Annotated in this window: 21 protein-coding genes and 2 pseudogenes; 21 read left to right on the top strand and 2 right to left on the bottom strand. The window is 72.6% G+C overall.

The genetic code is table 11. The features are described from left to right. From ACWDN5_RS25525 to ACWDN5_RS25460, 14 genes and pseudogenes are all read left to right on the top strand, one after another. Nucleotides 1-92: pseudogene (locus ACWDN5_RS25525) on the top strand (NADP-dependent oxidoreductase); the annotation flags it as partial. 136 nt (nt 93-228) lie between these two features. Beyond that, nucleotides 229-615 carry a 50S ribosomal protein L7/L12 gene (gene rplL / locus ACWDN5_RS25520; RefSeq protein WP_310967803.1) on the top strand — a complete coding sequence of 129 codons (387 nt, stop codon included), beginning with the start codon at nt 229-231 and terminating at the stop codon, nt 613-615. Between the two features lie 117 nt (nt 616-732). Continuing rightward, on the top strand, nt 733-867 hold the full coding sequence (locus ACWDN5_RS25515) for a hypothetical protein (protein ID WP_449678015.1): 135 nt from the start codon (nt 733-735) through the stop codon (nt 865-867). A gap of 287 nt (nt 868-1,154) precedes the next feature. Then, nucleotides 1,155-2,327 (top strand): ABC transporter ATP-binding protein, encoded by a 1,173-nt coding sequence (locus ACWDN5_RS25510; RefSeq protein ID WP_310967801.1) that lies wholly within the window; start codon nt 1,155-1,157, stop codon nt 2,325-2,327. A 38-nt stretch (nt 2,328-2,365) separates the two neighbouring features. Next, nucleotides 2,366-3,118, top strand: coding sequence for an MlaE family ABC transporter permease (locus tag ACWDN5_RS25505; RefSeq protein ID WP_003060268.1), 753 nt, complete (start codon nt 2,366-2,368; stop codon nt 3,116-3,118). A gap of 4 nt (nt 3,119-3,122) precedes the next feature. After that, nucleotides 3,123-3,959: an MlaE family ABC transporter permease gene (locus tag ACWDN5_RS25500; RefSeq protein ID WP_103351766.1), complete on the top strand. Its 837-nt coding sequence runs from the start codon at nt 3,123-3,125 to the stop codon at nt 3,957-3,959. Next, on the top strand, nt 3,956-5,281 hold the full coding sequence (locus ACWDN5_RS25495; RefSeq protein ID WP_310967800.1) for an MCE family protein: 1,326 nt from the start codon (nt 3,956-3,958) through the stop codon (nt 5,279-5,281). Before ACWDN5_RS25500 ends, ACWDN5_RS25495 begins: the two co-directional genes overlap by 4 nt. Beyond that, on the top strand, nt 5,278-6,306 hold the full coding sequence (locus ACWDN5_RS25490) for an MCE family protein (protein ID WP_310967799.1): 1,029 nt from the start codon (nt 5,278-5,280) through the stop codon (nt 6,304-6,306). Before ACWDN5_RS25495 ends, ACWDN5_RS25490 begins: the two co-directional genes overlap by 4 nt. Beyond that, nucleotides 6,303-7,289 (top strand): MCE family protein, encoded by a 987-nt coding sequence (locus ACWDN5_RS25485; RefSeq protein WP_310967798.1) that lies wholly within the window; start codon nt 6,303-6,305, stop codon nt 7,287-7,289. The genes ACWDN5_RS25490 and ACWDN5_RS25485 overlap by 4 nt, the downstream gene beginning before the upstream one ends. After that, complete coding sequence (locus ACWDN5_RS25480; protein ID WP_310967796.1) at nt 7,286-8,470, top strand: MCE family protein; 1,185 nt, start codon at nt 7,286-7,288, stop codon at nt 8,468-8,470. Before ACWDN5_RS25485 ends, ACWDN5_RS25480 begins: the two co-directional genes overlap by 4 nt. Next, nucleotides 8,467-9,642 (top strand): MCE family protein, encoded by a 1,176-nt coding sequence (locus tag ACWDN5_RS25475; RefSeq protein ID WP_449678014.1) that lies wholly within the window; start codon nt 8,467-8,469, stop codon nt 9,640-9,642. Before ACWDN5_RS25480 ends, ACWDN5_RS25475 begins: the two co-directional genes overlap by 4 nt. Next, on the top strand, nt 9,642-10,907 hold the full coding sequence (locus ACWDN5_RS25470; RefSeq protein WP_449678013.1) for an MCE family protein: 1,266 nt from the start codon (nt 9,642-9,644) through the stop codon (nt 10,905-10,907). Before ACWDN5_RS25475 ends, ACWDN5_RS25470 begins: the two co-directional genes overlap by 1 nt. Nucleotides 10,908-10,943: 36 nt before the next feature. Then, nucleotides 10,944-11,510 (top strand): hypothetical protein, encoded by a 567-nt coding sequence (locus tag ACWDN5_RS25465; protein ID WP_310967790.1) that lies wholly within the window; start codon nt 10,944-10,946, stop codon nt 11,508-11,510. A gap of 81 nt (nt 11,511-11,591) precedes the next feature. Then, a complete protein-coding gene (locus ACWDN5_RS25460; protein ID WP_449678016.1) occupies nt 11,592-12,566 on the top strand; it encodes a hypothetical protein in 975 nt (324 codons plus the stop codon). 51 nt (nt 12,567-12,617) lie between these two features. On the opposite strand, the gene ACWDN5_RS25455 is transcribed toward ACWDN5_RS25460, so the two are convergent. Both ACWDN5_RS25455 and ACWDN5_RS25450 read right to left on the bottom strand, forming a co-directional pair. After that, nucleotides 12,618-13,229 (bottom strand): hypothetical protein, encoded by a 612-nt coding sequence (locus tag ACWDN5_RS25455; RefSeq protein ID WP_449678012.1) that lies wholly within the window; start codon nt 13,227-13,229, stop codon nt 12,618-12,620. A gap of 135 nt (nt 13,230-13,364) precedes the next feature. Continuing rightward, nucleotides 13,365-13,679, bottom strand: a complete 315-nt coding sequence (locus tag ACWDN5_RS25450) for a hypothetical protein (protein ID WP_449678011.1) — start codon at nt 13,677-13,679, stop codon at nt 13,365-13,367. Nucleotides 13,680-13,765: 86 nt separating this feature from the next. Between ACWDN5_RS25450 and ACWDN5_RS25445 the strand changes: the two genes are divergently transcribed. The 7 genes and pseudogenes from ACWDN5_RS25445 to ACWDN5_RS25415 all read left to right on the top strand — a co-directional run. Continuing rightward, complete coding sequence (locus tag ACWDN5_RS25445; RefSeq protein WP_449678010.1) at nt 13,766-14,758, top strand: Gfo/Idh/MocA family protein; 993 nt, start codon at nt 13,766-13,768, stop codon at nt 14,756-14,758. Beyond that, complete coding sequence (locus ACWDN5_RS25440; protein ID WP_449678009.1) at nt 14,755-15,531, top strand: Gfo/Idh/MocA family protein; 777 nt, start codon at nt 14,755-14,757, stop codon at nt 15,529-15,531. Before ACWDN5_RS25445 ends, ACWDN5_RS25440 begins: the two co-directional genes overlap by 4 nt. 190 nt (nt 15,532-15,721) lie before the next feature. Further along, nucleotides 15,722-15,937, top strand: coding sequence for a DUF5988 family protein (locus tag ACWDN5_RS25435; RefSeq protein WP_449678008.1), 216 nt, complete (start codon nt 15,722-15,724; stop codon nt 15,935-15,937). Nucleotides 15,938-15,957: 20 nt separating this feature from the next. Further along, a complete protein-coding gene (locus ACWDN5_RS25430) occupies nt 15,958-17,148 on the top strand; it encodes a cytochrome P450 (RefSeq protein ID WP_449678007.1) in 1,191 nt (396 codons plus the stop codon). Nucleotides 17,149-17,188: 40 nt separating this feature from the next. Continuing rightward, complete coding sequence (locus ACWDN5_RS25425) at nt 17,189-31,369, top strand: type I polyketide synthase (RefSeq protein WP_449678006.1); 14,181 nt, start codon at nt 17,189-17,191, stop codon at nt 31,367-31,369. A 6-nt stretch (nt 31,370-31,375) separates the two neighbouring features. Next, entirely contained in the window at nt 31,376-46,465 is a 15,090-nt protein-coding gene (locus ACWDN5_RS25420; protein ID WP_449678005.1) for an SDR family NAD(P)-dependent oxidoreductase, read from the top strand. After that, nucleotides 46,425-47,567: pseudogene (locus ACWDN5_RS25415) on the top strand (beta-ketoacyl synthase N-terminal-like domain-containing protein); the annotation flags it as partial. The gene ACWDN5_RS25420 and the pseudogene ACWDN5_RS25415, both read left to right, overlap by 41 nt. Nucleotides 47,568-47,660 lie beyond the last annotated feature (93 nt).

The raw sequence follows: 47,660 nt of genomic DNA, 5'->3' as shown, positions 1-47,660 counted from the left end.
GCAAGCCGGCCGGGCTGTCGTTCGCCGAGGCCGCCGCCCTCCCGCTCGCCGGGCTGACCGCCTGGCAGGGCCTGGTCGACGTCGCCGGCGTCCCAGGTCGCCCGCCTGGCTGCCGCGCTGGAGGAGAAGCAGCGCAACGCCGCCGGTACCGAAGCAGCCGAAGCACCCGCCGAGAGCTGAACCACCCCCACCCCGAACGTCTAGTTCGTTTTCTGAGAGGAAGCCATCATGGCGAAGCTGAGCACCGCCGAGCTGATCGACGCCTTCAAGGAGCTCACCCTCCTCGAGCTGTCCGAGTTCGTGAAGGAGTTCGAAGAGGTCTTCGACGTGACCGCCGCCGCGCCGGTCGCCGTCGCCGCTGCCGCCCCGGGTGCCGCCGCTGCCCCGGCCGCCGAGGAGCAGGACGAGTTCGACGTCGTCCTCGAGGGCGCCGGCGACAAGAAGATCCAGGTCATCAAGGTCGTCCGCGAGGTCGTCTCGGGCCTGGGCCTGAAGGAGGCCAAGGAGCTGGTCGAGGCCGCTCCCAAGGCCCTCCTGGAGAAGGTCGACAAGGAGGCCGCCGAGGCCGCCAAGGAGAAGCTCGAGGCCGCGGGCGCCAAGATCTCCATCAAGTGATTCCCGGCGCGCAAGCGCCTCCGCGAACGGGCGGGCACCCACTCGGGTGCCCGCCCGTTCCGTTTTGCCGGTAAAGTCCGGATGTTGCGCCGGCCGCCCCGGCCGCGACTGATGACCATGACCGACCCCGAGCACCTCGAGCTCCTCGCCCAGCAGTTGACCGACCGCCAACTCTGCACGCTCTCCCTGCCGGCCGTGGTCGCGCCCGTGGTGTTCCTCCTGGTCGTCGCCGTCTTGACCGTCATCCCCTAGGACCTCTGTCCGATTGGCCCCGGGCCCCCGAATCGTGGGTTCAGGGGCCTGAAGAACTGCGTGGTTGGCCCGAATGGACTACCGTGCTGCCCATTGGCGATCACGGCGGGATGACGATGAACCCGGGTCTGGCCAGAAAAGAAAACTGGTGAGTAACCTAATCGCACTCAGCTCGTTGCACCTGGTTGACGCGGGTTCGTGGGCGCCACCGGCCCACATCCGCCGCCGGCGTGGGTGGCAGGGTGTGGCAGCGGGCGCAATGACGCGGAACAGCTCCTGGAGGTGCGATGGGTGCCGAGGTGGTCATCGAAGGTCTGACGAAGTCCTTCGGTAAGCAGACCATCTGGCGGGACGTCACGTTGACGCTCCCCCCGGGCGAAGTGTCGGCCATGCTCGGCCCGTCAGGGACCGGCAAGTCGGTTTTCCTCAAGTCGATGATCGGGCTGCTGAAGCCCGACCGCGGCCGCTGCGTGATCAACGGTGTCGACATCGTCACCTGCTCCGAGCACAAGCTCTACGAGATCCGGAAGCTCTTCGGCGTCCTCTTCCAGGACGGCGCGCTGTTCGGCTCGATGAACCTCTACGACAACGTCGCCTTTCCGCTGCGCGAGCACACGAAGAAGTCCGAGACGGAGATCCGCCGGATCGTCCTCGAGAAGCTCGACATGACCGGTCTGAACGGCGCCGACAAGAAGCTGCCGGGCGAGATCTCCGGCGGGATGCGCAAGCGCGCCGGCCTGGCCCGCGCCCTCGTGCTGGACCCCGAGATCATCCTGGTCGACGAGCCGGACTCGGGCCTCGACCCGGTCCGCACCACCTATATCTCGCAGCTGTTCCTCGACGTCAACGCGCAAATCGACGCCACCTTCCTGATCGTCACGCACAACATCAACCTGGCCCGCACGGTCCCGGACAACCTGGGCATGCTCTTCCGCAAGGAACTGGTCATGTTCGGCCCGCGCGAGGTGCTGCTGACCAGCGAAGAGCCGGTCGTCAAGCAGTTCCTCAACGGCAAGATGCAGGGCCCGATCGGCATGTCCGAGGAGAAGGACTCCGCCCAGATGGCCGCCGAGCAGGCGATGTTCGACGCCGGCCACCACGCGGGCGGGGTCGAGGACATCAGCGGGGTGCCGCCGCAGATGCAGACCACGCCGGGCGTGGCGACCCGGATGGGCGCGGTCCGCCGCAAGGACCGGGTCATGGAGATCATGCACCGGCTGCCGCCGGCCGCGCAGGAGAGCATCATCGAGTCGCTGAGCCCGGAGGAGCAGCGCCACTACGGCGTGCGCCCGCATCGCGGCCAGCCGCAGCAGGTCGGGGCGCGCCCGCAGGGTGACGGCGTCCCGAACCAGCACCACGGGCAGCTGCCCGCCGACCAGGTGGCCCGGATCCCCGGCGGCCAGCCGCCGAGAACCGGCACGCACCGGATGCCACCGAACAACGGGCCAGGTGGCCGGTGAGTTCTCCCGCAACACAGGCGAAGATCCCCGGGATCGGCATGCTCCGCGAGACCGGGAACCTGTTCGCCCTCGGCCTGGACATCGTCCGCGGCCTGTTCCAGAGGCCCTTCCAGCTGCGGGAGTTCATCCAGCAGTCCTGGTTCATCGCGAGCGTGACCATCCTGCCGACGGCCCTGGTGGCCATCCCGTTCGGCGCGGTCATCTCGCTGCAGTTCGGTTCGCTCGCCCGCCAGCTGGGCGCGCAGTCCTACACCGGCGCGGGCTCCGTGCTCGCCACCGTGCAGCAGGCCAGTCCGCTGGTCACCGCGCTGCTGGTGGCGGGCGCGGGCGGCTCGGCCGTCTGCGCCGACATCGGCGCGCGGACCATCCGCGAAGAGATCGCCGCGATGGAGGTGCTCGGCGTCTCCGCGGTCCAGCGGCTGATCGTCCCGCGCACCCTGGCGATGATGCTGGTCGCGCTCCTGCTCAACGGCATGGTCAGCGTGATCGGCGTGCTCGGCGGCTACTTCTTCAACGTCGTGCTGCAGGGCGGGACGCCGGGTGCGTACCTGGCCAGCTTCTCCGCCCTCGCGCAGCTGCCCGACCTCTGGGTCGGTGAGATCAAGGCGCTGATCTTCGGGTTCATCGCCGCCGTCGTCGCGTCCTACCGGGGCCTGAACCCCTCCGGCGGCCCGAAGGGCGTCGGGGACGCGGTGAACCAGTCGGTGGTCATCACGTTCCTGCTGCTGTTCGTCGTGAACTTCGTGATCACCCTGATCTACCTGCAGATCGTGCCCGGAAAGCTGGACTAGCGCCATGACGTTCCTCCAGGGCGCGAAACGCGTCGCCAACCGACCCCTCCAGACGCTGGACACCTTGGGTGACCAGATGTCGTTCTACGGGCGGGCGCTGCTGTGGACGCCGCGGACGCTGCGCCGCTACACGAAGGAAGTCCTGCGGCTGCTGGCCGAGGTGAGCTTCGGCTCTGGCTCCCTCGCCGTCATCGGCGGCACGGTCGGCGTGATGGTCGGCCTGACGCTGTTCACCGGTGTCCTCGTCGGCCTCCAGGGCTACTCGGCGCTGAACTCGATCGGCACGTCGGCCTTCACCGGCTTCCTGACCGCGTTCTTCAACACCCGCGAGATCGCGCCGCTGGTGGCCGGGCTCGCGCTGTCCGCCACGGTCGGCGCCGGGTTCACCGCCCAGCTGGGCGCGATGCGGATCTCCGAGGAGATCGACGCCCTCGAAGTCATGGGCGTGCCGAGCCTGCCGTACCTGGTGACGACGCGGATCATCGCCGGGTTCGTCGCGGTCATCCCGCTCTACATCATCGGCCTGCTGAGCTCGTACCTCGCGTCGAGACTGGTCGTCATCTACATCTACGGCCAATCCGCGGGTACGTACGACCACTACTTCGACCTCTTCCTGCCACCGCAGGACGTGCTCTATTCGTTCATCAAGGTGCTGCTGTTCAGCGTCCTGATCATCCTGTCGCACTGCTACTTCGGGTACCGGGCCACCGGTGGCCCGGCCGGCGTCGGCGTCGCGGTCGGCAAGGCCGTGCGGCTGTCCATCGTCACGGTGTCGATCATGAACTTCTTCATCGGGTTCGCCATCTGGGGAACCGACGTCACGGTAAGGATCGCGGGATGAGGACGCTTCGACGCAGGCTGCTCGGCCTGCTGCTCATCGCCGTGATGGTCGGCGGGGTGGCGCTGTCCATCGCGCTCTACGACAAGGCGTTCACGCCGGTCGTCACGGTCAAGCTGCAGGCCGACAAGATCGGCAACCAGCTGATCAAGCAGTCCGACGTCAAGGTGCGCGGACTGATCGTCGGGTCCGTCCAGGACATCGTCGCCACGGACAAGGGCGCCGAGCTCACGCTGGCGCTCAAGCCCGAGTCGGCGAAGCTGATCCCCGAGAACGTCTCGGCGCGGTTCCTGCCCAAGACGCTCTTCGGCGAGCGGTTCGTGTCGCTGGAGATCCCGAAGGACCCCTCGGCGAAGACCCTGGCCAACGGGGACGTCATCCCGCAGGACCGCACGTCGAACGCGGTCGAGCTGGAGCAGGCGTTCTCCCACCTGATGCCGGTGCTGCAGGCGGTCCAGCCGCAGAAGCTGTCCGCGACGCTCACCGCGATCTCGACCGCCCTGCAGGGCCGCGGCGACCAGCTCGGCGACACGCTGTCGCAGCTGGGCACCTACATCGGCGAGCTGAACCCGCACGAGCCCGAGCTGCAGCACAACCTCAAGGCGCTCGCGGAGTTCTCCGACCACCTGAAGGACGCGGCCCCGGACCTGGTGCAGAGCCTGGACAACCTGAGCACGACGACCCGGACCGTGGTCGACGAGCGGCAGAACCTGGCCAACCTCTACGGCAGCCTCACCCAGGCCTCGGTGGACCTGCAGACGTTCCTGCAGAACAACAAGGACAACATCATCTCCCTCGTCGACACCGCCCGGCCGACGGCCGAACTGCTGGCGAAGTACGCGCCGGAGTACCCCTGCGTGATCTCGCAGATGGCCAAGAACGTGCCGCTGATCGACCAGGCGCTGGGCGCCGGCACCGACAAGCCCGGCCTGCACGCGACCATCGAGATCATCGTGCCGCGCGCGCCCTACCAAGCGGGCAAGGAAGAGCCGCGGTTCGAGGACAAGCGCGGCCCGCGGTGCTACGACATCAAGGACATCCCCAAGCCGTTCCCGTCCGAGCCGCCGGACGGCGCGTTCAAGGACGGCACGCTGCACCAGGCCGCGCCGAAGAGCGTCGGCGAGGGCCTCAACCCGGCCAAGTTCAAGGCCGACGCGGCCGGCAATGGCGGGAGCGGCGGTGACCTGGCGTACTCGACGGCGGAGCAGGGCTTCCTGGCCGATCTGCTCGGCCCGCAGCTGGGCCTGAACGCGGCCGACGTCCCGGGCTGGAGCTCGCTGCTCGTCGGCCCGCTGTACCGGGGTGCGGAGGTGACGGTCAAGTGAGGGGCCTGCTCGCACCGCTGATCAAGCTCGGCATCTTCGTGGTCGTCACCGTGCTGTTCACGACGATCCTCGGGATCAGCATCGCCAACATCAACACCACCAGCACCAACGCCTACAAGGCGCGCTTCACCGACGCGACGCTGCTGCTGCCCAACGACGACGTCCGCATCGCCGGCGTCCGGGTCGGGCAGGTCAAGGACGTCAAGATCGTCGACAAGCGCCAGGCCGAGGTCGAGTTCGAAGTGGACGCCGGCCGCACGCTGCCGGCCGGGGTCACCGCGCAGATCAAGTTCCGCAACCTGGTCGGCCAGCGCTACGTCTCCCTCGGCGAGGGAGACGACAGCTCCGGCAAGACGCTGCAGCCCGGCGGCACCATCCCGCTGGACCGCACCACGCCGGCGCTGGACCTGACCGAGCTGTTCAACGGCTTCAAGCCGCTGTTCACCGCGCTCAACCCGGACGACGTCAACAAACTGTCCTACGAGGTCATCCAGGTCCTGCAGGGCGAGGGTGGCACCGTCGAAAGCCTGCTGTCGCACACGGCGTCGCTGGCCACCACGATCGCCGACAAGGACCAGGTGATCGGCGAGGTCATCGACAACCTCAACTCGGTGCTCGACACGGTCAACGCGCACACCCCGCAGCTCAACGACCTGATCGTCAAGCTGCAGCAGCTGGTGTCCGGCCTCGCCGCCGACCGCAAGCCCATCGGTGACGCGATCGAGAGCCTCGGCAACCTGGCCGAGACGACGTCCGGGCTGCTCGGCGAAGTCCGCGAGCCGCTGAAGAACGACATCAGCGCGCTGGGCACCCTGACCCAGCAGCTGAACAAGAACGAGCCGGAGCTGGAGCACTTCATCCAGTTCCTGCCGACCAAGGTGAGCACGCTGACCCGCACCGCGGACTACGGCTCCTGGTTCAACTTCTACGCCTGCGAGTTCTCCGGGACGGTCAGCTTGCCCCCATTGATTCCACCGGTCGAACTGCCGCTGATCCCGGCCAACCGGTCGAGGTGCCAGGGATGAAGTCCTTCCAGAAGCGCAACCCCGTGCCGATCGCGCTGGTCGGGATCGTCGTGCTGGCGCTCGGCTTCATCGCCGCGCTCAACTCCGACGACCTGCCGGTGATCGGCGGCGGCACCACGTACTCCGCCGAGTTCAGCGAGGCCTCCGGGCTGCAGAAGGACAACGACGTCCGGATCGCCGGCGTCAAGGTCGGCAAGGTCAGCGACATCGAGCTCGACGGCGCGTCGGTGAAGGTGTCGTTCAAGGTCAAGGACGCCTGGCTCGGCGACCGGACCAGCGCGGCGATCAAGATCAAGACGCTGCTCGGGCAGAAGTACCTGTCGCTGGACCCGCAGGGCGAGAACGCGCTGAACCCGGGCACCGGCATCCCGCGGGACCGCACGATGGCGCCCTACGACGTGCTCGACGCCTTCCGCGGGCTCTCCCAGACGGTCGACAACATCGACACCAAGCAGCTGGCGCAGAGCTTCGACACGATCTCGCAGACCTTCGCCAACACCCCGGAGGACGTCCGGGGCGCGTTGTCCGGGCTGTCGAAGCTGTCGGACACGATCGCCTCGCGCGACCAGCAGCTGTCGAACCTGCTGGCCAACACCCGCGAGGTGTCGCAGACGCTGGTCGACCGGGACGCCGAGGTGCAGAAGCTCCTCGACGACGGCAACGACCTGCTCGGCGAGCTGGCCAAACGCGAAGACGCGATCACCGCCCTGCTCAACGGCTCCCGCGAGCTGGCCACCCAGCTGCAGGGCCTGATCGACGACAACGACAAGCAGCTCGACCCGGTGCTGACCCAGCTCGATCAGCTGACCTCGATGCTGCAGCGCAACCAGGACTCCCTGGCCGAGGGGCTCAAGAAGTTCGCGCCTTTCATCCGCGTCTTCACCAACACCATCGGCAACGGCCGCTGGTTCGACAACTACATCTGCGGCCTGCTGCTGCCGTCGTTCGGCCCGATCAACGAAGAGGGGTGCTACACGAAATGAGTGACACCCGCTTCGGCCAGGCCCTGACCCGGGGCTTCACCATCGCGATCGTGCTCGCGCTCGTCGTCGCCGGCGGGATCTGGTGGACCCTCAAGGACGCCGGCCGCAACCACCTGACCGCGTACTTCGCCGGTGCTGTCGGCCTGTACGAGGGCAACAGCGTGCGGATGCTCGGCGTCGACATGGGCACGGTCACCAAGATCCAGCCCATGGGCGACCGGGTGAAGGTCGACTTCGAGTACGACCGCTCGGTCGCCGTCCCGGCCGACGCCAAGGCGCTCATCGTGGCGCCGTCGCTGGTGTCCGACCGGTACGTCCAGCTGGCCCCCGCCTATACCGGCGGCCCGCGGATCTCCGACGGCGCGGTCATCGGCCTCGACCGCACCGAGGTGCCCCTCGAGGTCGACCAGCTGGCCGCCAGCCTGGCCCGGGTCAGCGAGACCCTCGGCCCGAACGGCGCCAACAAGAACGGCTCGCTGTCGAACCTGCTGAACACCGCGGCGGCCAACGTCGACGGCAACGGCCAGGCCCTGCACGACACGATCACCAAGCTCGGCCAGGCGGCCGGCACGCTGTCGGGCAACAAGGACGACCTGTTCTCCACGGTGGAGAACCTCGGCAAGTTCTCGCAGACGCTGGCCGACTCCGACAAGCAGGTCCGCACCTTCGAGTCCCGGCTCGCCGACGTCAGCGGCTACCTGGCGTCCGAAAAGGACAACCTGGCCGCGACCGTGCAGCAGCTGGGCACGACGCTCACCGCGGTGCAGGCGTTCATCGACCAGAACCACGACCGGCTGAAGTCCAATGTGGACAAGCTGGCCGGCATCACGAAGGTGCTCGTCGACCAGCGCAGCTCGCTCGCCGAGATCCTCGACGTCGCCCCGGTCGGCCTGAGCAACCTGGTCAACACCTACAACGGCGCGTCCGGCACGCTCGACGCCCGGCCGAACCTCAACGAGCTGACTCAGCCGCCGCTGGTGATGATCTGCCGGCTGCTCAAGCAGGTCGGCACCAACGGCATCCCCGACGTGCTCGGCAACGCCTGCGAGAGCATCGCCGCCGTGGTCGACAAGGCGATCCCGCTGCCGTCCGTGGCGCAGACCGTGCAGGCCCTGCAGTCCGGCCAGCTGCCGCCGCTGCCGCTGCCCATCGCCGGGCAGCTCTACGGAGGTGGCCAGTGAAGAAGCTCCTGACCGTCGGAACCCTCGCCACGGCGTCGGCGCTCGTGCTGTCCGGCTGTGCCTTCAAGGGCATCTACGACCTGCCGCTGCCCGGGGGCGCCGACCTCGGCGACCACCCGTACACGGTGAACGTCGAGTTCCGGGACGTGCTCGACCTGACCCCGCAGGCCGGGGTGAAGGTCGACGAGGTGCCGGTCGGCCGGGTCGAGAACGTCGGGCTCACCAAGGACGGCTGGCACGCGCTGGTGACGCTGAAGGTCAACGGCGACATCAAGCTGCCGGCCAACGCCATCGCCAACGTCAAGCAGTCCAGCCTGCTCGGCGAGAAGTACGTCGAACTGGCCTCGCCGGGCGACGACCAGGCCCACGGGAAGCTCACCGACAACGCGACCATCCCGCTGGCCCGCACCAACCGCAGCGTCGAGGTCGAAGAACTGCTCGGCGCGCTGTCGCTGCTGCTCAACGGCGGTGGGGTCGACCAGCTCAACACCATCACCAAGGAGCTCAACAACGCCACGTCCGGCCGCGAGCCGGACATCAAGGCGTTGCTGGACAACGCGAACCAGCTGGTGACGAACCTCGACCGGCAGTCGCAGAACATCACCCGGGCCATCGACGGGCTGAACCGGCTCTCCTCGACCCTCAACGGCCAGAAGGACAAGCTGGTCGGCGCGGTCGACAACCTCGCGCCCGGGCTCGGCGTGCTGGAACAGCAGCGCGGCCAGCTGGTCACCATGCTGCAAGCCCTGGACAACCTCTCCGGCGTCGCCACCGACACGGTGAACAAGTCGCAGAAGGACCTCGTCGCCGACCTCAAGGCGCTGACGCCGACACTGCAGAAGCTCGGCGAGGCGGGCAACGACCTGCCGAAGGCCCTGGAGATCCTGCTGACGTTCCCGTTCAGCGACCAGGCCGTCAACGGCGTCAAAGGCGACTACTTCAACCTGTTCGCGAAGGTGGACCTGAACCTGAAGACCGTCGTCGAAAACCTGGGCAACAGCCGGCAGAACGCCCTCTCCGGGCAGCTGCCGCTGGCCGGCCTGACCGGCGGGGTCCAGGGCACGCAGGCCAACCAGCCGCCGCCGCTGCCCATCCCCGGGGCCGGCACCCAGTCCGCGCAGTCGAAGCCGGGCCTGGGCAACCTCTTCGGGCTGCTGGGAGGTGCGGGCTGATGCTGATCCGCCGGACGAAGATCCAGCTGGTGGCCTTCGCGGTCATCTCCGTCGTCGCGATCGTGTACGCGCTGATCCGGTTCGCCGGGCTCGGCAGCGTCTTCGGCAACGACGGCTACACGGTCAAGCTGCAGCTCGACGAATCGGGCGGCATCTTCACCAACGCCGAAGTCACCTACCGCGGCTACAACATCGGCCGGGTCGGCGAAATGCGGCTGACCCCGACCGGGCTCGAGGCCGACCTGAACATCGACCCGTCGGCCCCGAAGGTGCCCGCGGACCTCGACGCCGTCGTCGCCAACCGGTCGGCGGTCGGCGAGCAGTACGTCGACCTGCGGCCCAAAGCCGACCAGGGCCCGTACCTCGCCGGCGGCTCGGTGATCCCGGCGACCAAGACGACCACCCCGGTCAGCACCGACCGGCTGATCGGCGACCTCGACTCGCTCGCCGCGTCGGTCCCGGTCGACTCGCTGCGCACGGTCGTCGACGAGTCCTACGACGCCTTCCGCGGCACGGGCGGCGACCTGCAGAAGCTGCTGGACACCGCGCGCAGCTTCACCACGACGGCGCAGCAGTACCTGCCGCAGACGATCCAGCTCCTGGACGCCGGCGGCCAGGTGCTCGACACGCAGAACGACGAGGCGCAGAACTTCGCGTCGTTCAGCAAGAGCCTCAACGAGCTCACCGGCACGCTGAAGAACTCCGACGGCGATCTGCGCAAGCTGATCGGCATCACGCCGCAGGTGGCCGCGCAGGTCAGCCAGGTGCTGCAGGAGTCCGGCCCCGGGCTCGGCGCGCTGACGGCGAACCTGCTGACCACGGCCAACCTGACCGTCACCCGGCTCGACGGGATCGAGCAGGGGCTCGTGACGTACCCGGCGCTGGCCGGGGCGGCCAGCAGCGTGGCGCCCGGCGACGGCACCGCGCACCTCGGCCTGGTGCTCAACCTGTTCAACCCGCCGTCGTGCACCAAGGGCTACCTGCCGTACTCGCAGTACCGCACCGGGAACGACCTCTCGGCGAAGCCGGCGAAGGAAGACGCGTACTGTGCCGAACCGAAGGGCAGCCCGATCAACGTCCGCGGTTCGCAGAACGCGCCGTACGGCGGGGTGCCGGTCGCGCCGTCGGACAGCGACGTCGCGGCCAACAAGAACCGGCCGGCCGAAGAGCTGGCCGAGGAGCGGGACACCCGGGGCGTTCCGGGCATCGTCGGCAGCCCCGGCGTCAGCCTGAACAGCCTGGGCTCGCTGCTCGGCCTGTCCTGACGGGGATTTGATGACCGTTACCTACTCTGGAGTGTCATGAGCACGGACGAGCCGGCCCCCTCGGCGGAGGTCTCCGAGAAGCCGGCGAAGGACCCTTCGCGGACCCTGGTGCTCGGCGCCGGGGCGTTGGCGCTGGCCGCCCTGATCGCTGCGGCGTTCTTCGGCATCCAGTGGTGGGCGGCCGCGGCCGACGACAACGCCGGTCTGGCGGCCTCGCGCGAGGCCGTCGTCAAGGCGGGCACGAACGCGCTGAAGGCCTACACCGAGGTCGACTACACCGACCTCGACGGCTTCTTCGCCCGGCAGAAGGCGGTGTCGGACGACAAGATGGCGCAGCAGATCGACCAGTCCGCGCCGACGTTCCGCAAGGCGCTCTCCGACGCCAAGACGAAGGTCACCACCGACGTCCAGGACATCGCCGTCGAGGAGCTCGACGACCACGAAGGCAAGGCCAGCTTCCTCGCCGCCATCGCCACCACCGTCACCCAGGGGGACAAGAGCAGCGCGAAGCCGCTGCGCCTCGAGGTGTCGATGACCCGGGTGGGCGAGGAGTGGAAACTGTCCGGCATCGACAGCGTCCCGCTCGTTGCGGCCGGCCAGTAGCGTCATCTTAAGGAGCTTGTAGTGCCTCCCTCCCGCCGCCAGCCGCCGCGCAGCACCCCGACGCCGTCGCGGCGTCCCCGTGTGGCCGGGCTGCGCAAGCCCGCGACGGACGAGTCCGCCGCCGAGCGGACCGGCCAGCAGCCCGCCGTCCCGCCCGCCGAGACGCGCAAGCCGCGGCCGAGGCCGGCGCCGCGGCCGATGCCCCGGCCGGTCGCCAAGCCGGCCGAACCGGTGGAGCCGGCCGGCGGGCAGCTCGACACCGCGGCCGCCGAGGACACGCAGGTGTTCGCGGCCGTCGAGGCCGAACCCCAGGTCGACGCGCTCACGGGGGAGCCCGCGGCCGAGGAGGAGGTCGCGGAGCGGCCGGCGCCGCGGCGGAAGAAGCGGGACACCGGGATCGCGAAGCCGACCGAGGAAGCCGAGGTCGTCACTTCGGAAGACGAGCCGGCGAAGCCCGCGGGTTCGAAGGTGCCGAAGCCGTACCTGGTCGCGGGCGCGCTGGTGCTGGTCGCGCTGATCCTGGGCGGGCTGGCGTTCTGGTTCAAGTCCGAAGAGGTCAAGGTCTCCTCGGCGACGAGCAACACGGCGCTGCTGGACGTCGCGAAGACGGCCCAGGTCAAGGACGCGGTGTCGAAGGCGGCCGAGGCGCTGTTCTCCTACGACTTCAACAACATCAAGAAGACCGAGGACGCGGCGAACGACCTGCTCGCCAACGACGACGTCAAGAACAAGTACAACTCGCTGATGGGCGAGGTGAAGCGGCTGGCGCCGCAGCAGAAGATGATCGTGACGTGCAAGGTGACGCGCGCGGCGGTGATCATGCTGAACGGCGACCTGGCGAAGGTGATGGTCTTCGTGGACCAGACCTCCACCCGCACGGACACGAAGAAGACGACGGCGGGCACGGCCCAGCTCCACCTGAACGCCCAGCTCCAGGGCGACAAGTGGAAGATCACCGACATGGACACCTACAACGCCCCGAAGGTCCCGGCGGCATCGCCGGCCCCCTCGTCGGCCCCCTCGTCGGCCCCGGCTTCCCCGTCGCCGACGAAGTAGCCGGGAGCGGCACTTTCACTGAAAGTGCCGCCGTTCCACCGGCTTCGGGGCTCAGGTCTCGCGCAGCTTGAACCGGGCCGTGCGGGCGTGCTTGGCGAGCTTGGCGTCCGGGTGCTCCTGCGCGATCACGTCCAGCAGGTGGAGCCGTGCCGGATGGTCCGCCGCGGCGATCACCCCGACGACGGAGCCCGGGTCGCCCAGTTCGTCCAGGTCGTCGAGCAGGACCCCCAGCTCGTCCATCGCCGCGAAGTGATCGGTCATGCCGAGGCACATCTCGTCGGTGGTCAGGGTTTCGGCCGTCGTCTCGCCGCGTTCGACCGGCCATGCCGCCGTGACCGCACCCGGGATGCCACCTTTTTCGCTGACGGTTCGGCCGGCCGCGAGGCCGGCATCGCCGGTCTCGCCGAGCGCCGGCAACGCGAACAGCCGCTGCGCCGGGCTTTCCGCTTCCTGGAGGAAATCCGCGGCTTCCGCGGCGGCGTCGGCCGGGGACCGGTGAGCCACCCAGGCGGCCACTTCGGCTTCGGCGATCTCCGGCGACGCGTCCGCGACATGCGCACAGAGGACTTCGAGCGGGGCGGTGGCCAATTCGCCGAGGATCGGCGCGTCGGCACCCTCGTCGCGGAGCATCCGGTTCAGAGTCCACAGGGCGAGGGGAGTCAAGCTCACGAGGGTAGCGTCGGGTTCGGGACGGTCGGTGAGCTCGGAAATCTTGGCAAGGTCTTCCGCGTCGGCCTCGCTCCGCTCGATCGCCCCGAGGCGGTCCAGCACCTCCAGGGTCACCCGGAGGGCGTGGCGTCACCGTGAGTTCTCCCGGATTTCGAGCCCCACCGCCAAGGCCGGCATCTGGTCGGCCAGTCCGTACAGCAGGAGGCCGTAACCGGCTTCCCCCAGCGTTGCGAATGCGCGGGCCCACAGCTCCAGCGGTTGCTTGAGCAGCTTCGCGTTCTTCTTCACCGGCACGTGCGCGCCCTTCAGGATCCGCACGAGCCCGCACGCTTCGGCCCACCGTGGGATCAGCGTGAGCCTCGGTTCGGTGGTGCCGTCCAGGTCCGTGACGTAGCGCCGCAGGTCGGCCAGCGCTGCGCTGGAAGGTCGGCTTCGAGTTCGCATGCCTCGCACATGCCGGCCAGTGTGGCAGCGCGAACTACCCACGTTGGTAATGGCTGCCACCGGGCGGTGTGGGCGAGTCTCGGTGGGTGAAGACATCGCGGCCGCTCGAGGTGGCTCTGATCGGTGCGGGGCTGATCGCCCGCCTGCACCTGGAAGCGTGGCTCGGCGCCGGGGCCGTCGTGCGGGTCCACTCCGACGACGGCCGGGGCGCCGAGCTTGCGCGGGAGTTCGGCGCGAAGGCCGCCGGGTCCCTGGCCGAGGCGCTCGACGGGGCCGATGCCGTCGACATCTGCACGCCGACCGCGAGTCACCACCAGATCGCCATGACCGCCATCGCCGCCGGGGTCGGCGTCGTGTGCGAGAAGCCGCTGGCCGCCAGTGCCGAAGAAGCCGAGGAGATCGTCGACGCCGCCGAGAAGGCCGGCGTGCGGCTCTACGCCGCCCACGACGTGCGGTTCGCCGCCCCCTACGCCCGGCTTCACGAGCTCGTCGCGAGCGGGCGGCTGGGCGAATGCGCGATCGGCCGGTTCTCCTTCTCCGCCTACCACCCGCGGCCCTGGACCGGGACCGCCTCCGCGCGGTCGGGCGGCATCCTCACCGACCAGCTGCTGCACGGCGCCGACCTCGCCCACTGGGTCTTCGGGGACGTCGTCCGCGTGCACGCCTGCTACCAGGGCGACATCGCCACCCCGGCCCCCGAGGGAGCCGTCGCCACCGGGACCGCCGTGCTCACCCACGCCAACGGGGCCATCAGCCAGGTCGTGAGCCGGTGGACCGCGACGCCGCGGCCGCCGGTGCGGGTGGCCTTCCACGTCTCGGGCACCGGCGGGACGGTCAGCTACGACTCCGACTGGCCCCAGGAAGTCCGGGTGGTCGACGGCGGGGCCGAGAACTTCGGCTACGGCGGGCCGTCGGTGTTCGCCACCGAAATGCGGGAGTTCGCCACGGCGTTCGCGGGCGGGCCCGAACCGCGGATCGGGGCGACGGACGCGCTGGCCGCCGTGCGGATCATCCACGCCGCCGCCGAGTCCGCGTGGACCGGGCGGGCCGTCGAACTTCCGGTGAGGGGAGCAGCGTGAAGGTCGCCATCCTGTCGTCCGCGCCCGAGCACCACGCCAAGGCGTTGCGAAGCACGCCGGACGTCGAAGTCGTCGCCACCGCGAGCTGGGACGCGTTCGAGCCGGTCCGGCTGGCCGCCGAGGCCGGCGCGCGCGTGCTGTGCGAACACCCGACGGCCGCCAAGGAAGCGGACCTGAAAGCCATGGTCGACGCCGGCGGCGACCGGCTCACCTTTGCGTCCCCGGCCTGCCACGGCGAGGCGTTCGCGGTGGTGCGCAAGGGAATCGCCGACGGCGGGATCGGTGACCTGACGACCGTCCTCGGCTCGCTGACCACCAGCGCGGACGGGGTGCTGGGGGCCGCCGCGCCGTACCTGCTCGACCTGGCCGACGCCGTCCTCGGCGGTGAGCCCGCGCGGCAGGTGTACGCCCAGACCAACATCGTCCTCAGTGGACGGACCGGGGAAAGCGCTGCCGTGCTCACCGTGCGGTACCGCAGCGGGCAGGTGGCGTCGTTCGACTGCCGCCGCAGCGGGTCCGCGACGGGCCGGCCCACCGTCACCTTCATCGGGGACAAAGGGGGCGTGCAGTACGACGCCGGTCCGCGGCTGCTCGACGGCGAGCGGCCCGAGCTGGGTGGCGAAGACCTGCATGCGTTGCTGCTCAGAGATTTCCTCGCCGGTACCGGAGCGGGGCCGGACGGCCCGTCCGCGCTCAGGACGTTCCGGATCGTCCAGGCGGCCTACGAATCGGCGCACACCGGGCAGCCCGTGGACCTGCCGCCCGCCGGCTGACGCAGCCTTCGTCCGGAAGGGGCTTTCTCCTGTGCCACAGGGGAAAGCCCCTTTTCGGTGTGCCCGTGGCACCCGCCCGGAGGGCCCTACCAGAGTGAGGGATGTCGCCTTGCGGCAGCTCGCCTAGCCTGAATCGAGAATGAAAATACTGCTCTGTGCTGGGAGATTCCCGAAATAGGTGGAGGCCGCGATGAGTGCTACGCAGGTGAAAATCGCGTTGAGCGGTGGACCGGCCGAACTGGCGCTGGCGCACCGGAGCGTCGACGCCGCCGCGCTGGAGAACACGCTCAAGATCCGCCACGGCGCCGGGTACGAGCATTTCGTGCACGGCGGCGAATTCCAGGCCGTCGACGGCTGCGACATCGCGGTGTTCCGCTGGTCGCACCGCACGAAGATCGCCGAATAAGACCCCCGGGAAAGGTTTCCATGACCGACGCAATCTCCTTCGAGGTGCCGTGGGATCGGACCGACAAGTTCGACCCGCCCGCGATTTTCGACGCGCTGCGCGAAGAACGTCCGCTCGCGAAGATGGTCTACCCGGATGGGCACGTCGGCTGGATCGTCTCCAGCTACGAGCTGGTCCGCGAGGTCCTCAGTGACCTGCGGTTCAGCCACAGCTGCGAGGTCGGCCACTTCCCGGTCACCCACCAGGGCCAGGTCATCCCGACCCACCCGCTGATCCCCGGCATGTTCATCCACATGGACCCGCCCGAGCACACCCGCTACCGCAAGCTGCTGACCGGCGAGTTCACCGTCCGCCGCACCAGCCGGCTGATCCCCCGCGTCGAGGCCGTGGCCGCCGAGCAGATCGAGGTCATGCGGGCCAAGGGCGGGACCGCCGACGTCGTCATGGACTTCGCCAAGCCGCTCGTCCTGCGCATGCTGGGCGAACTCGTCGGCCTGCCGTACGAGGAGCGAGACCGGTACGTGCCCGCGGTGACCCTCCTGCACGACGCGGAAGCGGACCCGGCCGAGGCCGCGGCCGCCTACGAGGTGGCCGGGAAGTTCTTCGACGAGGTCATCGAGCGGCGCCGGCAGCAGCCCCAGGACGACCTGATCAGCTCGCTCGTCACCGAGGACCTGACCCAGGAGGAACTGCGCAACATCGTCACCCTGCTCCTGTTCGCCGGGTACGAGACCACCGAAGGCGCGCTCGCCACCGGCGTCTTCGCGCTGCTGCACCACACCGGCCAGCTGGCGAAGCTGCGGGCGGAGCCGGAGAAGCTCGACGCCGCGATCGAGGAACTGCTGCGCTACCTGACCGTCAACCAGTACCACACCTACCGCACCGCGCTGGAGGACGTGAAGCTGGAGGGCGAGCTGATCAAGAAGGGCGACACGGTGACGGTGTCGCTGCCCGCGGCCAACCGCGACCCGGCGAAGTTCGGCTGTCCCGCGGAGCTGGACATCGAGCGCGACACCTCCGGGCACGTGGCGTTCGGCTTCGGCATCCACCAGTGCCTGGGCCAGAACCTGGCGCGCATCGAGCTGCGCGCCGGCTTCACCGCGCTCCTGCGGGCGTTCCCCGGCCTGAAGCTGGCCGTCCCGGCCGACGAGGTTCCGCTGCGGCTGAAGGGTTCCGTCTTCTCGGTGAAGAAGCTCCCCGTCTCCTGGTGAGCGTTCTTCCCCACGTATAGCCGAAAGGATCTGCGGCACAGTGCGCACCGATCTCATCAAGCCACTTCACGTCGCACTCCTGGAGAACGCGACCCGCTTCGCCGGCAAAACCGCCTTCGCCGACGACCACCGGGCCGTCACCTACGGCGACCTCGAGGCGCGGACGCGGCGGCTGGCCGGGCACCTGGCCGGCCTCGGCGTCCGGCACGGGGACCGGGTGGCGATCTGCCTCGGCAACCGGGTGTCCACTGTGGAGAGTTACTACGCGGTCCTGCGGGCGGGCGGCGTCGGCGTGCCGCTCAACCCCGGGGCGGCGACGGCGGAGCTCGAGCACCCGCTGACCGACAGCGGCGCCACGGTCGTCATCACCGACGCCGTCCAGGCGGCCCGGCTGCCGCTCGCGCCGCACGTCCAGCTGCTGGTGACCGGCGACGACGTCCCGGCGGGCGCGCACTCGTACGACGAACTCGCCGGCACCGAACCGGCCGAGCCCGCCGCGGACGACCTCGGCCTCGACGAACCGGCGTGGATGTTCTACACGTCGGGGACGACCGGACGGCCCAAGGGCGTCGTGTCGACCCAGCGCAACTGCCTCTGGTCCGTCGCGTCCTGCTACGTCCCGATCCCCGGGCTGAGCGACGAAGACCGGGTGCTCTGGCCGCTCCCGCTGTTCCACAGCCTTTCGCACATCGCCTGCGTCCTGTCCGCCACCGTGGTCGGCGCGACCGTCCGGATCGCGGACGGCAGCTCCGCCGCCGACGTCATGCGGCTGCTCCAGGCCGAGGACACGACGTTCCTGGCCGGCGTGCCGACCACCTACCACCACCTCGTGCGGGCCGCCCGCCAGAGCGGGTTCTCCGCCCCGAGCCTGCGCATCGGCCTGGCCGGGGGCGCGGTCCTCGGCGCCGGGCTGCGCAGCGACTTCGAAGAAACCTTCGGCGTCCCGCTGATCGACGCCTACGGCAGCACCGAGACCTGCGGGGCCATCACCATGAACCCGCCGGACGGCGCCCGGGTCGACGGCTCGTGCGGCCGGCCCGTGCCCGGTGTCGGCGTGCGGGTCGTCGACCCCGAGACCGGGCTCGAGGTCCCGGCCGGCCAGGAGGGCGAGGTCTGGGTCAGCGGGCCGAACGTCATGCTCGGCTACCACAACAGCCCGGAGGCGACCGCCGCGGCGATGCGCGACGGCTGGTTCCGCACCGGCGACCTGGCCCGCCGCGACGACGCCGGCTACTTCACCATCCGCGGCCGGATCAAGGAACTCATCATCCGGGGCGGCGCGAACATCCACCCCGGCGAGATCGAGGCCGTCCTGCGCACGGCCGGCGGCGTCGCGGACGCGGCGGTCGGCGGCGTCCCGCACGACACGCTCGGCGAGGTGCCGGTCGCCTACGTGATCCCCGGGCCGGACGGGTTCGACGCGGGCGAGCTGATCGCGAAGTGCCGCGAGCAGCTGTCCGCCTGCAAGGTGCCTGAGCGGATCCTCGAGGTCGCCCACATCCCGCGGACCGCGTCGGGCAAGGTCCGGCGGAACCTCCTGGCCGACGAGCCCGGTGAGCTGCGGTACGCGGCGACCGAACACGAGGAGCAGTCGCGGTCCGCCGACGAGGCGGTCGCGGCGGCGCTGCGGGCGCGACTGTCCGGTTTGGACGAACGTGCGCAGGGCGAGCTCCTGGAGGACCTCGTCCGCACCCAGGCGGCCGACGTGCTGGGGCAGCCGGTCCCGGCCGGGCGGGCGTTCCGCGACCTCGGCTTCACCTCGCTGGCCATCGTCGAACTGCGCAACCGGCTGACCGAGCACACCGGCCTCTGGCTGCCCGCCAGCGCCGTCTTCGACCACCCGACGCCGGCCGCGCTGGCCACCCGCGTCCGGGCCGAGCTGCTCGGGCTCACCCAGGACCTCGCCGAGCCGGTGGTGGCGGCCGACCCGGACGAGCCGATCGCGATCGTCGGCATGGCGTGCCGGCTGCCGGGTGGCGTGGCCTCCCCGGAGGACCTGTGGCGGCTGGTGGCCGAGCGCGTCGACGCCGTCTCGGCGTTCCCCGAGGATCGCGGCTGGGACCTCGATACCCTGATCGACCCGGATCGGGAACGCGCCGGGACGTCGTACGTCGGCCAGGGCGGCTTCCTGCACGACGCCGGCCAGTTCGACGCGGGGTTCTTCGGGATCTCGCCCCGCGAGGCCGTCGCGATGGACCCGCAGCAGCGGCTGCTGCTGGAGACGTCGTGGGAGGCCCTCGAGAACGCCGGCGTCGACCCGATCGCGTTGAAGGGCACCGACACCGGGGTGTTCTCCGGCCTGATGGGCCAGGGCTACGGAGCCGGTGCGGTGTCGCCGGAACTCGAAGGGTTCGTCACCACCGGGGTCGCGTCGAGCGTGGCGTCGGGCCGGGTGTCGTACGTGCTGGGCCTGGAGGGCCCGGCGGTCACCGTGGACACGGCGTGCTCGTCGTCGCTGGTCGCGATGCACCTCGCCGCGCAGGCGCTGCGGCAGGGCGAGTGCTCGATGGCACTGGCCGGCGGGGTCACCGTGATGGCGACGCCGGGGTCGTTCGTCGAGTTCTCCCGCCAGCGCGCGCTGGCCCCCGACGGGCGGTGCAAGGCCTTCGCGGCAGCGGCCGACGGCACCGGCTGGTCCGAAGGCGTCGGCGTGGTCGTCCTCGAGCGGCTTTCGGTGGCGCGGGAGCGCGGCCACCGGGTCCTCGCCGTGCTGCGCGGCAGCGCGGTCAACCAGGACGGCGCCTCGAACGGGCTCACCGCGCCGAACGGCCTCTCGCAGCAGCGGGTCATCCGCCGCGCGCTGGCCGCGGCCGGGCTGGGACCGTCCGATGTGGACGTCGTCGAGGCGCACGGCACCGGGACGACCCTGGGCGACCCGATCGAGGCGCAGGCCCTGCTGGCCACCTACGGCCAGGAGCGTGAGACGCCGTTGTGGCTGGGGTCGCTGAAGTCGAACATCGGGCACGCGCAGGCGGCCGCGGGCGTCGCGGGCGTGATCAAGATGGTGCAGGCGCTGCGGCACGAGGTTTTGCCGCCGACACTGCATGTCGACAAACCGACTCTCGAGGTGGACTGGGCCGCCGGAGCCGTCGAGCTGCTGACGGAAGCCCGCGAGTGGCCGCGCAACGGCCGGCCGCGCCGGGCCGGGGTGTCGTCGTTCGGCGTCAGCGGCACCAACGCGCACCTGATCATCGAGGAAGCACCCGCCGAAGAGGCGGTCGCCACCTCGGAAGCAGCGGTGGTGCCGCTGGTGGTGTCGGCGCGCAGCAAGGAGGCGCTGTCCGGGCAGGCCGAACGGCTGGCGACGCTCCTCGAAGGGGACGTCTCGCTGACCGAGGTCGCCGCGGCGCTGGTGTCGCGGCGCGCGGTGCTGGACGAGCGCGCGGTCGTCGTGGCCGGTTCCCGCGAGGAAGCCGTGACCGGGCTGCGGACCCTGGTCCGCCGTGAAACCGGGACGCCGGGCAAGGTCGTGTGGGTCTTCCCCGGCCAGGGAACGCAGTGGGCCGGGATGGGCCGCGAGCTCCTCGACGAGTCCCCGGTGTTCGCCGCGCGGATCGCCGAGTGCGCGGCCGCGCTGGAACCGTGGATCGACTGGTCGCTGCTCGACGTCCTCCGCGGCGAAGGCGACCTGGACCGGGTCGACGTGCTGCAGCCCGCGTGTTTCGCGGTGATGGTCGGTTTGGCCGCGGTGTGGGAGTCCGTGCGGGTGCGCCCGGACGCCGTCGTCGGCCACTCGCAGGGCGAGATCGCGGCCGCCTGCGTGTCGGGGGCACTGTCGCTGGAAGACGCCGCCAAGGTGGTGGCCCTGCGCAGCCAGGCCATCGCGGCGGAACTCTCCGGCCGCGGCGGGATGGCTTCGGTCGCCCTCGGCGAGGACGACGTCGCCTCGCGGCTGGCGGACGGCGTCGAGGTGGCCGCCGTCAACGGGCCCACGTCGGTCGTGATCGCCGGGGACGCCCAGGCCCTCGACGAGACCCTCGAAGTCCTGTCCGGCGAAGGAATCCGCGTGCGGCGGGTGGCCGTGGACTACGCGTCCCACACCCGGCACGTCGAAGACATCGAGGACACCCTGGCCGAGACCCTGGCCGGGATCCGCGCGCAGGCGCCGGTGGTGCCGTTCTACTCGACCGTCACGAGCGAATGGATTCGCGACGCCGGTGTCCTGGACGGCGGCTACTGGTACCGCAACCTGCGCAACCAGGTCCGGTTCGGCGCGGCCGCGGCGGCTCTGCTCGACCAGGGCCACACGGTGTTCGTCGAGGTCAGCGCGCACCCGGTGACGGTCCAGCCGCTGAGCGAACTCACCGGTGCGGTCGTCGTCGGGACCTTGCGGCGGGACGACGGTGGCCTGCGGCGCCTGCTGACGTCGATGGGCGAGGTGTTCACCGGCGGCGCCGACGTGGACTGGACGGCGGTGGTGCCCGCCGCCGGCTGGGTGGACCTGCCGACCTACGCCTTCGACCACCGGCACTACTGGCTCGAACCGGCCGCACCCGAGTCGGCCGGCGACCCCCTCCTGGGCACGATCGTCAGCTCGCCCGGCTCGGACCGCCTCACCGCCGTGGCCCGGTGGACGCGCCGGACGCAGCCCTGGGCGGCGGACGGCCTGGTGCCGAACGCGGCGCTGGTCGAGGCGGCCATCCGGCTCGGCGACCTGGCCGCCACCCCCTTCCTCGCCGACCTGACCATCGACACGCCGGTGGTGCTGCCGCAGCGCGGCGGCCGGGACGTCCAGCTGATCGTCGGCGAGCCCGGCGAGCAGCGGCGACGGCCGATCGAGGTCTTCTCCCGCGAGGCGGACGAACCGTGGACGCGGCACGCCCACGGCACCCTTGCTCCTCCCGCCGCCGCCGAGGTGCCTGACCCGGCGGCGGCGGGAGTCGCCACCGACGTCACCGTCGACGGCCTGCGGGACACCGACCGCTTCGGCATCCACCCCGCGCTGCTCGACGCGGCCGTCCGCACGGTCGTCGGCGACGACCTGCTCCCGTCCGTCTGGACCGGCGTGTCCCTGCTGGCTTCCGGGGCCACGGCCGTGACCGTGACGCCGACGGCGACCGGCCTGCGGCTGACCGACCCGGCCGGGCAGCCCGTCCTAACCGTCGACGCGGTGCGCGGCACGTCGTTCGCGCGTGAACCGGGGACCACCGACGCGCTCTTCCGCGTCGACTGGACCGAAATCCCGCTTCCCGCGGGCGAAGCCGGCTTCGTCACCCACGAAGCCACGTCGGTCGAGGGCACCCTCTCCGCGCTCCAGGCCTGGCTGGCCGAGCCCGGGGAAACCCGGCTGGCCGTCGTCACCGGGGACGGCACCGAACCCGGCGCGGCCGCGATCTGGGGCCTGGTGCGCTCGGCGCAGTCGGAACACCCCGGCCGGATCGTCCTGGCCGACCTCGACGACCACGCCGCGCTGCCCGCCGTGGTGGCGAGCGGCGAACCCCAGGTCAGGGTGCGCGACGGCGTCGCTTCGGTGCCGCGGCTGGCCCGGGTGACCCCGCTCCCGCCGGCGCGGCCGCTCGACCCCGAAGGCACCGTCCTGATCACCGGCGGCACCGGCACGCTCGGCGCGCTGACCGCCCGGCACCTCGTCACCGCGCACGGCGTCCGGCACCTGGTGCTGGTCAGCCGCCGCGGCGAGGCCCCCGAACTGCACGCCGAGCTGACCGCGCTCGGAGCGTCCGTCACCATCGCCGCCTGCGACGTGGCCGACCGGGCGCAGGTCGAGGCCGTCCTGCGGGCGATCCCGGCCGAGCACCCGCTCACCGCCGTGATCCACACCGCCGGCGTGCTGGCCGACGGTGTCATCACCGAGCTGACCCCCGACCGGCTCGACACCGTGCGGCGCCCGAAGGTGGACGCCGCCCGGCACCTGGACGAACTCACCCGGGACGCCGACCTCGCCGCGTTCGTGCTGTTCTCCTCGGCCGCGGGGGTGCTCGGCAACCCCGGCCAGGCCGGGTACGCGGCGGCCAACGCCGAGCTGGACGCGTTGGCCCGCCGGCGGAACAGCCTGGGTCTGCCGGCCGTGTCCATCGCCTGGGGCTATTGGTCGACGGTCAGCGGCATGACCGAGCACCTGGGCGCCGCCGACCTGCGGCGCAACCAGCGGATCGGCATGTCCGGCCTCCCCGCCGACGAAGGCATGGCCCTGCTCGACGCCGCCATCGGCACCGGCGGTGCGCTGGTCGCGGCCAAGTTCGACGTCGCCGCCCTGCGGGCGACGGCGAAGGCCGGTGGCCCGGTGCCGCCGCTGCTGCGCGGCCTGGCTCCGCTGCCGCGCCGGACCGCGGCCAAGACCGCGTCGCTCACCGAGCGTCTCGCCGGCTTGGGGGAGGCCGAACAGGCCGCAGCGCTGCTCGATCTGGTCCGGCGGCACGCCGCCGAGGTCCTCGGCCACTCCGGTCCCGAGTCCGTCCACTCCGGACGGACGTTCAAGGACGCCGGCTTCGACTCGCTGACCGCGGTCGAGCTGCGGAACCGCCTCGCGGCCGCGACCGGGCTCACCCTGTCCCCGGCGATGATCTTCGACTACCCGAAGCCCCCGGCGCTCGCGGAACACCTGCGCACCAAGCTGTTCGGCGAAACCGCGCGGCGGCCGGCCGAGATCGGCACCGCCGTCGTGGACGAGCCGATCGCGATCGTGGCGATGGCGTGCCGGTTCCCCGGCGGCGTGCGCAGCCCCGAGGACCTGTGGCGGCTGGTCGCCGACGGCGTCGACGCGGTCACCGAGTTCCCCGCCGACCGCGGCTGGGACACCGACCGGCTCTACCACGAAGACCCCGACCACGAAGGCACCACGTACGTCCGGCACGGCGCCTTCCTCGACGACGCCGCCGGCTTCGACGCCGCCTTCTTCGGCATCTCGCCGAACGAGGCGCTCGCCATGGACCCGCAGCAGCGGCTGCTGCTGGAAACGTCCTGGGAGCTGTTCGAGCGGGCCGCGATCGACCCGACCACCCTGGCCGGGCAGGACATCGGCGTCTTCGCCGGCGTCAACAGCCACGACTACAGCGTGCGGATGCACCGGGCCACCGGGGTCGAGGGCTTCCGGCTCACCGGCGGCTCGGCGAGCGTGCTCTCCGGCCGCGTCGCCTACCACTACGGCATCGAAGGCCCGGCCGTCACGGTCGACACCGCGTGCTCGTCTTCGCTGGTCGCGCTGCACATGGCGGTGCAGGCGCTGCAGCGCGGCGAGTGCTCGATGGCGCTGGCCGGCGGCGTGATGGTGATGGGCACGGTCGAGACGTTCGTCGAGTTCTCGCGGCAGCGCGGCCTGGCGCCGGACGGCCGGTGCAAGGCGTTCGCCGACGCCGCCGACGGCACCGGCTGGTCCGAGGGGGTCGGCCTGCTCCTGGTGGAGCGGCTGTCCGAGGCGAGGCGACAGGGCCACCAGGTCCTGGCCGTGGTCCGCGGCTCGGCGGTCAACTCCGACGGCGCGTCCAACGGCCTGACCGCCCCGAACGGCCCGTCCCAGCAGCGCGTGATCCGCAAGGCCCTCGCCGCCGCCGGACTGTCCACTTCGGACGTCGACGCGGTGGAGGCGCACGGCACCGGGACCACCCTGGGCGACCCGATCGAGGCCGAGGCGCTGCTCGCCACCTACGGGCAGGATCGCGAGCAGCCGCTGTGGCTGGGTTCGGTGAAGTCGAACCTCGGGCACACGCAGGCCGCGGCCGGGGTCGCGGGCGTGATCAAGATGGTCATGGCCATGCGCCACGGCGTCCTGCCCAAGACGCTGCACGTCGACCGGCCGTCGTCCCACGTGGACTGGTCGGCCGGGGCGGTGGAACTGCTCACCGAGGCCCGCGACTGGCCGGCCGGCGGCCACCCGCGCCGGGCGGGCGTGTCCTCGTTCGGCATCGGCGGCACCAACGCGCACGTCGTCCTCGAAGAGGTGCCGCAATCGGCCGGGACCGCGGCCCCGGAGCCGGCCGGGTTCCTGGTGCCGGTGCTGCTCTCCGCGCGTTCGGCGGCCGGACTGCGCGGACAGGCCGCGCGGCTCGCCGGCTTCCTCGGCACCGAGGTGCGCGTCCCCGACGTCGCCCACGCGCTCGCCACCACCCGGGCCCAGCTCGACCACCGGGCCGTCGTCCTGGCCTCCGACCGGGACCGGCTCCGCGGCGACCTCACTGCCTTCGGCCCCGGTGTCGTGACCGGGACGCCGGTGGACGGCAAGCTGGCCGTCCTGTTCACCGGCCAGGGCAGCCAGTGGGTGGGCATGGGCCGCGAACTCGCCGAGACGTTCCCGGTCTTCCGCGACGCCTTCGAGGCCGCCTGCGCCGCCGTGGACACGCACCTGGGCGGACGTCCGCTGCGCGAGGTCGTCTTCACCGACCGCGACCTGCTCGACCGGACGATGTACACCCAGGGCGCGCTGTTCGCCGTGGAAACCGCGCTGTTCCGGCTCTTCGAGTCCTGGGGCGTCCGGCCGGACCTGCTGGCCGGCCACTCGATCGGCGAGCTCGCCGCCGCGCACGTGTCCGGGGTCCTGGACCTGGCCGAGGCGGGCGAACTGGTCGCCGCGCGCGGCCGGCTGATGCAGGCGCTGCCCGCGGGTGGCGCGATGGTGGCCGTCCAGGCGACCGAGGACGAGGTCGCGCCCCTGCTCGGCGCCGGCGTCTGCGTCGCCGCGGTCAACGGCCCGGACTCGGTCGTGCTCTCCGGCGCCGAGGACGCCGTGCTCGCCGCCGCGGCCGACCTGGCGGGCCGTGGCCGCAAGACGAAGCGGCTGACCGTCAGCCACGCCTTCCACTCGCCGCTCATGGAGCCGATGCTCGACGAGTTCCGGGCGGTCGCGGAACGCCTGACCTACCGGCCCGGCGCGCTGCCCGTCGTCTCGACGCTGACCGGGGAGACCGCGGCGCTCGACACCCCGGACTACTGGGTCCGCCAGGTGCGCGACGCCGTGCGGTTCAGCGACGCCGTCACCGCGCTGAGCGGCCAGGGCGCGACGACGTACCTCGAACTCGGTCCGGGCGGGGCGCTCGCCGCCATGGCGCTCGGCACGCTCGGCGGGTCCGAGCAGAGCTGCGTCGCCACCCTGCGCAAGAACGGCGCCGAGGTCCCGGACGTCCTGACCGCGCTCGCCGAACTGCACGTCCGCGGCGTGGCCGTGGACTGGACGGCCGTCATCGACCGGCCGGCGACGGCGGTCGGGACCGTTCTGCCCACCTACGCCTTCCAGCACCAGCGTTTCTGGGTCGACACCGACGACACCCCGGAACTCGCCCCGCCTGCCGAGCCGGTCGCCGCCCGGCCGGTGACGGACGTCCTCGAGCTGGTCCGGGAGAGCGCCGCCGTGGTGCTCGGGCACCGGGACGCCGACGCGTTCGACCTCGACCGGTCGTTCAAGGACCACGGGTTCGACTCCCTGAGCGCGATCAAGCTGCGCAACCGCCTGCGCGACTTCACCGGCGTCGACCTGCCCAGCACGCTGATCTTCGACTACCCGAACCCGGCCGTCCTCGCCGGCCACCTGCGGGCCGAGCTCTCCGGCGAGCGTCCGGCCGCGCCGGTCGTGGTGACGCGGGAGGTCTCCGACGAGCCGATCGCGATCGTCGGCATGAGCACCCGCCTGCCGGGCGGCGCGGACAGCCCCGAAGAGCTGTGGAACCTCGTCGCCGAAGGCCGGGACGCGATCACCGGCTTCCCGGTCGACCGCGGCTGGGACCTCGACGGCCTCTACCACCCGGACCCGGCCCACGCCGGGACGAGTTACACGCGCTCGGGTGGCTTCCTGCACGACGCGGCCCAGTTCGACGCCGGTCTCTTCGGCATTTCGCCGCGCGAAGCCCTTGCCATGGACCCGCAGCAGCGGCTGCTGCTGGAGACGTCGTGGGAGGCCCTCGAACGCGCGGGCGTCGACCCGCTCTCCGCGCGCGGCAGCGACGTCGGCGTCTTCACCGGGATCGTCCACCACGACTACGTGACGCGGCTGCGCGAAGTGCCCGAGGACGTCCAGGGCTACACGATGACCGGCACGGCTTCGAGCGTCGCGTCCGGCCGGGTGGCCTACGTCTTCGGCTTCGAGGGCCCGGCGGTCACCGTGGACACCGCTTGCTCGTCGTCCCTGGTCGCCATCCACCTCGCGGCGCAGGCCCTGCGGCAGGGCGAGTGCTCGATGGCGCTGGCCGGCGGCGCGACCGTGATGGCCAGCCCGGACGCCTTCCTGGAGTTCTCCCGCCAGCGCGGCCTGTCCGCCGACGGCCGGTGCAAGGCCTACGCGGAGGGCGCGGACGGCACGGGCTGGGCCGAGGGCGTCGGCGTGGTCGTCCTCGAACGGCTTTCGGTGGCGCAGGAGCGCGGGCACCGGATCATGGCCGTGCTGCGCGGCAGTGCGGTGAACCAGGACGGCGCGTCCAACGGCCTCACCGCCCCGAACGGGCCTTCGCAGCAGCGGGTGATCCGCGGCGCGCTGGCTTCGGCCGGACTCGCTCCGTCCGATGTGGACGTCGTCGAAGGCCATGGGACCGGCACGGCGCTGGGTGACCCGATCGAGGTCCAGGCGCTGCTGGCCACCTACGGGCAGGAGCGGGAGACGCCGCTGTGGCTCGGCTCGCTGAAGTCGAACATCGGGCACACGCAGGCCGCCGCCGGGGTGGTCGGCGTGATCAAGATGGTCATGGCCATGCGGAACGGCGTCATGCCGGCCACGCTGCACGCCGGCGAGCGCACGAGCCAGGTCGACTGGTCCGCGGGCGCGATCGAGGTGCTCACCGAGGCCCGGGAGTGGCCGCGCCACGGGCGTCCGCGCCGGGCCGGCGTGTCCTCCTTCGGCGCCAGCGGCACGAACGCGCACCTGATCATCGAGGAAGGCCCCGCCGAGGAACCCGCGGCCGAAGCGAAGGCGTCCGTCGTGCCACTGGTGGTGTCCGCGCGCAGCACCGGATCCCTGGCCGGGCAGGCCGGCCGGCTGGCCGCGGTGCTCGAAGACGAGTCGCCGGCCGGGGTCGCCAAGGCCCTGGTCTCGGGCCGCGCGACGCTGAACGAGCGCGCGGTCGTCATCGCGGGCTCGGCCGGCGAGGCGCAGGAAGGCCTGCAGGCACTGGCTCGCGGCGAGAACGCGCCCGGCGTCGTGACCGGGACCGCGGGGAAGCCCGGCAAGGTCGTCTGGGTCTTCCCCGGCCAGGGCTCGCAGTGGCTCGGCATGGGCCGGGACCTCCTGGACTCGTCGCCGGTGTTCGCCGAGCGGATCAAGGACTGCGCCTCCGCGCTGGAGCAGTGGACGGACTGGTCGCTGCTCGACGTCCTGCGCGGCGACGCCGACCTGCTGGACCGCGTCGACGTCGTGCAGCCCGCGAGCTTCGCGATGATGGTCGGCCTCGCCGCCGTGTGGGACTCCCTGGGTGTCGTCCCCGATGCCGTGCTGGGCCACTCGCAGGGCGAGATCGCCGCCGCGTGCGTGTCCGGGGCGCTGTCGCTGGACGACGCGGCCAAGGTGGTCGCGTTGCGCAGCCAGGCGATCGCCGCGGAACTGGCCGGCCGCGGTGGCATGGCGTCGGTTGCCTTGAGCGAGGAAGACGCGGTCGCGCGGCTGACGTCGTGGGCGGACCGGGTCGAGGTGGCCGCGGTCAACAGCCCGTCCTCGGTCGTCATCGCGGGCGACGCGCAGGCCTTGGACGAGGCCCTCGGAGCCCTCGAAGCCGACGGTGTCCGGGTGCGGCGGGTCGCGGTGGACTACGCCTCGCACACCCGGCACGTCGAAGACCTCGCCGGCACCCTGGACCGGACCCTGGCCGGGATCGACGCGCAGGCGCCGCAGATTCCGTTCTATTCCACCGTTCTCGGCGCGTGGCTCGAGAAGGGCGTCGTCGACGGCGGCTACTGGTACCGGAACCTGCGGCAGCAGGTGCGGTTCGGCCCGTCGGCCGCGGCCCTGGCCGGGCTGGGGTACACCGTGTTCGTCGAGATCAGCGCCCACCCGGTGCTGGTCCAGCCGCTGAGCGAGATCAGCGACGACGCCGTGGTGACCGGCTCGCTGCGGCGCGAAGACGGCGGGCTCCGGCGCCTGCTGGCCTCGGCGGCCGAGCTGTTCGTCCGGGGCGTGGCGGTCGACTGGGCCGCGACGCTGCCCGCGGCCGGCTGGGTCGACCTGCCGACGTACGCCTTCGACCGCCGCCACTACTGGCTGCACGAAGCCGAAACCACCGAAGCCGCCGCCGAAGGCGTGGACGCCGAGTTCTGGACCGCCGTCGAACAGTCCGATGTGGACAGTCTGGCCGAGCTGCTCGACCTGGTGCCGGAACAGCGCGGGGCGCTCAGCACCGTGGTGCCCGTGCTGGCCGGGTGGCGGGACCGGCGCCGCGAGCGGTCGACCGCCGAAAAGCTGCGGTACCAGGTCACCTGGCAGCCCCTGGAGCGCGAAGCCACCGGCGTGCCGGGCGGGCGCTGGCTGGCCGTCGTCCCGGCCGGCACCTCCGACGCGCTGCTGAAGGAGCTGGCCGGCCAGGGCCTCGACCTCGTCCGGCTGGAGATCGAGGACCCGTCGAGGGACCAGCTGGCCGAGCGGTTGCGCGGTGTCCACGACCTCGACGGCGTCCTGTCGCTGCTCGCGCTCGACGGCGGGCCCGCGGACGCCACCGAGATCACCGCTTCGACCCTCGCGCTGGTCCAGGCCCTGGGTGACGCCAACGTCACCGCGCCGCTGTGGTGCCTCACCTCCGGCGCGGTGAACATCGGCATCCAGGACGCCGTCACCGCACCGGCCCAGGCGGCCGTGTGGGGCCTCGGCCGCGCCGTCGCGCTGGAGCGCCTCGACCGGTGGGGCGGCCTGGTCGACCTGCCGGCCGCGATCGACGCGCGCACGGCCCAAGCCCTGCTCGGGGTCCTGAACGGCGCCGGCGGCGAGGACCAGCTCGCGGTCCGCCGGTCCGGCGTCTACCACCGGCGGCTGGTCCGCAAGCCGGTGCCGGAGTCCGCGACGGGCAAGTGGGAACCCCGCGGCACGGTCCTGGTCACCGGTGGGGCCGAAGGGCTCGGCCGGCACGCCTCGGCCTGGCTCGCGCGGTCCGGCGCCGAGCGGCTCATCGTCACCGGCACCGACGGCGTCGAGGACCTGCGGGCCGAGCTGGCCGGGTCCGGCACCACGGTCGAGTCCTGCGCCGACGGCGACCGGGACGCGATCACGCGGCTGGTGGCGGAGTCGGAGGTCACCGCGGTGGTGCACGCCGCCGACATCGCGCAGACCAGCTCGGTCGACGACACCGGGCGGGCCGACCTCGACGAGGTGTTCACCGCCAAGGTGACCACCGCCGTGTGGCTGGACCAGCTGTTCGAGGACACCCCGCTCGACGCCTTCGTCGTGTTCTCCTCGATCGCCGGCATCTGGGGCGGTGGCGGCCAGGGCCCGGCCGGTGCGGCGAACGCCGTCCTCGACGCCCTGGTCGAATGGCGCCGGGCCCGCGGCCTCAAGGCGACGTCGATCGCCTGGGGCGCCCTGGACGAGATCGGCATCGGCATGGACGAGGCCGCCCTCGCCCAGCTGCGCCGCCGCGGTGTCCTCCCGATGGCGCCGCCGCTGGCGGTGACCGCGATGGTGCAGGCCGTCGCGGGCAACGAGAAGGCCGTGGCGGTGGCCGACATGGACTGGGGTGCCTTCATCCCCGCGTTCACGTCGGTGCGGCCCAGCCCGCTGTTCGCCGATCTCCCCGAAGCGAAGGCGATCCTCCAGGCGACGCAGGACGACGGCGAAGACGGCGACACCGCGGCGTCGCTCGCGGACTCCCTGCGGGCGGTCCCGGACGCCGAGCAGAACCGCATCCTGCTGAAGCTGGTCCGCGGGCACGCCTCGACCGTCCTCGGCCACAGCGGCGCCGAGGGCATCGGCCCGCGGCAGGCGTTCCAGGAGGTCGGCTTCGACTCCCTGGCCGCGGTCAACCTCCGCAACAGCCTGCACGCGGCCACCGGGCTCAAGCTGCCCGCGACGCTGATCTTCGACTACCCCACCCCGGAGGCGCTGGTCGGCTACCTGCGCGTCGAACTCCTCCGGGAGGCCGACGACGGGCTGGACGGGCGGGAAGACGACCTCCGGCGGGTCCTCGCGGCCGTGCCGTTCGCCCGGTTCAAGGAAGCGGGCGTCCTGGAAGCCCTGCTCGGCCTGGCCGAAGCGGAAACCGGCCCGGAGCCGGAGGTCCCCGCACCGGCCACCGCCGACGACGCAGAACTGATCGACGCACTGGACATCTCCGGTCTCGTGCAACGGGCCCTCGGGCAGACGAGCTGACCGCCGATGGCGAACGAATCGTGGAGGAAGAACATGTCCGCGCCGAACGAGCAGATCGTTGACGCACTGCGCGCTTCGCTGAAGGAGAACGTCCGCCTCCAGCAGGAGAACGCCGCGCTCACCGCGGCCGCGGCGGAGCCCATCGCGATCGTCTCCATGGCCTGCCGCTACGCGGGCGGGATCCGCGGCCCGGAGGACTTCTGGCGCGTGGTGTCCGAAGGCGCCGACGTCTACACCGGCTTCCCGGAGGACCGCGGCTGGGACGTCGAGGGCCTCTACCACCCGGACCCCGACAACCCGGGCACGACGTACGTGCGCGAAGGCGCCTTCCTGCAGGACGCGGCCCAGTTCGACGCCGGGTTCTTCGGCATCTCGCCGCGCGAGGCCCTCGCCATGGACCCGCAGCAGCGGCAGCTCCTGGAGGTGTCCTGGGAGACCCTCGAACGGGCCGGCATCGACCCGCATTCGGTGCGGGGCAGCGACATCGGCGTCTACGCCGGGGTCGTCCACCAGGACTACGCCCCCGACCTCAGCGGGTTCGAGGGCTTCATGAGCCTGGAGCGCGCGCTGGGCACCGCGGGCGGCGTCGCCTCCGGCCGGGTCGCGTACACGCTCGGCCTCGAAGGCCCCGCGGTCACCGTCGACACCATGTGCTCGTCGTCGCTGGTGGCGATTCACCTTGCCGCACAAGCCCTTCGCCGCGGTGAGTGCTCGATGGCCCTGGCCGGTGGCTCGACCGTGATGGCCACGCCGGGCGGGTTCGTCGGCTTCGCGCGGCAGCGCGCCCTGGCCTTCGACGGGCGCTGCAAGTCCTACGCCGCGGCCGCCGACGGCTCCGGCTGGGCCGAGGGCGTCGGCGTCCTGCTGCTGGAGCGGCTCTCGGTGGCCCGCGAACGCGGGCACCAGGTCCTGGCCGTCATTCGCGGCAGCGCGGTCAACCAGGACGGCGCGTCGAACGGCCTGACCGCGCCGAACGGCCCGGCCCAGCAGCGCGTCATCCGCAAGGCCCTCGCCGCCGCCGGGCTGGCACCGTCCGATGTGGACACCGTGGAGGGGCACGGCACCGGGACCGTGCTCGGCGACCCGATCGAGGTCCAGGCCCTGCTGGCCACCTACGGGAAAGACCGCGAGACGCCGTTGTGGCTCGGCTCGGTCAAGTCGATCGTCGGGCACACGCAGGCGGCGTCCGGCGTGGCCGGCGTGATCAAGATGATCCAGTCGCTGCGGCACGGGCAGCTCCCGGCCACCCTGCACGTCGACGCGCCCACGCCGCAGGTCGACTGGTCGGCCGGCTCCATCGAGCTGCTGACCGAAGGCCGCGAGTGGCCGCGCAACGGCCACCCGCGCCGTGGCGCGATCTCCGCGTTCGGCGCCAGCGGCACCAACGCGCACATGATCCTCGAAGAAGCGCCCGAAGAGGAGCCGGTGACGTACGAGCCGGCGCCCGCGGGCGTCGTGCCGCTGGTGGTGTCGGCCGCGACCGCGGCTTCGCTGGCGGCCCAGGCCGGTCGGCTGGCGGAGGTCGGCGACGTTCCGCTCGCGGACGTCGCCGGGACGCTGGTGTCCGGCCGCGCGATGCTCAGCGAACGCGCGGTCGTCGTCGCCGGTTCGAACGAAGAAGCCGTCACCGGGCTGCAGGCGCTGGCCCGCGGCGAGAGTGCCCCCGGCCTGCTGACCGGCCGCGGCTCGGGTGCGCCGGGCAAGGTCGTCTGGGTCTTCCCGGGCCAGGGGACGCAGTGGGCCGGGATGGGCCGCGAGCTCCTCGACGCTTCGCCGGTGTTCGCCGCCCGGATCGCCGAGTGCGAGACCGCGCTCGGCCGGTGGGTCGACTGGTCGCTGACCGATGTCCTCCGCGGCGACGCCGATCTCTTGGACCGGGTCGACGTCGTGCAGCCGGCGAGCTTCGCCGTGATGGTCGGGCTCGCGGCCGTGTGGGCCTCGCTCGGCGTCGAGCCCGAGGCCGTGGTGGGCCACTCGCAGGGCGAGATCGCGGCCGCGTGCGTGTCGGGCGCGTTGTCCCTCGACGACGCGGCGAAGGTGGTTGCGTTGCGCAGCCAGGCGATCGCCGCCTCACTGGCCGGCCGCGGCGGGATGGCCTCGGTCGCGCTGAGCGAAGAGGACGCGACCGCGCGGATCGAGCCGTGGGCGGGCCGGGTGGAGGTCGCGGCGGTCAACGGGCCGACGTCCGTGGTCATCGCCGGCGACGCCGAAGCCCTGGACGAAGCCCTCGACGCGCTCGACGACCAGGGGGTCCGGATCCGGCGGGTCGCGGTGGACTACGCCTCCCACACCCGGCACGTCGAAGCCGCCCGCGACGCACTGGCCGAGATGCTCGGCGGGATCCGCGCGCAGGCCCCGGAGGTGCCGTTCTACTCGACCGTCACCGGCGAGTGGGTCGAAGACGCCGGCGTCCTCGACGGCGGCTACTGGTACCGCAACCTGCGCCGCCAGGTCCGGTTCGGCCCGGCCGTGGCCGCCCTGCTCGAGCAGGGTCACCGGGTGTTCGTCGAGGTCAGCGCCCACCCGGTGCTGGTCCAGCCGATCAACGAACTCGTCGACGACGCCGAAGCCGTCGTGACCGGGACGCTGCGGCGCGAGGACGGCGGCCTCCGGCGCCTGCTGGCCTCGGCGGCCGAGCTCTTCGTGCGCGGCGTGACCGTGGACTGGTCCGGCGTGCTCCCGCCGTCCCGGCGGGTCGAGCTGCCGACGTATGCCTTCGACCACCAGCACTACTGGCTGCGGATGGGCGGGGCGGCGACCGACGCGGTTTCGCTGGGTCTCGCCGGGGCCGACCACCCGCTGCTCGGCGCGGTCGTCCCGCTGCCGCAGTCCGACGGCCTGGTCTTCACCTCGCGGCTGTCGCTGAAGACGCACCCGTGGCTGGCCGGGCACGCGATCGGCGGGGTGGTGCTCATCCCGGGCACGGTCTACGTCGACCTCGCCCTGCGGGCCGGGGACGAACTCGGCTTCGGGGTCCTGGAAGAGCTCGTCATCGAGGCGCCGCTGGTGCTCGGCGAACGCGGCGGGGTCCGCGTGCAGGTCGCGGTGAGCGGGCCGAACGAAACCGGCTCCCGCGCGGTGGACGTCTTCTCCATGCGGGACGACGGCGACGACTGGACCCGGCACGCGACCGGCCTCCTCGGCGCGTCGACGTCCCGGGAACCGGGCCGCTTCGACTTCGCCGCCTGGCCGCCCGCCGGGGCCGAGCCGATCGACGTCGGGAACTTCTACTCCGACCTGACCGAACGCGGTTACGCCTACAGCGGCGCGTTCCAGGGCATGCGGGCGGTCTGGCGCCGCGGTGACGAGGTGTTCGCCGAGGTCGCGCTGCCCGACGACCACCGCGAGGACGCCGGCAAGTTCGGCCTCCACCCCGCGCTGCTGGACGCCGCTCTGCACACCAACGCCTTCGCCAACCCGGACGACGACCGCAACGTGCTGCCGTTCGCGTGGAACGGCCTGGTCCTGCACGCCGTGGGAGCCTCGGCGCTGCGGGTGCGGGTCGCGCCGGGCGGGCCGGACGCGCTGACGTTCCAGGCCGCCGACGAGACCGGTGGCCTGGTCGTCACCATGGATTCGCTGGTGTCCCGCGAGGTTTCGGCCGCGCAGCTGGAGACGGCGGCGGGCGAGGAGCGCGACTCGCTGTTCCAGGTGGACTGGGCCGACCTGCCCGCGGCCGAACCCGTCGCCACGGACCACGTCGAGGTGCTCGAAGCCGTCGGCGGTGCGCCCCTGGACCTGACCAGCCGGGTGCTGGAAGCCGTGCAGGCGTGGCTCGACGGCGCGGCCGAGGAAGCCCGCCTGGTCGTCGTGACCCGCGGTGCGGTCCGCGAGGTGACCGACCCGGCCGGGGCCGCCGTGTGGGGCCTGGTGCGGGCCGCCCAGGCGGAGAACCCGGGCCGGATCGTCCTCGTCGACACCGACGGCGAGCTGCCGCTGGGTGCGGTGCTGGCCACTGGCGAGCCGCAGGTCGCGGTGCGCGGCGGTGCGTTCTCCGTCCCACGGCTGGCCCGCGCGGCCGGCGAGGTGCCCGATGCGCCCGCGGTGTTCAGTCCGGACGGGACGGTCCTGCTCACCGGCGGCACCGGCTCGCTCGGCGCGCTCGTGGCGAAGCACCTGGTCGCCCGGCACGGCGTCCGGCGCCTGGTCCTCGCGAGTCGTCGAGGCGTGGCTGCCGAAGACCTCCTCGCCGAGCTGACCGGGCAGGGCGCGGACGTGTCCGTGGTCGCCTGCGACGTCTCCGACCGCGACCAGGTCGCCGCGCTCCTGGCCGAGCACCGCCCGACCGGCGTCGTGCACCTGGCCGGCCTGCTCGACGACGGCGTCATCGGAGCACTGAACCGTGAGCGGCTGGCCGGGGTGTTCGCGCCCAAGGTCGACGCCGTCCGGCACCTCGACGAGCTGACCCGGGACAGCGAACTCGACGCCTTCGTCGTGTTCTCCTCCGCGGCCGCGCTCATGGGCTCGGCCGGGCAGGGCAACTACGCGGCGGCCAACGCCTTCCTCGACGGCCTGATGGCCGGGCGCCGCGCGGCGGGTCTGCCGGGCGTGTCCCTGGCGTGGGGCCTGTGGGAACAGGCCGACGGCCTGACCGCGCACCTGTCCGCCACCGACCAGGCCCGGATGAGCCGCGGCGGCGTGCTCGCCATGACGCCCGCCGAAGCCCTCGACATCTTCGACATCGGCCTGGCTTCCGAGCAGGCGCTGCTGGTCCCGATCAAGCTCGACCTGAAGACCCTGCGCGGCGGCGGGGAGGTCCCGCACCTGCTGCGCGGCCTGGTCCGCGCGAGCCGCCGGGTGGCCCGGACGGCGGCCGCCAGTGGTGGCGGCGGTCTGGTCCACAAGCTCGCCGGGCGGCCAGCCGAGGAGCAGGAAGCGGTCCTGCTGGGCATCGTCCAGACCGAGGCGGCCGCGGTGCTCGGCTTCAACGCGCCCGAGCTGGCCCAGGGCACCAAGGGGTTCAGCGACCTCGGCTTCGACTCGCTGACCGCGGTCGAGCTGCGCAACCGGCTGAGCGCGGCGACGAGCGTCAAGCTGCCCGCCACGCTCGTCTTCGACTACCCGACGCCGGTCGCGCTCGCCCGGCACCTGCGTGAGGAACTGGGGGAGACCGTCGCCGGGGCGCCCGCCGCGCCGACCGCGGTCGCCGCGGACGCGGGCGAGCCGATCGCCATCGTCGGCATGGCCTGCCGCCTGCCGGGCGGGGTGCTGAGCCCGGACGACCTGTGGCGGATGGTCGCCGAAGGCCGCGACGGCATGTCCGCGTTCCCCGAGGACCGCGGCTGGGACCTGGACGGCCTGTTCGACTCCGACCCGGAGCGCCCGGGCACGGCCTACATCCGGCAAGGCGGCTTCCTGCACGAAGCCGCGCAGTTCGACCCGGGCTTCTTCGGCATCTCGCCGCGCGAAGCCCTGGCCATGGACCCGCAGCAGCGCCTGCTGCTCGAAGCGTCCTGGGAAGCCCTGGAGCGCGCGGGCATCGACCCGACGAAGGCCCGCGGCGACGCCGTCGGCGTCTTCTCCGGCGTCTCCATCCATGACTACCTCGAGTCCCTGAGCAACATGCCCGCCGAACTCGAAGGCTTCGTCACCACGGCCACCGCGGGCAGCGTGGCCTCCGGCCGGGTGTCCTACACCTTCGGGTTCGAAGGCCCGGCGGTCACCGTGGACACGGCGTGCTCGTCGTCGCTGGTGGCGATCCACCTGGCGGCGCAGGCACTCCGGCAGGGCGAGTGCACGATGGCGCTGGCCGGCGGGGTCGCCGTGATGGGCTCGCCGATCGGGGTCATCGGCATGTCGCGGCAGCGCGGCATGGCCGAGGACGGCCGGGTCAAGGCGTTCGCCGACGGCGCGGACGGGACCGTCCTGTCCGAGGGCGTCGGCATCGTCGTCCTCGAACGGCTTTCGGTGGCCCGCGAGCGCGGGCACCAGGTGCTCGCCGTGCTCCGCGGCAGCGCGGTCAACCAGGACGGTGCGTCGAACGGCCTCACCGCCCCGAACGGCCCGTCGCAGCAGCGGGTGATCCGGGCCGCGCTGACCACGGCCGGGCTGCAACCGTCCGAAGTGGACGCCGTCGAGGCGCACGGCACCGGCACCGCCCTGGGCGACCCGATCGAGGCACAGGCGCTCCTGGCCACCTACGGCAAGAACCGCGAGACGCCGTTGTGGCTCGGCTCGCTGAAGTCGAACATCGGCCACACCCAGGCCGCCGCGGGCGTGGCGGCCGTCATCAAGATGGTCCAGGCGCTGCGGCACGACACCCTGCCGCCGACCCTCCACGTGCAGGAACCCACCAAGCAGGTGGACTGGTCCGCGGGCGCGGTCGAGCTGCTGACCGAAGGCCGCGAGTGGGCCCGCAACGGCCACCCGCGCCGGGCCGGCGTCTCGTCGTTCGGCATCAGTGGCACCAACGCGCACCTCATCCTCGAAGAGGCGCCCGCCGAGGAGCCTTCCGAGGCGGACGTGCCCGACGGTGTCGTGCCGGTCGTGGTGTCCGCGCGCAGCACCGCATCCCTGGCGGGCCAGGCCGCCCGGCTGGCGGACTTCCTCGACGGCGACGTCCCGCTGACCCGCGTGGCCGGGGCCCTGCTGTCGACCCGGGCGACGCTGACCGACCGTGCCGTCGTCGTGGCCGGCTCGGCCGCGGAAGCCCGGGAGGGCCTGACCGCCCTGGCCCGCGGCGAGAGCGCAACCGGCCTGGTCACCGGCACCGCCGGAATGCCCGGCAAGACCGTCTGGGTGTTCCCCGGCCAGGGCACGCAGTGGGCGGGCATGGGCCGCGAGCTCCTGGACGCGTCCCCGGTGTTCGCCGAGCGGATCACCGAGTGCGCCGCCGCGCTGGAGCCGTGGGTCGACTGGTCGCTGCTGGACGTCCTCCGTGGCGAGGGCGACCTGGACCGGGTCGACGTGCTGCAGCCGGCGTGTTTCGCGGTGATGGTCGGGCTGGCCGCCGTGTGGGCGTCGGCCGGGGTCGTGCCGGACGCCGTCCTGGGGCACTCCCAGGGCGAGATCGCCGCCGCCTGCGTCGCCGGTGCACTGTCCCTTGAGGACGCCGCGAAGGTGGTTGCGCTGCGCAGCCAGGCGATCGCGGCGGAGCTGTCCGGCCGTGGAGGCATGGCGTCGGTTCAGCTCGGCCACGACGAGGTGGCCGCGCGGCTCGCGCCGTGGGACGGCCGCGTCGAGATCGCCGCCGTCAACGGCCCGGCCTCGGTGGTGATCGCCGGTGACGCCGAAGCGCTCACCGAGGCCGTCGAAGCCCTCGGTGGCCGGCGGGTGGCGGTGGACTACGCGTCCCACACCCGGCACGTCGAAGACATCCAGGACACCCTCGCCGAGACCCTGGCCGGGATCACCGCCCAGGCACCGGTCGTGCCGTTCTACTCGACCGTCACCGGCGAATGGATCACCGGAGCCGGGGTCGTCGACGGAGGCTACTGGTACCGGAACCTGCGCAACCAGGTCGGCTTCGGCCCGGCCGTGGCCGAGCTGCTCACCCAGGGCCACGGCGTGTTCGTCGAGGTCAGCGCGCACCCGGTGCTGGTCCAGCCGATCACCGACGTGGTGGACAGCACCGAGGTCGACGCCGTCGTCACCGGAACCCTGCGGCGGCAGGACGGCGGGACGCGGCGGCTGCTGACCTCGATGGCCGAGCTGTTCGTCCGGGGCGTCCCGGTCGACTGGACCACGATGGCGCCGCCGGCCCGCGTCGAGCTGCCGACGTACGCCTTCGACCACCAGCACTTCTGGCTCAGCCCGCCCGTTGCGGCCGACGCGCCCGCGCTGGGCCTGGCCGGGGCCGATCACCCACTGCTCGGGGCGGTCGTTTCCCTGCCGCAGTCCGGCGGCCTGGTCTTCACCTCGCGCCTCTCGGCGCGGACCCACCCGTGGCTCGCCGACGGCGTCCCGAGCTCCGCCCTGGTCGAGCTGGCCGTGCGGGCCGGGGACGAAGCCGGGTGCCCGGTCCTCACCGACCTGACCGTCGAGAAACCTCTGGTCCTGCCGGAGAGCGGCGGCCTGCGGGTGCAGGTCGTCGTGAGCGGCGAACGCACGGTCGACGTGTATTCGCAGCGCGAAGGCGACGAAGACTGGACCCGGAACGCGACCGGGCACCTCGCGGCCACCGCCCCGGCGTCCGAGCCGTTCGACTTCACGGTGTGGCCGCCCGCCGGTGCCGAACAGGCCGACGGCGGGTGGCGGCGCGGCGAGGAGCTCTTCGCCGAGGTCGCGCTGCCCGAGGGGCAGGACGCCGGTGCGTTCGGCATCCACCCGGCGCTGCTGGACGCGGCCCTGCGCCCGGCGCTGGCGGACGACGAACAGCCGGCGGAGTGGCACAATGTGGTCCTGCACGCCGCGGGCGCCTCGGCGCTGCGGGTGCGGCTGGTGCCCGGCGGCGTCCTCCAGGCGGCGGACGAAACCGGCGGCCCGGTCGTCACGGCGGAATCGGTCGTGGCCCGGCAGTTCTCGGCCGGGCAGGCCCGCGCCGGATCGCTGTACCGGGTCGACTGGACCGAAGTGTCCCTTGTGGACGATGTGGTGCCGGATCAGGTCGAGGTGCTCGAAGCGTCCGGCGAAGAGCCCCTGGACCTGACCGCCCGGGTGCTGGAAGCCGTGCAGACGTTCCTCGCCGGCGCGGGGGAGGAAGCCCGGCTGGTCGTGGTGACCCGCGGTGCGGTCCGTGACGTGACCGACCCGGCCGGAGCGGCTGTGTGGGGTCTGGTCCGGGCCGCGCAGGCGGAAAACCCCGACCGGATCATCCTGCTCGACACCGACGGCGAACTCCCGCTCGGTGCGGTCCTGGCGAGCGACGAGCCCCAGGTCGCCGTGCGCGGCGGGAAGTTCTTCGTGCCCCGGATCGCCCGCGCGGAGCAGGGCGGCGACGCCGTGTTCCGCCCGGACGGGACGGTCCTGATCTCGGGCGCCGGCGCGCTCGGCAGCCTGGTCGCCCGGCGCCTGGTCGAACGCCACGGCGTGCGGAGGCTGGTGCTGGCTTCCCGGCGGGGCCCGGACGCCGAGGGTGTGGCGGAGCTGGTCGCCGAGCTGGCCGCGGAAGTGTCGGTGGTGGCGTGTGACGTCTCCGACCGCGCCCAGGTGGCCGCTCTGCTCGACGAGCACCGGCCGACCGCCGTGGTGCACACCGCCGGCGTCCTCGACGCCGGTGTCATCGAGACGCTCGACCGGGACCGGCTGGCCCGGGTGTTCGGCCCCAAGGTCGACGCCGTCCGGCACCTCGACGAACTGACCCGCGACCGGGACCTCGACGCCTTCGTCGTCTACTCCTCGGTCTCGGCGGTGTTCATGGGCGCGGGCAGCGGCAGCTACGCCGCGGCGAACGCCTTCCTGGACGGCCTGATGGCCCACCGCCGGGCCGCGGGCCTGCCGGGCCTGTCGCTGGCGTGGGGCCTCTGGGACCAGAGCACCGGCATGGCGGCCAACACCGACGAAGCCACCCGGGCCCGGATGAGCCGCCGCGGCGGCCTGCAGATCATGACCCAGGACGAGGGCATGGACCTGTTCGACGCGGCCCTGCCGTCAGCGGAATCGCTGCTGGTGCCGGCCAAGCTGGACCTGCGCGGGGTGCGCGCCGACGCCGCCGCGGGCGGGACCGTGCCACACCTGCTGCGCGGCCTGGTCCGCGCGGGCCGCCGGCAGGCTCGCACGTCGTCCACTGTGGACACTGGACTGGCCGCCCGGCTGGCCGGGCTCGCCCCGGCGGACCAGCTCACCCTGCTCCTGGACCTGGTCCGGGCGCAGGTGGCGGCCGTGCTCGGGCACGCCGACGCGAACGCCGTCCGCGTGGACACCGCGTTCAAGGACGCCGGCTTCGACTCGCTGACCGCGGTCGAGCTGCGCAACCGGATGCGGACCGCCACCGGGCTCAAGCTGCCCGCGACGCTGGTCTTCGACTACCCGAACCCCCAGGCCCTCGCCCGGCACCTGCGCGAGGAACTCGGCGGCGCGGCCGAGACGCCGGTGACCGCGGCGGCCGCGAAGGCCGACCTCGACGAGCCGATCGCCATCGTCGGCATGGCCTGCCGCCTGCCGGGCGGTGTCGCCGGTCCCGAGGACCTCTGGCGCCTGGTCGCCGAGGGCCGCGACGCGGTGTCGGAGTTCCCGGCCGACCGCGGCTGGGACCTCGAGAGCATCTACGACCCGGACCCGGCCCGTCCGGGCAAGACCTACACCCGGCACGGCGGGTTCCTGCACGAAGCCGGCCTCTTCGACGCGGGCTTCTTCGGGATCTCGCCGCGCGAAGCCGTCGCCATGGACCCGCAGCAGCGGCTGCTCCTGGAGTCCTCATGGGAGGCCATGGAAGACGCCGGGGTCGACCCGCTTTCGCTCAAGGGCACCGACGTCGGCGTGTTCACCGGCATGTTCGGCCAGGGCTACGTGGCGCCGGGGGACAGCGTCGTCACCCCGGAGCTGGAGGGCTTCGCGGGCACAGGCGGGTCGTCGAGCGTGGCGTCCGGCCGGGTGTCGTACGTGTTCGGGTTCGAAGGCCCGGCCGTGACGATCGACTCGGCGTGTTCGTCGTCGCTGGTCGCGATGCACCTCGCCGCGCAGTCCCTGCGGCAGGGCGAGTGCTCGATGGCCCTGGCCGGCGGTGCGACGGTGATGGCGAACCCCGGTGCGTTCGTGGAGTTCTCCCGCCAGCGGGGCCTCGCCGTCGACGGGCGCTGCAAGGCGTTCGCCGCCGCGGCCGACGGCACCGGCTGGGCCGAGGGCGTCGGCGTGCTCGTCCTCGAACGGCTTTCCGTGGCCCGCGAACGCGGCCACCGGATCCTGGCCGTGCTGAGCGGCAGCGCGGTCAACCAGGACGGCGCGTCCAACGGCCTGACCGCCCCGAACGGGCCCTCGCAGCAGCGGGTGATCCGGCGGGCCCTGGCCAGTGCCGGGCTGGCACCGTCCGATGTGGACGCCGTCGAAGCGCACGGCACCGGGACCACGCTGGGTGACCCGATCGAGGCGCAGGCCCTGATCGCCACCTACGGCAAGGACCGCGAGACGCCGCTGTGGCTCGGCTCGCTCAAGTCGAACATCGGCCACGCGCAGGCCGCGGCGGGGGTCGCGGGCGTGATCAAGATGGTGCAGGCGCTGCGGCACGAAGTCCTGCCGCCGACGCTGCACGTCGACGAACCGACCCCCGAGGTGGACTGGTCCGCCGGGGCGGTCGAATTGCTGACCGAGGCTCGCGAGTGGCCGCGCACCGGCCGGCCGCGCCGGGCCGGGGTGTCCGCGTTCGGCGTCAGCGGCACGAACGCGCACCTGATCCTGGAAGAGGCGCCCGCCGAAGAGCCGGTGCCCACGCCCGAGGTGCCCGTGGTGCCGGTCGTGGTTTCCGCCCGCAGCACGGCTTCCCTGGCCGCCCAGGCCGGCCGGCTCGCCGGGTTCGCGGCGGGTGACGCGCCGCTGGCGGGCGTGGCCCGGGCACTGGTGACGAACCGGGCCGCACTGACCGAACGCGCGGTCGTCGTCGCGGGCTCCCGCGAAGAAGCCGTGACGGGCCTGGAAGCGCTGGCCCGCGGCGAAGACACCGCCGCGGTGGTCACCGGCCGGGCGGGGGCGCCGGGCAAGCTCGTCTGGGTCTTCCCGGGCCAGGGCTCGCAGTGGGCCGGCATGGGCCGGGCGCTGCTCGAAGAGTCCCCGGTGTTCGCCGAGCGGGTCGCCGAGTGTGCGGCGGCGCTGGAGCCGTGGACCGATTGGTCGCTGCTCGACGTGCTGCGCGGGGACGCCGACCTGCTGGACCGCGTCGACGTCGTGCAGCCGGCCAGTTTCGCGATGATGGTCGGCCTGGCCGCGGTGTGGCAGGCCGCCGGCGTGCGGCCGGACGCCGTGGTGGGGCACTCCCAGGGCGAGATCGCCGCCGCCTGCGTGTCGGGCGCGCTGTCGCTGCAGGACGCGGCGAAGGTCGTGGCCCTGCGCAGCCAGGCGATCGCCACCCGGCTGGCCGGCCGCGGCGGCATGGCCTCGGTCGCGTTGAGCGAAGAAGAAGCCACCGCGTGGCTGGCGCCGTGGGCCGACCGGGTGCAGGTGGCCGCGGTCAACAGCCCCACCTCCGTGGTGATCGCCGGGGAAGCCCGGGCCCTCGACGAGGTCGTCGAAGCGCTGTCCGGGCAGGACGTCCGCGTCCGGCGGGTGGCCGTGGACTACGGGTCCCACACCAACCAGGTCGAAGCCATCGAGGACCTGCTCGCCGAAACCCTGGCCGGGATCGAGGCGCAGGCCCCGGAGGTGCCGTTCTTCTCGACGCTCACCGGCGACTGGATCACCGACGGTGTCGTGGACGGCGGCTACTGGTACCGGAACCTGCGCAACCGGGTCGGGTTCGGCCCGGCGGTGGCCGAGCTCGGCCGCCAGGGCCACGGCGTGTTCGTCGAGGTCAGCGCGCACCCGGTGCTGGTCCAGCCACTCAGCGAGATCAGCGACGACGCGGTGGTGACCGGGTCGCTGCGGCGCGACGACGGTGGCCTCCGCCGCCTGCTGACGTCGATGGCCGAGCTGTTCGTCCGGGGTGTGGCGCTCGACTGGACCGCGGTGCTGCCTCCGGCCGGCCGGGTCGACCTGCCCAAGTACGCCTTCGACCACCGGCACTACTGGCTCCGGCCGGCCGAGTCCGCGACCGACGCGGCCTCGCTGGGCCAGGCGGCGGCCGACCACCCGCTGCTCGGCGCGGTCGTCGAGCTGCCGCAGTCCGACGGCCTGGTCTTCACCTCGCGGCTGTCGGTGCGGACGCACCCGTGGCTGGCCGACCACGCGGTCGGCGGCGTCGTGATCCTCCCGGGCTCCGGGCTGGCCGAGCTGGCCGTGCGGGCCGGTGACGAAGCCGGGTGCACCGCCCTCGACGAGCTGATCATCGAGGCGCCGCTGGTCGTGCCCGCCCAGGGCGCGGTCCGGGTCCAGGTCGCGCTGAGCGGCCCGGACGAGACCGGCTCGCGCACGGTGGACGTCTACTCGCAGCGTGACGGCGGCACCGGCTGGACGCGGCACGCCACCGGCGTCCTGTCGTCGGCGCCCGCCCAGGCCGCGGCGTTCGACTTCCGGGCCTGGCCGCCCGCGGACGCCGAGCGCGTCGACGTCGGCACCTTCTACACCGGCCTCGCCGACCGGGGTTACGGCTACGGGCCGGCGTTCCAGGGGCTGCGGGCGGTGTGGCGGCGCGATGGCGACGTCTTCGCCGAGGTCGTGCTGCCCGAGGACCTGCGCAAGGACGCGGGCCGGTTCGGCGTCCACCCGGCGCTGCTCGACGCGGCCCTGCAGGCCGCGACCGTCGGTGGTGAGCCCGGTGAGCCGGTGCTCGCCTTCGCGTGGAACGGCCTGGTCCTGCACGCCGCCGGTGCCTCGGCCCTGCGGGTCCGGCTTTCGCCGAGCGGCTCGGACGCGCTGTCCGTCGAAGCCGCCGACGAGACCGGCGGCCTGGTCCTGACCATGGACTCGCTGGTGTCCCGGCCGGTTTCGGCCGAGCAGCTGGGCGCCGCGGCCGGCCCGGGCCACGACGCGATGTTCCGCGTCGGCTGGACCGAGCTCCCCGCGGGCCGGCTGACGGCCGCCGTGGAGGACGCCGAAGTCCTGGAGGTCGCCGGAGGTGACTCCGCGCTGGCCGCGACCACCCGGGTGCTGGAGAAGCTCCAGGCGTGGCTGGCCGGACCCGAAGCGGAACGCCTGGTCGTCGTCACGCGCGGGGCGGTGCCCGCCGGGGGCGACCACACGCTGACCGACCCCGCGGCGGCGGCGGTGTGGGGCCTGGTCCGGTCCGCCCAGGCGGAACACCCGGACCGGATCGTCCTCCTGGACACCGACGGCGAACTCCCCCTGGACGCCGTCCTGGCCGCGGGCGAGCCGCAGCTCGCGGTCCGCGGCACGACCCTGCTCGTGCCCCGGCTGACCCGCGTCACCCGGATCGCGGACACGCCCGCCGCGTTCGACCCGGACGGCACGGTCCTGGTCTCGGGCGCCGGATCGCTGGGCACGCTGGTGGCCCGGCACCTGGTGACCCGGCACGGCGTGCGGAAGCTCGTCCTGGCCAGCAGGCAGGGCCTGGACGCCGACGGCGCGAAGGACCTGATCAGTGACCTGCCCGACGCGGATGTGTCCTTCGTGGCCTGTGACGTCTCGGATCGCGGCCAGGTGGCCGCTCTCCTCGCGGACCTCCCGGAGCTGACCGGGGTGGTGCACACCGCCGGCGTCTTCGAGGACGGCGTGATCGAGGCGCTGACCCCCGAGCAGCTGGCGAACGTCTACGCGGCGAAGGTCGACGCGGTCCGCCACCTCGACGAGCTCACCCGGGACCGGGACCTCGGCGCCTTCGTCGTGTTCTCGTCCGTCGCCGGCGTGATGGGCGGCGGCGGCCAGGGCCCGTACGCGGCGGCCAACGCCTTCCTGGACGCGGCGATGGCCCACCGCCGGGCCGCGGGCCTGCCCGGCCTGTCCCTGGCCTGGGGCCTGTGGGAGCGCAGCAGCGGCATGGCCGCCCACCTCAGCGAGGTCGACCACGCGCGGGCCGGCCGCAACGGCGTCCTGGAACTGAGCCGGGCCGAGGGCCTGGAGCTGTTCGACCTCGGGCTGCGGATGGCCGAATCGCTGCTGGTGCCGATCAAGCTCGACCTGGTCGCCCTGCGCGCGGGCGCGGTGCCGGTGCTGTTCCGCGGCCTGGTGCGGCCGGCCCGGAGCCAGGCCCGTTCGGTGTCCACTGTGGACCAGGGGCTGGCCGGGCTCGCCCCGGCCGAGCGGGAGGCGCGGCTCGTCGACCTGGTGCGCGGGCAGGTCGCGGTCGTGCTCGGCTACGACGGCCCGGAGGCGGTCCGCCCGGACACCGCGTTCAAGGACACCGGGTTCGACTCGCTGACGTCGGTGGAGCTGCGCAACCGGCTGCGCGAGGCGACCGGCCTGAAGCTGCCCGCCACGCTGGTCTTCGACTACCCGAACCCGTTGGCCGTGGCCCGGTACCTGAGCGCGCGGCTGGTGCCGGAGAGCACCGGGAACGGGCACGGCGCGGACGGCGACCGGCTGCGGCACGCGCTCGCGGCCGTCGTGACCGAAGAGCCGTCGATCGCCGACCTCGGTGTCGACGACCTCGTGCAACTGGCTTTCGGCGACGAGTGATGGGGAGCAAGTGGTGAGTGCGTCGTATGAAAAGGTCGTCGAGGCGCTGCGGAAGTCCCTCGAAGAGGTCGGCACGCTGAAGAAGCGGGTCACCGCCGCCAGCGAGCCGATCGCGATCGTCGGCATGGCGTGCCGGCTGCCCGGCGGCGTCACCGGCCCCGCCGACCTGTGGCGGCTGGTGGCCGAGGGCGGCGACGCCGTGTCGGAGTTCCCCACCGACCGCGGCTGGGACCTGGACACCCTGTTCGACGCGGACCCCGACCACGCGGGGACGTCGTACACCGACCAGGGCGGCTTCCTCCACGACGCGGCCCTGTTCGACCCGGGCTTCTTCGGGATCTCGCCGCGGGAAGCGCTGGCCATGGACCCGCAGCAGCGGCTGCTGCTGGAGGCGTCCTGGGAAGCACTGGAACACGTCGGCCTCGACCCGACGTCGTTGAAGGGCACCGACGTCGGCGTGTTCACCGGCGCCGGCGGCTCGGGCTACGGCGGCGGCCTGACCGGGCCGGAGATGCAGAGCTTCGCGGGCACCGGGCTGGCGTCGAGCGTGGCGTCGGGCCGGGTGTCCTACGTGTTCGGGTTCGAGGGCCCGGCCGTCACGATCGACACCGCGTGCTCGTCGTCGCTGGTCGCGATGCACCTCGCCGCGCAGGCCCTCCGCCAGGGCGACTGCTCGATGGCACTGGCCGGCGGCGCGATGGTGATGTCGGGCCCCGACTCGTTCGTCGTCTTCTCCCGGCAGCGGGGACTGGCCGCGGACGGCCGGTGCAAGGCGTTCGCCTCGGGCGCCGACGGCATGGTGCTCGCCGAGGGCATCAGCGTGGTCGTGCTGGAGCGGCTGTCGGTCGCCCGGCAGCGCGGGCACCAGGTGCTGGCCGTGCTGCGGGGCAGCGCGGTGAACCAGGACGGCGCGTCCAACGGCCTCACCGCCCCGAACGGCCCTTCGCAGCAGCGGGTGATCCGCGCCGCGCTGGCGAACGCCGGCCTCGGACCGTCCGATGTGGACCTCGTCGAGGCGCACGGCACCGGGACGAGCCTGGGCGACCCCATCGAGGCGCAGGCGCTGCTGGCCACCTACGGGCAGGAGCGGGAGACGCCGCTGTGCCCGACAGTACGACCTGGAGTGCACTCCAGGTCAAATCCGCACCCTGGTCATCGATAACACTGTTCCGATACGCTCGGTGCATGGCGCGAC

The organism is Amycolatopsis sp. NPDC003731 (assembly GCF_053586895.1).
Note: the sequence above shows the minus strand (reverse complement) of the source record. Positions and strands in the feature narration are given on the sequence as shown.

Bases quoted from the DNA above. Each gene is read 5' to 3' on its own strand.
- rplL (WP_310967803.1), top strand. From the start codon at position 229: ATGGCGAAGCTGAGCACCGCCGAGCTGATCGACGCCTTCAAGGAGCTC.
- ACWDN5_RS25515 (WP_449678015.1), top strand. From the start codon at position 733: ATGACCGACCCCGAGCACCTCGAGCTCCTCGCCCAGCAGTTGACCGAC.
- ACWDN5_RS25510 (WP_310967801.1), top strand. From the start codon at position 1,155: ATGGGTGCCGAGGTGGTCATCGAAGGTCTGACGAAGTCCTTCGGTAAG.
- ACWDN5_RS25505 (WP_003060268.1), top strand. From the start codon at position 2,366: ATGCTCCGCGAGACCGGGAACCTGTTCGCCCTCGGCCTGGACATCGTC.
- ACWDN5_RS25500 (WP_103351766.1), top strand. From the start codon at position 3,123: ATGACGTTCCTCCAGGGCGCGAAACGCGTCGCCAACCGACCCCTCCAG.
- ACWDN5_RS25495 (WP_310967800.1), top strand. From the start codon at position 3,956: ATGAGGACGCTTCGACGCAGGCTGCTCGGCCTGCTGCTCATCGCCGTG.
- ACWDN5_RS25485 (WP_310967798.1), top strand. From the start codon at position 6,303: ATGAAGTCCTTCCAGAAGCGCAACCCCGTGCCGATCGCGCTGGTCGGG.
- ACWDN5_RS25480 (WP_310967796.1), top strand. From the start codon at position 7,286: ATGAGTGACACCCGCTTCGGCCAGGCCCTGACCCGGGGCTTCACCATC.
- ACWDN5_RS25470 (WP_449678013.1), top strand. From the start codon at position 9,642: ATGCTGATCCGCCGGACGAAGATCCAGCTGGTGGCCTTCGCGGTCATC.
- ACWDN5_RS25465 (WP_310967790.1), top strand. From the start codon at position 10,944: ATGAGCACGGACGAGCCGGCCCCCTCGGCGGAGGTCTCCGAGAAGCCG.
- ACWDN5_RS25450 (WP_449678011.1), bottom strand. From the start codon at position 13,679: ATGCGAACTCGAAGCCGACCTTCCAGCGCAGCGCTGGCCGACCTGCGG.
- ACWDN5_RS25435 (WP_449678008.1), top strand. From the start codon at position 15,722: ATGAGTGCTACGCAGGTGAAAATCGCGTTGAGCGGTGGACCGGCCGAA.
- ACWDN5_RS25430 (WP_449678007.1), top strand. From the start codon at position 15,958: ATGACCGACGCAATCTCCTTCGAGGTGCCGTGGGATCGGACCGACAAG.
- ACWDN5_RS25420 (WP_449678005.1), top strand. From the start codon at position 31,376: ATGGCGAACGAATCGTGGAGGAAGAACATGTCCGCGCCGAACGAGCAG.